51 protein-coding genes and 4 pseudogenes (1 of these 55 running past the window's edge) are annotated in these 57671 nt (G+C 65.8%); 27 read left to right on the top strand and 28 right to left on the bottom strand.

Annotation, left to right across the window (positions count from 1 at the left end; all coding sequences use genetic code 11):
* On the top strand, positions 1-348 hold the 3' portion of the coding sequence (locus OHB12_RS04125; RefSeq protein WP_327116281.1) for a MarR family winged helix-turn-helix transcriptional regulator. The gene continues 192 nt to the left of window position 1, outside the view; only the last 348 of its 540 coding nucleotides appear in the window; the start codon falls outside the window, past its left edge; it ends in the stop codon at positions 346-348.
* 56 nt (positions 349-404) lie between these two features.
* On the opposite strand, the gene OHB12_RS04120 is transcribed toward OHB12_RS04125, so the two are convergent.
* The 3 genes from OHB12_RS04120 to OHB12_RS04110 all read right to left on the bottom strand — a co-directional run bounded on the left by OHB12_RS04120 (position 405) and on the right by OHB12_RS04110 (position 2955).
* Complete coding sequence (locus OHB12_RS04120; protein ID WP_327116279.1) at positions 405-1040, bottom strand: TetR/AcrR family transcriptional regulator; 636 nt, start codon at positions 1038-1040, stop codon at positions 405-407.
* Between the two features lie 107 nt (positions 1041-1147).
* Positions 1148-1711, bottom strand: coding sequence for a hypothetical protein (locus tag OHB12_RS04115; protein WP_327116277.1), 564 nt, complete (start codon positions 1709-1711; stop codon positions 1148-1150).
* The gene (locus OHB12_RS04110) at positions 1708-2955 is read right to left on the bottom strand and encodes a recombinase family protein (RefSeq protein ID WP_327116275.1); all 1248 of its coding nucleotides are present in this window, start codon (positions 2953-2955) and stop codon (positions 1708-1710) included. The genes OHB12_RS04115 and OHB12_RS04110 overlap by 4 nt, the downstream gene beginning before the upstream one ends.
* 1205 nt (positions 2956-4160) lie before the next feature.
* Here OHB12_RS04110 and OHB12_RS04105 point away from each other — a divergent pair.
* Genes OHB12_RS04105 through OHB12_RS04090 form a run of 4 tightly spaced genes read left to right on the top strand, consistent with a single transcriptional unit; the run spans position 4161 to position 7021 of the window.
* Positions 4161-4592 carry a hypothetical protein gene (locus OHB12_RS04105; RefSeq protein WP_327116273.1) on the top strand — a complete coding sequence of 144 codons (432 nt, stop codon included), beginning with the start codon at positions 4161-4163 and terminating at the stop codon, positions 4590-4592.
* The gene (locus tag OHB12_RS04100; RefSeq protein WP_327116271.1) at positions 4592-5674 is read left to right on the top strand and encodes a tyrosine-type recombinase/integrase; all 1083 of its coding nucleotides are present in this window, start codon (positions 4592-4594) and stop codon (positions 5672-5674) included. The genes OHB12_RS04105 and OHB12_RS04100 overlap by 1 nt, the downstream gene beginning before the upstream one ends.
* The gene (locus tag OHB12_RS04095; RefSeq protein WP_327116269.1) at positions 5671-6159 is read left to right on the top strand and encodes a DUF2637 domain-containing protein; all 489 of its coding nucleotides are present in this window, start codon (positions 5671-5673) and stop codon (positions 6157-6159) included. Before OHB12_RS04100 ends, OHB12_RS04095 begins: the two co-directional genes overlap by 4 nt.
* A complete protein-coding gene (locus OHB12_RS04090) occupies positions 6134-7021 on the top strand; it encodes a hypothetical protein (protein ID WP_327116267.1) in 888 nt (295 codons plus the stop codon). The genes OHB12_RS04095 and OHB12_RS04090 overlap by 26 nt, the downstream gene beginning before the upstream one ends.
* 70 nt (positions 7022-7091) lie before the next feature.
* Here the strand turns inward: OHB12_RS04090 and OHB12_RS04085 are convergent, their stop codons facing one another.
* Positions 7092-7448 (bottom strand): hypothetical protein, encoded by a 357-nt coding sequence (locus OHB12_RS04085; protein ID WP_327116265.1) that lies wholly within the window; start codon positions 7446-7448, stop codon positions 7092-7094.
* A gap of 104 nt (positions 7449-7552) precedes the next feature.
* Between OHB12_RS04085 and OHB12_RS04080 the strand changes: the two genes are divergently transcribed.
* From OHB12_RS04080 to OHB12_RS04060, 5 genes and pseudogenes are all read left to right on the top strand, one after another.
* Entirely contained in the window at positions 7553-8464 is a 912-nt protein-coding gene (locus OHB12_RS04080; RefSeq protein WP_327114442.1) for a LysR family transcriptional regulator, read from the top strand.
* A gap of 158 nt (positions 8465-8622) precedes the next feature.
* Positions 8623-9597: a fumarylacetoacetate hydrolase family protein gene (locus OHB12_RS04075; protein ID WP_327114444.1), complete on the top strand. Its 975-nt coding sequence runs from the start codon at positions 8623-8625 to the stop codon at positions 9595-9597.
* 316 nt (positions 9598-9913) lie between these two features.
* Positions 9914-11295 (top strand): annotated as a pseudogene (locus tag OHB12_RS04070) (IS1380 family transposase).
* A 295-nt stretch (positions 11296-11590) separates the two neighbouring features.
* Positions 11591-14863, top strand: coding sequence for a protein kinase domain-containing protein (locus OHB12_RS04065; RefSeq protein WP_327114446.1), 3273 nt, complete (start codon positions 11591-11593; stop codon positions 14861-14863).
* Positions 14864-15036: 173 nt separating this feature from the next.
* Positions 15037-16181 (top strand): IS3 family transposase gene (locus OHB12_RS04060; RefSeq protein WP_327109662.1). Its coding sequence is split into 2 segments (ribosomal slippage): positions 15037-15313 and positions 15313-16181, totalling 1146 coding nucleotides; the frame shifts between segments, so codons are not numbered across the junction.
* A gap of 686 nt (positions 16182-16867) precedes the next feature.
* Here OHB12_RS04060 and OHB12_RS04055 read toward each other — a convergent pair.
* From OHB12_RS04055 to OHB12_RS04005, 12 genes and pseudogenes are all read right to left on the bottom strand, one after another.
* Positions 16868-16975: pseudogene (locus OHB12_RS04055) on the bottom strand (biotin/lipoyl-containing protein); the annotation flags it as partial.
* A 64-nt stretch (positions 16976-17039) separates the two neighbouring features.
* A pseudogene (locus tag OHB12_RS36080) lies at positions 17040-17102 on the bottom strand (hypothetical protein); the annotation flags it as partial.
* Positions 17103-17579: 477 nt separating this feature from the next.
* Complete coding sequence (locus OHB12_RS04050) at positions 17580-18989, bottom strand: acyl-CoA synthetase (RefSeq protein ID WP_327116263.1); 1410 nt, start codon at positions 18987-18989, stop codon at positions 17580-17582.
* A gap of 84 nt (positions 18990-19073) precedes the next feature.
* The gene (locus OHB12_RS04045) at positions 19074-20204 is read right to left on the bottom strand and encodes a DUF3500 domain-containing protein (RefSeq protein WP_327116262.1); all 1131 of its coding nucleotides are present in this window, start codon (positions 20202-20204) and stop codon (positions 19074-19076) included.
* A 4-nt stretch (positions 20205-20208) separates the two neighbouring features.
* Positions 20209-21744: a carboxyl transferase domain-containing protein gene (locus OHB12_RS04040; RefSeq protein WP_327116261.1), complete on the bottom strand. Its 1536-nt coding sequence runs from the start codon at positions 21742-21744 to the stop codon at positions 20209-20211.
* A 70-nt stretch (positions 21745-21814) separates the two neighbouring features.
* Positions 21815-23305 carry a CoA-acylating methylmalonate-semialdehyde dehydrogenase gene (locus OHB12_RS04035; protein WP_327120883.1) on the bottom strand — a complete coding sequence of 497 codons (1491 nt, stop codon included), beginning with the start codon at positions 23303-23305 and terminating at the stop codon, positions 21815-21817.
* A gap of 62 nt (positions 23306-23367) precedes the next feature.
* A complete protein-coding gene (locus tag OHB12_RS04030; RefSeq protein WP_327116259.1) occupies positions 23368-24219 on the bottom strand; it encodes a fumarylacetoacetate hydrolase family protein in 852 nt (283 codons plus the stop codon).
* 10 nt (positions 24220-24229) lie between these two features.
* Entirely contained in the window at positions 24230-25054 is an 825-nt protein-coding gene (locus OHB12_RS04025; protein ID WP_327116257.1) for an alpha/beta hydrolase, read from the bottom strand.
* A 52-nt stretch (positions 25055-25106) separates the two neighbouring features.
* The gene (locus tag OHB12_RS04020; protein WP_327116255.1) at positions 25107-26687 is read right to left on the bottom strand and encodes a bifunctional 3-(3-hydroxy-phenyl)propionate/3-hydroxycinnamic acid hydroxylase; all 1581 of its coding nucleotides are present in this window, start codon (positions 26685-26687) and stop codon (positions 25107-25109) included.
* Positions 26688-26809: 122 nt separating this feature from the next.
* Positions 26810-27763: a cyclase family protein gene (locus tag OHB12_RS04015; RefSeq protein ID WP_327116253.1), complete on the bottom strand. Its 954-nt coding sequence runs from the start codon at positions 27761-27763 to the stop codon at positions 26810-26812.
* Complete coding sequence (locus OHB12_RS04010) at positions 27741-28115, bottom strand: cupin domain-containing protein (RefSeq protein ID WP_327116251.1); 375 nt, start codon at positions 28113-28115, stop codon at positions 27741-27743. The genes OHB12_RS04015 and OHB12_RS04010 overlap by 23 nt, the downstream gene beginning before the upstream one ends.
* A gap of 37 nt (positions 28116-28152) precedes the next feature.
* Complete coding sequence (locus OHB12_RS04005) at positions 28153-29526, bottom strand: amidohydrolase family protein (RefSeq protein ID WP_327116249.1); 1374 nt, start codon at positions 29524-29526, stop codon at positions 28153-28155.
* A 140-nt stretch (positions 29527-29666) separates the two neighbouring features.
* Here OHB12_RS04005 and OHB12_RS04000 point away from each other — a divergent pair, with 140 nt between their 5' ends.
* A complete protein-coding gene (locus OHB12_RS04000) occupies positions 29667-30353 on the top strand; it encodes a FadR/GntR family transcriptional regulator (protein ID WP_327116247.1) in 687 nt (228 codons plus the stop codon).
* Positions 30354-30697: 344 nt separating this feature from the next.
* Positions 30698-31750 carry an IS630 family transposase gene (locus OHB12_RS03995; protein ID WP_327116245.1) on the top strand — a complete coding sequence of 351 codons (1053 nt, stop codon included), beginning with the start codon at positions 30698-30700 and terminating at the stop codon, positions 31748-31750.
* Between the two features lie 7 nt (positions 31751-31757).
* On the opposite strand, the gene OHB12_RS03990 is transcribed toward OHB12_RS03995, so the two are convergent.
* Positions 31758-32090, bottom strand: a complete 333-nt coding sequence (locus OHB12_RS03990; protein ID WP_327116243.1) for a hypothetical protein — start codon at positions 32088-32090, stop codon at positions 31758-31760.
* A 101-nt stretch (positions 32091-32191) separates the two neighbouring features.
* Between OHB12_RS03990 and OHB12_RS03985 the strand changes: the two genes are divergently transcribed.
* A complete protein-coding gene (locus OHB12_RS03985; protein WP_327116241.1) occupies positions 32192-32512 on the top strand; it encodes a hypothetical protein in 321 nt (106 codons plus the stop codon).
* Positions 32513-32659: 147 nt separating this feature from the next.
* Here OHB12_RS03985 and OHB12_RS03980 read toward each other — a convergent pair whose 3' ends face one another.
* Positions 32660-33400 (bottom strand): GbsR/MarR family transcriptional regulator, encoded by a 741-nt coding sequence (locus OHB12_RS03980; RefSeq protein ID WP_327116239.1) that lies wholly within the window; start codon positions 33398-33400, stop codon positions 32660-32662.
* 233 nt (positions 33401-33633) lie between these two features.
* Here OHB12_RS03980 and OHB12_RS03975 point away from each other — a divergent pair, with 233 nt between their 5' ends.
* Positions 33634-34449: an alpha/beta fold hydrolase gene (locus OHB12_RS03975; RefSeq protein ID WP_327116237.1), complete on the top strand. Its 816-nt coding sequence runs from the start codon at positions 33634-33636 to the stop codon at positions 34447-34449.
* Positions 34450-34592: 143 nt separating this feature from the next.
* Positions 34593-35213, top strand: coding sequence for a recombinase family protein (locus tag OHB12_RS03970; RefSeq protein WP_327116235.1), 621 nt, complete (start codon positions 34593-34595; stop codon positions 35211-35213).
* Here the strand turns inward: OHB12_RS03970 and OHB12_RS03965 are convergent.
* Genes OHB12_RS03965 through OHB12_RS03950 form a run of 4 tightly spaced genes read right to left on the bottom strand, consistent with a single transcriptional unit; the run spans position 35190 to position 38606 of the window.
* The gene (locus OHB12_RS03965; RefSeq protein WP_327116233.1) at positions 35190-36554 is read right to left on the bottom strand and encodes a TniQ family protein; all 1365 of its coding nucleotides are present in this window, start codon (positions 36552-36554) and stop codon (positions 35190-35192) included. The genes OHB12_RS03970 and OHB12_RS03965 overlap by 24 nt on opposite strands.
* Positions 36551-36733 carry a hypothetical protein gene (locus tag OHB12_RS03960; RefSeq protein WP_327116231.1) on the bottom strand — a complete coding sequence of 61 codons (183 nt, stop codon included), beginning with the start codon at positions 36731-36733 and terminating at the stop codon, positions 36551-36553. The genes OHB12_RS03965 and OHB12_RS03960 overlap by 4 nt, the downstream gene beginning before the upstream one ends.
* Positions 36715-37461, bottom strand: a complete 747-nt coding sequence (locus OHB12_RS03955; RefSeq protein ID WP_327116229.1) for a TniB family NTP-binding protein — start codon at positions 37459-37461, stop codon at positions 36715-36717. Before OHB12_RS03955 ends, OHB12_RS03960 begins: the two co-directional genes overlap by 19 nt.
* Positions 37455-38606, bottom strand: a complete 1152-nt coding sequence (locus tag OHB12_RS03950; RefSeq protein ID WP_442799962.1) for a Mu transposase C-terminal domain-containing protein — start codon at positions 38604-38606, stop codon at positions 37455-37457. The genes OHB12_RS03955 and OHB12_RS03950 overlap by 7 nt, the downstream gene beginning before the upstream one ends.
* A 213-nt stretch (positions 38607-38819) precedes the next feature.
* Here OHB12_RS03950 and OHB12_RS03945 point away from each other — a divergent pair, with 213 nt between their 5' ends.
* Entirely contained in the window at positions 38820-38951 is a 132-nt protein-coding gene (locus OHB12_RS03945; protein ID WP_327116227.1) for a hypothetical protein, read from the top strand.
* A 4-nt stretch (positions 38952-38955) separates the two neighbouring features.
* Entirely contained in the window at positions 38956-39324 is a 369-nt protein-coding gene (locus OHB12_RS03940) for a WXG100 family type VII secretion target (RefSeq protein ID WP_442799961.1), read from the top strand.
* 105 nt (positions 39325-39429) lie between these two features.
* On the opposite strand, the gene OHB12_RS03935 is transcribed toward OHB12_RS03940, so the two are convergent.
* The gene (locus OHB12_RS03935; RefSeq protein ID WP_327116225.1) at positions 39430-40200 is read right to left on the bottom strand and encodes an SDR family oxidoreductase; all 771 of its coding nucleotides are present in this window, start codon (positions 40198-40200) and stop codon (positions 39430-39432) included.
* Between the two features lie 44 nt (positions 40201-40244).
* Entirely contained in the window at positions 40245-40670 is a 426-nt protein-coding gene (locus tag OHB12_RS03930) for a sigma factor-like helix-turn-helix DNA-binding protein (RefSeq protein WP_442799960.1), read from the bottom strand.
* A 305-nt stretch (positions 40671-40975) separates the two neighbouring features.
* Here OHB12_RS03930 and OHB12_RS03925 point away from each other — a divergent pair, with 305 nt between their 5' ends.
* From OHB12_RS03925 to OHB12_RS03890, 8 genes are all read left to right on the top strand, one after another.
* A complete protein-coding gene (locus OHB12_RS03925; RefSeq protein WP_327116223.1) occupies positions 40976-41290 on the top strand; it encodes a type II toxin-antitoxin system Phd/YefM family antitoxin in 315 nt (104 codons plus the stop codon).
* Positions 41287-41670: a hypothetical protein gene (locus OHB12_RS03920; protein WP_327116221.1), complete on the top strand. Its 384-nt coding sequence runs from the start codon at positions 41287-41289 to the stop codon at positions 41668-41670. The genes OHB12_RS03925 and OHB12_RS03920 overlap by 4 nt, the downstream gene beginning before the upstream one ends.
* Before the next feature lie 383 nt (positions 41671-42053).
* Positions 42054-44651: an AAA family ATPase gene (locus OHB12_RS03915; protein WP_327116219.1), complete on the top strand. Its 2598-nt coding sequence runs from the start codon at positions 42054-42056 to the stop codon at positions 44649-44651.
* A 761-nt stretch (positions 44652-45412) separates the two neighbouring features.
* Entirely contained in the window at positions 45413-46939 is a 1527-nt protein-coding gene (locus OHB12_RS03910; RefSeq protein WP_327116217.1) for an FAD-dependent monooxygenase, read from the top strand.
* 321 nt (positions 46940-47260) lie between these two features.
* Entirely contained in the window at positions 47261-47758 is a 498-nt protein-coding gene (locus OHB12_RS03905; RefSeq protein ID WP_327116215.1) for a pyridoxamine 5'-phosphate oxidase family protein, read from the top strand.
* Between the two features lie 45 nt (positions 47759-47803).
* A complete protein-coding gene (locus OHB12_RS03900; protein ID WP_327116212.1) occupies positions 47804-48211 on the top strand; it encodes a YciI family protein in 408 nt (135 codons plus the stop codon).
* Positions 48208-49353 carry an RNA polymerase sigma factor gene (locus OHB12_RS03895; protein WP_327116210.1) on the top strand — a complete coding sequence of 382 codons (1146 nt, stop codon included), beginning with the start codon at positions 48208-48210 and terminating at the stop codon, positions 49351-49353. Before OHB12_RS03900 ends, OHB12_RS03895 begins: the two co-directional genes overlap by 4 nt.
* Before the next feature lie 113 nt (positions 49354-49466).
* Complete coding sequence (locus OHB12_RS03890) at positions 49467-50735, top strand: wax ester/triacylglycerol synthase domain-containing protein (protein WP_327116208.1); 1269 nt, start codon at positions 49467-49469, stop codon at positions 50733-50735.
* Positions 50736-51205: 470 nt separating this feature from the next.
* Here the strand turns inward: OHB12_RS03890 and OHB12_RS03885 are convergent.
* Positions 51206-51669, bottom strand: a pseudogene (locus tag OHB12_RS03885) (transposase); the annotation flags it as partial.
* Between OHB12_RS03885 and OHB12_RS03880 the strand changes: the two are divergent.
* Together OHB12_RS03880 and OHB12_RS03875 are read left to right on the top strand one after the other, a co-directional pair.
* The gene (locus OHB12_RS03880; RefSeq protein ID WP_327116206.1) at positions 51605-52927 is read left to right on the top strand and encodes an SDR family oxidoreductase; all 1323 of its coding nucleotides are present in this window, start codon (positions 51605-51607) and stop codon (positions 52925-52927) included. The pseudogene OHB12_RS03885 and the gene OHB12_RS03880 sit on opposite strands and share 65 nt — an antisense overlap.
* 89 nt (positions 52928-53016) lie before the next feature.
* Entirely contained in the window at positions 53017-54132 is a 1116-nt protein-coding gene (locus OHB12_RS03875) for a cytochrome P450 (protein ID WP_327116204.1), read from the top strand.
* A 41-nt stretch (positions 54133-54173) separates the two neighbouring features.
* Here the strand turns inward: OHB12_RS03875 and OHB12_RS03870 are convergent, their stop codons facing one another.
* Genes OHB12_RS03870 through OHB12_RS03860 form a run of 3 tightly spaced genes read right to left on the bottom strand, consistent with a single transcriptional unit; the run spans position 54174 to position 57662 of the window.
* Positions 54174-55160, bottom strand: coding sequence for an aldo/keto reductase (locus OHB12_RS03870; RefSeq protein ID WP_442799959.1), 987 nt, complete (start codon positions 55158-55160; stop codon positions 54174-54176).
* 31 nt (positions 55161-55191) lie between these two features.
* A complete protein-coding gene (locus tag OHB12_RS03865) occupies positions 55192-56562 on the bottom strand; it encodes an aldehyde dehydrogenase family protein (RefSeq protein WP_327116202.1) in 1371 nt (456 codons plus the stop codon).
* The gene (locus OHB12_RS03860; protein ID WP_327116200.1) at positions 56562-57662 is read right to left on the bottom strand and encodes an AMP-binding protein; all 1101 of its coding nucleotides are present in this window, start codon (positions 57660-57662) and stop codon (positions 56562-56564) included. The genes OHB12_RS03865 and OHB12_RS03860 overlap by 1 nt, the downstream gene beginning before the upstream one ends.
* Positions 57663-57671: the final 9 nt, after the last annotated feature.

The raw sequence follows: 57671 nt of genomic DNA, 5'->3' as shown, positions 1-57671 counted from the left end.
TGGCCTGGCTTCCGCATCCTCTTCGTGCTGTGGCTGGCCGGTCCCACGGAGGCCAAGCGCGTGGCCGAACTTTCCGGCAACAGCCGGGCCACGGTGTCGGCACTGGTCAACACCCTGGAACGCGACGGCCTGGTGACCCGGGAAAAGGCTGAGCACGATCGGCGGGCGGTGCAGATCACACTGACCGATCGCGGCCTCGACGCCATCGCCGACGCCTTCCGCGAGCACAATCGGCGCGAAAGCGCCTGGGCCGGAACCCTGACCAAACCGGAGCAGACGATCTTCATCGGCCTATTGGAGAAGCTCATGCACGGCATGACCGAGGTGGCCGAGAAGCGCCGCAGCTGAACCGGAGCCACCCTGAACGGTCGGCGGGCTTGCCCGTGCGAGTGCGGATTGCGCGACTATTTCCGCCGCCGCACCAGCGCGACTCGGGCCTCATTCATCTGTTCCTCGGTCAGCGCCGGTGTGGTCAGCGGCAGTTCGGGTTCGGTCGCAGTCCGTATTCCATTGAGCAGGAAGATCAGATATCGCCGCCAGTTGTCCGGATCGACCGGGCCGGTCCACACCGTCATCGCGTGCACCATCCCGATGACGGCGAGGACGTCGGCCAACTCCACCTCTGGCCGTACCGATCCGGCCGTTTTGCCTCGCCGCAGCAGTGCCTCCACGGCCGGTAGCAGCCTGCCCCGATGCTCCTCGAAAAGTGTTGCGCCGTCCTGCAATTCGGTCATAATCGTGGCGAAACCGCGGTTTCCCGCCACCATTTCACAGGTCAGTTCCAAGAATCGGGTCAATCCGTGCCACGGATTCGGATCGAGGACCGCCGCCTCGGCCGTGTCGATGAGCTCGTCGAGCTGCGCTACGAACAGTTCGATGACCAACGCATGCTTGTTCGGGTAGCGCCGGTAGACCGTTCCCACCCCGATATCCGCCGCGGCGGCTATGTCGTCGAGAGTGACCTCGAGACCACGCTCGGCGAGCAACTGCGCGGCGGCGTCCAGAATTCTTCGATGATTTCGTACGGCGTCGGCCCGCATGGCCGAGAGCCTACTCGCCGCCATCGACAATCTGTCCGACTCCACCGGTGAGGGATGCCTCCGGCACGAAGCCCTGCCCGACGGCCGCAGCAACCGGACCAGAACCGTCACACCACAGCTATGCGCCGATGAACAGCAGTTTTCGATGTTGCAGGAGGTTGGCGTACTGGTCGATACCCCCTCCGGACACCAGTGCTAACCCCACAGGGGGTGGTACCAACGATTGCGAGTTGCTGTTGGTGCTGGTAGCACACTTCTAAGGCCAGGGCTCGGTACAACCGGGTTTTATCGGCCGGGTCTCCCGCAGTGAGTACCGCGCGGATGTCGCCAAGGGATTCGATCAACTTTCGGAGCTCGGTGTTGGTGAGCCGATTGATCTTGGGCAGGCTCTTCAGCTCGGCCTGAGCTGCCGCTTTGTCTGCCTGTGCCGTGTTCATGGCCGTGACGAGGGCTTGCGGATCGACTCCGGCCTCGATGGCGGCGAGGTGACGCGCGAGTCTGGCCTCAGCGTCCGTGATCCGTTGCCGAAGCGTTTGCCGACGGGTGTCGGTGTCATTGGTGTCTTGGGCCGCCACGAGAGCCGCGATGGCCTTCTCGCGGTGTTCGTGATCGAACAGGCTCGCCAGCCACCTGTCGATCGGTCCGACGACAACGTCTTCGCGCAGGTTCACTGTCCGGGGGTGGTCTTGCAGGACCGGACTGCGGGGGCGATGGTCTTGGCGCGGCATCGGTAGTACACGGCGTCACGAACCAACTCCGCCTGCATCTTTCGACTACAACCCGCGCAGCGCACGAGGCCGCTCAGTAGATACGGACGCAGACCGCTGGATGCTCTGTTGCGTTCGAGCTTGGCGCGTGTGCGGTTGCCGCCGCCCGCCCGCTGGCGCCGCAGCAGTTGAGCCTGGGTGAAGATCTCTACCGAAATGATGGCCGGATGCGCGGGGTTCTTCGAGCGAATGATGCGGTGGGTGGGCGAGCGCCGGAACCGGGTGACGTTACCGGCGGCAGCGTCGTCGGGATCGAGAAGTTCTTCGTGCTTGGTCCATCGTCCGAACACAGCGTAGCCGGTGTAGCGGGGATTCTGGAGAATCGCGGCAACCGTTCCGGCCTGCCAACCGTCCTTGGCGCGATGCCTGTTCTGCTCCGGTCGATGCGCTGACGGACACGGCACCCCCTCCCGGTTCAGAGCGATGGCGATCGCCTTATCTCCGCGGCCAGCGAGGTAGTCACGAAAGATCCGTTGCACCACCGGCGCGGTGCTCACGTCGAGGGAAGGGATCCGCAGCTTCAATCCGTCGGAGGCGCGGTTGGGGTTCGGGTGCGGCGGACCGTCGACCACGATGTACCCGTAGGGCGGGTGACCGCCTTGGTGTCGGCCTTCGTTGAGGACTTGAGCGTCCATACTGGCGCGGGTGCGTTGCTGAACATGCTGGCGTTCGGACTCACTCAGCCCGCCGAGCATGCTCACCATCATCGAGTGCGTGACATTGCGCGGGTCGAAGCGCCCGCCGAGTTCCGGCACCCACACCTCCACCCCATGCGCCTGCAGGCGCGGCGCAACCAAACTGAACTGGTTACCGAACCAGCACCGAGTCCCCTCACCGACAACGATCGCCGTCCACCCTCGTGCGGGATTCTTCAGATCCGCAAGTAGCCGCGCGGCTTCCCGGCGGCGGTGCCATGGCACCGACCGCGATTGGCCGATGTCGAAGTAGTCGGCGACGATGGACGCTTCGGACACGAACTTTTCCGCGTTGCCCCGCTGCCACCGATACGAGCTCTCCGGATCTTGATTGTCCTCGGTCGAGCAGCGCCCGTAGAACGCGAACTGTTGATCAGCGGCGCTTTCGACGGTTTCGGGGACGAGTCCCAACAGTTCGTCGAGCACGGCCCACTCGTTGGACTCGCTGGGCATTGTCCTCCCTCTCGATGGGGTGTTCACGGGCATGTCGGAGCAGCAACTCGAGCAGCGCCCTCGCTGCGATGTCATTCAGCTCCGGCGGATTCTCGGGGCAAGCAATTTTGATGATGCCAGGCCCACCGCTGCCATGGTTAACGCGGCGGTCGCTGGAGCTAGCGCACACAATCAGCGCCCACGCGTCGAAGCGCTTTGCCAGCCATGATTGCTGGGCACTCAAGATGTCGAGTGCCAGATCGGAAGAGCCGTGCTACATCTGCCGGCACAGCGGACCGGACCGCCACAGTCGTGCCGGTTTCCGGACGGGCGCGTAGCGCTAATCGATCATCAGTGAACAGTCGGGCGGTGTTGCGAATGAATGCTCGAAGCCGAAGTCGAATACGGGATGTGTCCCGCTTATGGCAATTCGCCGCCTCGTTGACCGCGAAAGCTTTGATGCCGTGGACGACCACATGCACGCCTGGTCTTCCACGGCGCAATCCGCTGCAGACAACTCGGGTGACGACAGCGGCGCTCGGGAGATCATTTGGTGTCCGCTGGTCCCCGTGACCTGGCGGCACCCGCAACCCGAGACTGTGCCCACCGCTTTCGCGATTCGCACTGGCGGATGAGAGATGACCGACCAGCGTGCATGATGCACTGGAAATGTGTCGCGGACGAGACGTGGGCATGTCAGGCTCCTGACGACCTGTCCGCTGATTCTCCCGCCTTTCAGACTACCCGAACGACGGGCTGCGCAGTCGGCCATCGCAACACCGTGCCTCCCTCTACACCCGTCGGGATGGATGAAAACAGCCCAAGCGCCTTCGCCCTCAGCCCGGCGAACACACCCGCACGGCCCTGCCCGGAGACTGACAGAGCTGCGTCCGACCCCGAAGTGACAGCTCACCAACCCGATGAAGCACCGGGTGGCGGCAGCTGCGCCACTTGACCAGCGGATTACCAGGGTTGACCAGCACACAGACCGAGGCACTCAAACACGCAAAACCATCACAGAAGCCACGAAACGGTTGCGGGTGTCCCCTCTCGCGCACAGATTCCCGTCATTCGTGACAGATATTCGTGCAGTGTGCGCGAGGGCCCTTTATTACAGGAGCCTGAGCTGTGATTTCACCTTCTGACCTGCGCCGATTGGTGGCACGTCTGCCACTTCCCGTCACTTCTGCCGTCTCCCGGATGTTTGCTGACGGAAGCGATCCGCAGTGATCGCGCCGGTCATCCCGCCACAGTCGCGGTTGCAGGAACTCGCTTCAGGACCACAGGTCACGAACCACTCGGTCCGTCCCCGAAACGGGCACATCCAGTACGGGCTGTGCACCGTCGGCTCCGGAGGACGAATCGTCGACCGCACCGTCTTCACCGCCCTCGACTGGCAGCCCGGAATCCGACTCGAGTTGACCTGTCTCGATGCCGGTGCTTTGCTGGCCCGCCCCGCACCCGACGCAAACGTCGTGTTCGCCGAGGGCGGCTACTTTCGCATCCCCTACAGGCTGCGCCGTCGGGTCGGGCTCGACATCGGTGACCGCGCACTGTTGATCGCGCACCACACCAACCATCAGCTGCTGATCCACCCACCGGCCGTGCTCGACGAACTGTGCTCGCCGAGTCTCGCGTTGGTGAGCGAGGCCCACTGATGACGACCTCCAGCCACTCGCCCGTAACGGCCGACACCCTCGCCGCAGCACGGTTGCTGCTGACCCAGATGGGGATCTCTCCCGCCGATCTCGTCCACCCCGGCACCACGGTGCCGACCTTCGCCGAGGTCATTCCGAAGGTGCGGGCACGGCTGTCGCCGGGCACGCTGCGCACCTACGACACTCATTTCACCCATCTGCTCACCCACTGGGCCGAGCGGCGTCTGGACGAACCGGAGAAGGCCGAGTTCGAGGACATGGCCCGCCGCATCCAGGCCGAGGCCCGCACCAACCGGGCCTCGCGCGGCGGCACCGGCGCCGCCGAGAACTTCGTCAGCGCCCTGCGGTGTGTCTACCGCTTCGCCGAGGACTCGGGCTGGATCCGGCCCGTCGACAACCCCGCCCGCCGGATCGCCCGCCCGACGCGCCGCCCATCACACCGCTACGCCATCCCGTCGAATCAGCTGGCCGAGATCTGGACCACCGCCGCGACCACCGGCGACGACCCCGACCTCGACGCGCTGGTCCTGCGCCTGCACATCGAAACCGCCTGCCGCCGTAGCGGTTCCCTCGCCCTGCGTCCGCACGATCTCGACCCCGACCAGTGCCTGATCTTCCTACGGGAGAAGGATGGCAGCGACCGGTGGCAACCGGTGTCACCGACCCTGATGCGCGGCTTACTGGAACACGCGGCCGAACGCGAGAGCCCACGCTCGGAACAGTTGCTGCGCTACCGCAATGGCAAACCCATCACTTCCCGCCGCTACGACCACATCTGGGCTCGCGTCGGGGAGGAACTGCCGTGGGTCGCCGCCCAGGGCGTCAGCATGCATTGGCTGCGCCACACCACCCTCACCTGGGTGGAACGCACCTTCAGCTACGCCGTCGCCCGCGCATACGCCGGACACCGCGGCAAGAACGCCGGAGTCACCGCCACCTACGTCAAAGCCCACCTGCACGAGATCGCCGCAGCACTCGCTGTACTCACCGGCGAATCCCATCCACTCGCCCCCGCCTACCGCCACGACCGGACGGACCGTCCGCACGCCGCCCAGCCCGCCACTGGAGGAACCCGCTCATGACCGACCTCGCTCTCACCTCGTCCACGGACACCGTGCGGACGTCGGATCCCGGGGCGGTCACACCGAAATCGCGTGCGCACGGCTTCTTCTGGACCGTGCTCGCTACAGCCGCCACCGTCAGTATCACCGGCAACGCCACCCAAGCCCTCCTGCATGACACCGCCCTGCCGGTCGTGGCCGCCGCGGTCGCGGTGATCCCGCCCTTGGCGCTGCTGGCCGCAGTCCACGGGGTAACGGTCCTCGCGCGTGCGCACACCGCGACCCGCGCCACCAGGTGGGTCGCGACCGCGATGACCGTCCTCATCGCCACCGGCGCATTCTGGCTGTCGTTCACCGCGCTCCGGTCCCTGGCGATCACCGCTGGAGTACCCCAGGCAGAAGCGTGGCTGTGGCCCGTCATCATCGAAGGGTCCATTCTGTTGACTGCACCAAATCCCTTGCGGCAACGAAGGAGTTGGTGTGGCAGCAGATGGCGATCTCCGTAGGTCTGTGATCGGTGGGTTGGTGGAGCTTCCCCGGGTCGGTGCGGTGGTCGCCGGGCCGGGGAAGCTTCCGCCGTTTGTGGTGGTGGACGCCTTGCAGCGGCCGGTGGAGCCGGTGGAGCCGGTGGTGGCGTATCTACAGGATCTGGCGTTAAGCGATGTGAGCCCGTTGATGTGCAAGAGCTACGCCTACGACCTGCTGCGCTGGTTCCGGTTGCTGTGGATGTTGGAGGTGAGCTGGAACCGCGCGACTGAAGCGGAGGTGGCGCTGTTGGTGGGGTGGCTGCGGAATGCGCCGAATCCGCAGCGGCGGCGGCGGCGGGCCGGGGCTCCGGCGGCGGGGACGGTGAACGCCCGGACGGGTAAACGGCTGTTGAAGGCGGGATACGCGCCGCGCACGATCAACCATTGCTTGTCGGTGATTTGGGGGTTATATGCCTATCACGGCAGCTTCGGGCGCGGTCCGGTCCTCAACCCGGTGCCAGAGTCGGCTCAGCGCCGCCAGGCGTTGCGCCACCTGAGCCCGTCGGAGCCGAAACCGGTAGTGCGGCGGGCTCGTTTGCGACAGCGGGTGCCCGCGACTGCGTCGCGGTCGATCCCGGACAACCGGTGGGAGGAGTTGTTCGATGCGATGCGCAACGACCGGGACCGGGCACTGCTGCTGTTCTACGTGTCGAGCGCGGCCCGGGCCAACGAGCTGCTGGGCATCGGATCCCACGACATCGACTGGGCCGGGATGCGGATCTGGGTGATATCCAAGGGAACCCGTGCAGGCCAAGACATTCCGGCCGATCCGCGGACGTTCGTCTATCTGGCCCGGTATCGCTCTATCCCCACATTCCGGTACTCCAACGACCATCGGTAGCGGCAGCCGCGGGATATTCATACGCCGAAACCTGGTGGCCGTTCGCGGAGGTGGGTGATGAGGTGATCGGTCATGGTGAGAGCGACACCGGCACGGGCGTGGCGGCAACGGCCGCCCGCCAGTGCAACGGTTCGGCGCTGCCGTCGTCCAGGCCGGTATCGAGCATCGTGTGCACCGGATTGGTGCGCCGCCGCCAGCCTTTCTGCGGACCGTCGGCGTCGAACCGCTGGGCCAGCGAGAAGCTGGCTCCGCGGCGGACGAGGGCGGCGCCTTCGCGGCGCTTGTTCTCATCCAAAAAGTTCAGGGTGCCGAGCACGTCGTCGGCACCCCATCTACCCCAATTCGAGCAACGCTCTGCGGCCGCTGCGATAGCGCCTTCGGGATCGGATCGGTCCAACGACAACGGAGACGAGGATCGGTGGGTCACGTCAGCTCCTCCTTGAGACGTAAACCACTCTCGACCAGTCCGCCGCCATCAGGGAAGACGAAATTGATGATGCCCGATATAAATGCCTTGGATATGCTGGACCGGTGAATCTCGCGCGGCTGGACCTGAACCTGCTGGTGACCTTGGATGCGTTGTTGCAGCAACGCAGCGTCACCCGGGCAGCAGACCAGGTCGGGCTGAGTCAGCCCGCAGTCTCAGCCCAGCTGGCACGATTGCGCAGGCACTTCCACGACGAACTGCTCACCCGGGTCGGCAACCAATATCGGCTCACGCCGCTCGCGGCACAGCTCGCGGAGCGCGTTCGGGTTGCCCTGTCCGGGGTCGAACGGGTCTTCGCAGCTGATCCCGTCTTCGACCCGGCCGCAGCGACCCGAGAGTTTTCGATGGTCGTCAGCGATTACAGCATCGTCGTCCTCGGCGCACAGATCGCGGCGCTGCTTGCCGCGGAGGCGCCCGGCTGCCGGCTGCGGCTGACCGCCAACACGCCGCGGCAGATCGACATGGTCGACCAAGTGTTGGTCAACACCGATCTGCTGCTGATGCCACACGGATTCCTGGAGGGGTTGTCGTATCGCGACGTCTACTCCGACGAGTGGGTCTGTCTCGTGTCCGCCGACAACGACGACGTGGGCGCGGAACTGACGGTTGGGCAACTGCAGACCATGCCCTGGGTGCTCACCTATCACGGGACGACCGCCTCGACACCGGCGGCGCGGCAGATGCGCATGCTCGGCATCGAGCCGCACGTGCAGGTCGTCACCGAAACCTTCCTGACGGTGCCGGTTCTCATCGCCGGGACAAAGCGGGTTGCACTGTTTCAACGGCTGCTCGCCGAAACGATTCCGCAGGACTTAGGGGTGCGTTCGCTGCCGTGCCCGTTTGCGGCCGGTCCGCTGCTGGAGGCGATGTGGTGGCATCCGATCCACGACGACGATCCCGAACACCGCTACCTGCGTGATGTCGTCGACCGCGCGGCAGCCGGGCTCAGGACATAAATCATGTGGATTCCGCAGATACGAAGTATTGATTTCCTAGATCGTGATGCCGCCGTCACAGTGAGTTCCGCGTGCGCCGACGAGATGTCTCTCCGGCGACTGCGCTAGGCCGATCGTTACTCGACGGCATGGTGACGGACCCGACAAAGGAGCTCGACATGAGATTCGCCCGGCACCGGACTGCGAACGGTCCGCAGTTGGCCGTCCTCGACGATGCTCAGGTGTTGGTCGACCTACCGACCGACCGACACTTACCGCACCTGCTCGCCGAGGCTGGTCTGTTGACCGATCTGGCTGAAAAGGCCCTGCACACAAGGACTTCGGTGACGGCGCTGACCGCCGCCCAGTTGCTGGCACCGCTGGCACCGCCGACGATCCGGGACTTCTCCACCTTCCCTGAGCACACTGCGGGCATTGTGAAGACGACCGATCCGGCGGCCGGAATCCCGCCGGAGTTCTGGGAGATTCCGACCTTCTACTTCTCCAATCCCTATGCCGTGGTGGGGCCGTACGACCAGGTGCCGATCCCGCCGAACTGCTCGCGATTCGATTACGAGCTCGAAGTAGCCGCAGTGGTCGGCCGCGCTGGACGGGATTTGTCCGTCGAGGAGGCCCGAGACCACATTGCCGGGTTCGTGATCCTCAACGACTTCTCCGCTCGCGACGTGCAGTTCCACGAGATGCGGTTGCGGCTGGGCCCGGCCAAGGGCAAGGACACCGCGACCGCGCTTGGCAGCTTGTTCGTCACCGCCGACGAACTACTCGACCGCCAGTCCGGCCCGTCTTACAACCTGCGCATGCAGGTTTTCGTCAATGGCGAACTACTCGGCGAGGATTCCCTGGACAACATGGCATGGAGCTTCCCGGCGCTGGCGGCCTACGCCTCGCGCGGCACCTGGATCCGACCGGGTGATCTGCTCGGTTCGGGCACCTGCCAGGGCGGCTGTCTCGCCGAACTGTGGGGCCGCCACGGAGCAGATTTCCACCCACCGCTACAGCCCGGCGACGAGGTGGTCACCACAGTCGAATTGTTGGGCGAGACCCGTAACCGCATCGTCGCAGGGCCGAAGCCGCACGACATCCAGCCGTGGCCGCGACACCGGATCCTCGATACCGACCACCAGAGTCGGTAGAGCCCGGCACGGACAGTCGACGACATCGCAGCAGCGTCCATTCAACGCAGCAGTCCTCGATGCTGCTCTGCCGAGGCGCGACTCGTGCCACATCTCCGGTGATGACGGCATCGATGCGTATCGCCATTGGGTGCCGACAGAAATGCTCCTCGCCGGGCGGGATTCAAGGTCTGCCTGCATCGCCAGGCCATTAACCCGGGGCTTTCATCGGAGGTGACTGAGTATCGCGTGTCGCGAAGAAGAAAGGGTGCTCTGAACTGGGAGAATTCTGATTGCTGAAGTCGGAATTCGCACAGATTCGAGGAGCACCCTTTCGGTGGGGAAGTCTACGTCGCTGTATCCGCGGCTGGCCGCGGACGGGTCGGGTTCGCATGTCGTGTCGCAGGCGGGAGCGGTATTGCTGCTGCGCACCGCCGAAATGGTTGGGTTGACCAGCGGTTTGTCGCAAGCGTTGGCGCCGTGGCGCAAGCCGGGGTCGGTGCACGATCCGGGCAAGGTTGTGCTGGATCTGGCGGTCGCGGTCGCACTCGGCGGTGATTGCCTGGCCGATATCGGCATGCTGCGTGCCGAGCCGGGCGTGTCCGGGCTGGTGGCATCGGATCCGACCGTGTCGCGCGCGATCGCCAGGCTGGCCGTCGAAGCGCCGAAGCATTGGCGGCCATCAGATCCGCGCGAGCGTCCGCCCGCGCCGCGGCGTGGGATCGTGCCGGTGACCGCGCTCCCGATCACGGGATCGACGCTGAGCATCCACTGATCATCGACCTGGACGCGACCCTGGCGATCGCCCACTCCGAGAAAGAACACGCTGCACCGACGTTCAAGAAGAGCTTCGGTCATCATCCGCTCGGTTCGTGGGCCGACTATGGCCCGTCCGGCACCGGTGAACCGCTGATCACGGATCTGCGACCAGGAAACGCCGGCAGCAACACCGCGGCCGACCACAAGCAAGTGCTGGCTGCGGCTCTGCAGCAGCTGCCATGGCAGCCCGGCTACCGAGTCGGCCGGAAAGTGCTGGTGCGCACCGACTCCGGCGGCGGCACCCACGAATTCCTCGACTACCTCACTGCCCGGCATCTGCAGTACTCGGTTGGCTTCTCGCTCACCGAAACCACCGCCGCCGCAGTCGATCTCATCCCCATAGATGCCTGGGCCGAGGCATACGACGCCGACGGCAAAGTCCGTGACGGCGCGTGGGTGGCCGAGCTGACCGGCCTGATCGATCTCACCGACTGGCCGCCCGGCATGCGGGTCATCGTGCGCAAAGAGCGCCCGCACCCCGGCGCGCAACTGCGGTCCACCGACCGCGACGGTCTGCGGTTGACCGCGTTCACCACCAACGCCCGCACCGGTCAGCTCCCGGACCTGGAGCTGCGCCACCGCCGCCGCGCCCGCTGTGAAGACCGCATCCGCACCGCGAAGGACACCGGGCTGACCAACCTGCCGCTGCAAGGCTTCGACCAGAATCGGATCTGGATCGAGATCGTCTGCCTGGCAACAGAACTCACCGCCTGGATGCAGATGCTCGCGCTTGCTGATCACGAAGCGCGCCGCTGGGAACCCAAACGGCTGCGCATGCGCCTGTTCTCCGCCGCGGCCCGCATCGCACGCCACGCCCGCAGAACCTACCTCCGATTCTCCGCCCACTGGCCTCACACCGACCTGATCCTCACCGCCCTGGCCCGCCTGCAACCAGGCTGACCAGCGTAAACCCACCCCGAAGACCGAAAGGGCAACCACTCCCGGGCCCCTGGAACCCGGCAGCCAACCCGCTGAACGGGCCACACCGTCACACCATTTTGCGGCCGGAACGGCCGCAAAACACCAACCCGAACCCGATCAGACCAGCATCTCAGCCGCACGAAATATCTGGGCTAGCCATGGGCTAGCGGGGATGCGCGGACGGCCGCCGTGCACGTTCTTCGGCGATACACTGAGCATTGTCGAGAGGTGAGCGTATATGGCCTGGTATTGGGGAATGGTTGGCGGTTAGCACGTGGCTGATACCGATCCGCTTCGGACCCAGCGTGATGTGATCACGCCGGTTACGACGGAGCTGGACGTGGCCGGGTTCGAGGACGCCGTGGAGATCGGGCGCGGGGGTTTCGGTGTCGTGTATCGCTGCACGCAGGTCGCGCTGGACCGGACGGTGGCGGTGAAGGTGTTGACCGCCGAGCTGGACGAGGAAAATCAGGCCCGGTTTCTTCGAGAGCAGCGGGCGATGGGCCGGCTGACCGGGCATCCGAACATCGTCACGGTGCTGCAGGCGGGTGCCACCGCGAGCGGCCAGCCCTATCTGGTGATGCCGTACCACCCGTTGGATTCCCTGGATGCCCGGATCCGGGAGCAGGGGCGCCTGCCGGCGGAGGCCGTGTTGTGGGTCGGGGTGAAGATCGCCGGTGCGCTGGAGAGCGCGCATCGCCGTGGCATCGTGCATCGGGATGTGAAGCCGGGAAACATTCTGCTCACCGATTACGGCGAGCCGGCGTTGACCGACTTCGGGATCGCGCGCATCACGGGCGGGTTCCAGACGGCCGCGGGCACCCTGACCGGATCCCCGGCGTTCACGGCACCGGAGGTACTCGAGGGCGAGGTTCCCACCGCGGCCGCGGATGTCTACGGGCTGGGTGCCACCCTGTTCTGCGCCCTGACCGGGCATGCCGCCTTCGAACGGCGCAGCGGGGAGAACGTGGTGACCCAGTTCTTGCGGATCACCACCCAACCGGTGCCGGACCTGCGCGACAGCGGCATCGCCGAAGTCGTGTCCGCGGTGGTGGCATCAGCGATGAGCCGCGACCCCCGCGAACGGCCGTCCGCGGCGGAGCTGGGGGAAGCGATCCGGCAGGTGCAACGCCGCCTCGGCTTCCAGGTCGATGAGATGGCGTTGCATGCCGAACCGGTCCCGGAGCACCCAGACCGGAAGCCACCCCCGCGAGGGTGGCGCCCGCCGTCGGCGCGGGTGGTCGTTCGCGGTGGCGGCGGCGCTCTGCCGTTGGAGTTGACCAGCTTTGTCGATCGCCGCACCGAGGTGTCGGAGGTGAAGAATCTGCTGGCCTCATCACGGTTGGTGACGTTGACCGGCATCGGAGGGGTCGGAAAGACCCGGCTCGGGTTGCGGGTCGCGGCGACGATGCGCGGCTTGGCTGAGCGGGTGTGGTTGGTCGAGTTGGCCGATGTGTCGGACCCGTCGCTGCTGGTCGATGTGGTGGCGGCCACCGTGGGTTTGCGCGACGAGTCAGCGCGACCGTTGCAGGAGGTTCTGGTCGAGTTCCTGTCCTCGCGGGAGTCGCTGCTGGTGTTGGACAACTGCGAGCAGGTGGTGGCGGCCGTAGCGAGGCTGGTCGAGACGTGGTTGCGGACCTGTCCTGATCTGCAGATCCTGGTCACCAGTCGCGAGCCGCTGGATATCGCTGGGGAGGCGGTGCTGCGGGTGTCGCCGCTTCCTGTGCCCGATTCCGACCGCGAGCCCTCCATGCGGGGGCTGCCCAAGTACGACGCGGTGACCTTGTTTGCCGACCGCGCCGCGGCGGTGCTGCCAGGCTTCGTACTGTCGCAGGACAACAAGGCCGCCGTGGCCCGCATCTGCGCCCGGCTGGATGGGTTGCCGCTGGCGATCGAGTTAGCGGCGGCGCGGATGCGGATGATGTCGCCCGAGCAGATTCTGGCGCGGCTCACCGATCGGTACGCGTTGCTGACCCGAAGCAGCCGCGACGCGCCGACGCGGCAGCAGACACTGCGGTGGTGTATCGACTGGAGCCACGATTTGTGCACCCCAGTCGAACAGCGGCTCTGGGCCCGGCTGTCGGTGTTCGCCGGCAGCTTCGAACTCGAAGCCGCCGAACAGATATGCGGTACCGACCTGTCACCGGACAGCCCGCTCGATGCGCTGGCCTCGCTGGTGGACAAGTCGATCCTGATCCGACAGGAATCCGATACAGCCGTGCGGTTCCGGCTACTCGAGACGGTCCGCGACTACGGCAGGCAGAAACTGCACGCGGCCGGCGAATACCCGCAGCTGCGGCGGCGTCACCGTGACTGGTATCAGCAACTCGTGCTGGACGCGGAGGCCGAGGGGATCAGCGACCGGCAGCCCTACTGGATCGCAAGGCTCGAGCGCGACCAGCCGAACCTGCGCGACGCGCTGGAATACTGCCTATCCGAGGACACCGAGGACGCGGCCGAAGCGGGACTGCGCACCGCAACAGCACTATTCGTGTACTGGACCTTCCGAGGCCTGTACGGCGAAGGACGACGCTGGATCGACCGCGTCCTCGCCCACCCTCGAGCACAATCGATACCCGCCCGCATCAAAGCGATTCATGCCGGCACCGTCATGGCGGCGGTCCAGAGCGATCTTCAGTCGGCGACCGCCCTGCTGGCGCAGGGGCGCGTGCTCGCCGAACAGGCTCCGACCCCAATGAGTAACGCGCTCGTCACCGCCGCCGATGGCACCCTGGCGATCTTCAGTGGTGAGTTCGCTCACGCGTCCGCCTCCCTCGACCGTGCCGTCGAGGTTTTCAAGTCGAATCAGGAAGGATGGCTGCATGTTAGTGCTTTGACCTTGCTCGGGGTGGCGCACGAACTAGGCGGTGATCCAGCCAAGGCGATCGAGTATCACCGGCAAGTACTTTCCATCACTGAAACGTGCGGCGAATCGTTCTTCCGGTCTCTCGTGCTGTGCTATATGGGGATTGCCGCATGGCGGCAAGGTGAGCGGCACCGCGCAATCGAGCTGCTGAAGAATGCGCTCCGAGTCAACAGACGGGTATATAGCCCAGTCGTCGCCGTGTTGAGTCTCGAGGCGCTGGCCTGGACCGTCGACACCGATAACACCGAACGCGCGGCCGTTCTGATGGGAACCGCTGCGGAGCTATGGCGCTCGACCGGTACTGCTGTGGGTGTCTTCCCGGACCGATTGCGTTGTCACGAAGAATGTGTCCGGATGGCGCGCTCCAGCCTCGGCGCACGCGGATTCGATACGGCCTTCCGGCGGGGGCAGGCGATGGCGGTGGACGCCGCGGTCGCCTACGCACTCGAAGAGCAACTCACCGACACAACGCACGCGCCGGGCCCGTCCGCGGCATTGACCAAGCGTGAGTCGCAGGTCGCCGACCTCATCGCCCAAGGCCTCACCAACAAGCAGATCGCCGCAAAACTCGTGATATCCCAACGCACCGCCCAAGGCCACGTAGAACACATCCTCACCAAACTCGGATTCACCTCCCGCACCCAGATCGTCGCCTGGATCGCGGAAAAGCCCGAACAATAGACTTGACGGAGGCCCGATTTTCGAATACTGGGCTGCGGTTTTGGAAGCACGGTGGCTGTGTCGGTCCATAAATGTGAAACTGCCTGTGGGACTGGCCCGTTCCCAATGAATGAGACCACTCGGTATTAGAGTCCCGTTGGCCCTGGTGAGGGCTGGAAGGGACACTGAGGGACATGGCAGGACGTAAGCGGCATTCCGCGGAGGACATCGTGCGGAAGCTGCGCCGTGCCGACGAGCTCGCTGCCGCTGGGCAGACGGGTGAGCAGATCGCTGCTGATCTGGGAGTGTCGGCGGCGACGTTGTATAACTGGCGCCGCCAGTACGGCGGGGTGGACACCGATGCCGCGAAGGAGCTCAAGGAACTGCGTGAGCAGAACGCGAGGTTGAAGCGGCTGCTGGCGGACGCGGAGCTGGAGAAGGACGCGCTGCGGGAGATCGCGAGGGGAAAATTTTAGGCCCGGCCAGCAAGCGGCGGGCTGTTGACATGCTCAAACAGGTGATGGGCATGTCGGAACGGTTCGCGTGCAAGGTGGTTGGGCTGCATCGGTCCACGTATCGGCAGCTGCCAGCTGCGCAGACCCCCGCCGATCCGGATGTCGGGTTGCGGGTCTGGCTGCGTTCCTATGCCACGAAACATCAAGGGCACGGGTTCCGGCGTGCGTGGGCGGCGCTGCGGTTCGATGAGGGCTCGCAGGTGAACAAGAAGAGGGTGCACCGGCTCTGGCGGGAGGAAGGCTTGCAGGTGCGGGCGCACTCGCCACGCAAGCGGGCGGGGTGCTCGACTACGCCGCTGGTTGATGCGGATGCACCGAAGGTGGTGTGGGCGTTGGACTTTCAGTTCGACTCCACCACGGATGGGCGCGCGGTGAAGATCGCTTCGATGATCGACGAGCACACCCGTGAATCGCTGCTTCACCTGGTGGAGCGCTCGATCACCGCCGAGCGGCTGGTGGCCGAGTTGCAGGAGGTGTTCACCGCGCGCGCTGGGCCACCGAAGGTGCTGCGTATGGACAACGGTCCTGAAATGATTTCCCATGCGCTGCAACAGTTCTGCGCCGACCGGGTAGGGATCGTCTATATCCCGCCCGGCACGCCGTGGAACAACGGCCATATCGAATCGTTCAACCGGCGGTTACGCAGCGAGTGCCTCAACCGCAACCACTGGACGAGCCTGCTCGAGGCCCGCGTCGTGATCGGCGACTTCAAGGACGAACACAACCGACGGCATCGGCATTCGGCGCTGGGCTATCTGACCCCTGCCGAGTACGCTGCCCGCTGCAGCCACACCCACCACCCCGTGGCCTGCAGCATCAACTGAATCCGGACGAAACAACCCGGACTCCAATGCCGGGTGGTCGCCTTATCGGGGACTGGTCAGGACAACGCCGAATGGCAGTGGGCCGCGTTGCGCGAACGGAAAGACCGGTATCTCCGACTGAATCCCCGTTATCGGAGTGTCGGGAGACATCATCTCCGGACTCGCCGGGATGCTTCGATATTTGTCAAGCCGGACTGGGCTTTGGGTGAGCTGAAGTCAGGATCCGGAAGAGTTGCCTGGTGACGTGGTCGAGCGCTCCACCACACCATCGTCGGCGACATAGAAAACAGCGCGATCCAAACCGATCCCTTCGGTCGTGCGCCGACACGGCCCGTTCAAGACACTATCCGAGGTCGAGTACGCGCTGATGGAATGGTACGACTGGTACAACAACGCCCGTCTACGTATCCGCAGCTCAGAGGCTCACGGAACCAACGACACCCAACACTGCCAACTCTTGACAACCACACTCATCGCACGCTGGTTCGATGCGAGTACATGGAGTTACCCATGTGCTCTCTAAATGCATCACCGCTGGTCATGGTGCCGACATTACCGCGTGATCTGTGGCCAATTGCCGTCTACTCGTCAAGAATTCGGCCGACCTGTGTGCAGGGGAAACTTGCACCACTACAAACGAATTCATCGACGGGGCCACTACACTTTCGCCTCTTCTCGACTTCCTGCGCGGCTTCCATATTCATGGCCTCGATGGTGGCGATGGTGTCGCCCGCGCTGATCGCGTCGCCTTCGGAGACCGACAGGGTGACCACGCCCGCGAACGGGGCCGCGAGGTCCGATGAAGGTGATGCTTTCGCGCGCACACGCCGCGGCGGACGAAACCCTGACGAACGGGACTGCTGCGCGGAAGGCGCGGATGGCGATCTCGCCGCGATTGGCAACCAAGGCTTTCGAGAACATTCGTCGGTCGACCTTGTCGAATCGGGGCACGGTCATCGCGCCGGTAACGGAAATACGGTCACACCAACGTGCGAACCGTTCGATGCTGCAACGGAATCGGACGACCCCGGCCAGGATCGCCGCCGTGGTATCCACGCTGATGAGACAACGCCGTCGGCGACAGATACTCGATGAACGGGCCCGCGACGGCCACTGAACGTGCGGTCGCCTCGAATCAGTCGATCGCGGTCAGGCCCATAGTCGCGCGCACGGCAGGTACGGCATTCCGGCCCGAACGGCATCATCGATCGTCACGACCGAGTCCGGCATGCTGCACCGCAACGCGTCGGCTACGCTGCGGACTTGGTCTGTGCACGCCTGAAAGTCGAGCGTCGGGACGCCGTACCAGATCTGTATGTGCCGAGTATCGTTCTGGGCCTTCATGGTTCACCCACAATGTTGTGGTCGATACCGCCGACGGGTGGCCATCGGCAATGTTCAGGTGTGGTGCTGCTGCGCCAATATCTTCTTCTGGATCTTGCCCATCGCGTTCTTCGGCAGGTGGTCGACGACGCGAATTTCCCTGGGACGTTTGTGGATCGACAGATTCGTCGCGACGAAGTCGATGAGTTCGGGCTGGTCGACGGTGTCACCGACGACGTAGGCGATGATGCGTTGTCCTAGGTCGGCGTCGTGCACGCCGATGACGGCGGCTTCCACGACCGCGGGGTGTTCAAGTAGCGCTTGCTCGACCTCGCCCGCGCCGATGCGGTATCCGCCGGACTTGATCATGTCCACCGATTCGCGTCCGACGATGCGGTGGAAGCCCTCGGCATCGATCACGGCGATGTCGCCGGTGCTGAACCATCCGTCGCCGGTGGTGACCTCGGCGGTCTTGTCGGGTTGGTCGAGGTAGCCGTCGAACAGTGTCGGTGCGCTGATCTCGAGTTGCCCCAGTGTCTTTCCGTCGTGTGGTGCCAACTCGCCGGCTTCGGTGCGGAGCCGGGTTCGGACTCCGTCGAGGGGCAGCCCGACCCATCCTGGTCGGCGTTCCCCGTCGTATCGCGTGCTCACGGTGATCAGTGTTTCGGTCATCCCGTACCGTTCGATCGGCGCGATGCCGGTAAGTTCGCGCAGTCCCTCGAAGACCTGGATCGGCAGCGGGGCGCTGCCCGACACCAGCAGCCGGGCACCGGCCAGTATCCTCGCCGAGACCGGGTCGGCACATACCCGCGACCACACTGTGGGTACTGCGAAGTACAGCGTTCCCGCGGCCGCGGCGTATCGCTTCGGGTCGGGACGCACGGTGTGCACCAGCGGGGAACCGATGCGCAGTGCGCCGAGGACGCCCAGGATCAGTCCGTGGATGTGGAACAGCGGAAGCCCTTGTACGAGCGTGTCTTCAGCGTTCCACTGCCATGCCTGCGCTACCGAGTCCAGGCAGGCGGCGATGGCACGGCGCGAGACAACGACACCTTTCGGGGATCCGGTGGTTCCGGAGGTGTAGATGATCAAGGCCGGTAGGTTCGGGTCGGGTTCGGGGTAGGTGGCCGAGGACCGGGCGTTACTGTCCACGGTCAGGGACACGATGGTGAGGTCGTCGTGGCGGGGACCGATCCACAGTTCGGCGCGGGAGTCGGCGAGGATGTGGCGTCGTTCGGCGATTCCGGAGTCGGAGGGCACCGGTACCGCGGTGACTCCCGCGAGCAGGCAGCCCACCACGGCGATGACGGTGTCGATTCCGGCGGTGGCGTCGATCGCGACGATCTTTGCGCCTGCGATCCGATCGGCCACCGCGGCGCCCGCGAGGAGCAGATCTTCTTTGTGCATCGACTGTTCACCGACCGTCACGATGGGGCGATCGGTGCGGTCGTCGCGGTAGAGCGACGTCAGCAGTGGTCGGGGCATTTCTGTTCCTGACGGTTGGGCCGGAGGCGATCCGGCGACGACAGTGACGGGTGGCTCGTGCTGCGGGGTCCATTCGGTGTCGGGCTAACCCAATCCGGGGTCGAGTTCGGCACTGGACACTGTGCGGCTGGCAAGATGCGCTGTGCCCCACTGCGAATCGGCATCGGCGTGGCCGTCGAGGATGCCTGCGGCGAGGTCGTTGTCGAAGTCGCGCAGGACGGTGTGCAGGTGGTTGCCGCCGGCGACGGAGTTCACCGCTTCGATCAGGTGGTGGCGGGTCTGTACGCGGAAGTAGTGCGGTCGACCGCGGGTCTGCTCACCGGCCCATGCGAAGTGGACCTCGCCGATGCCGTGGTCGCGCAACAGTTTTCGTTGTTGTTCTGCGGTCTCGTTCGGGAGCCGTTCCAGGTAGCAGTCGACCAGTCGCCACAGGATGTGTTGTTGGGATTCGTCCAGGTCGGTTCCGGCGATGCCGGATGGGTGATCCTTGACGAATTTCAGTGCGGCACGGTCGGGGTCGGTGATGACGTAGTCGGGCATGCCGAGGTCGTAGCGGTCGGGGTATTCGTAGGCGCCGATTTTGGGCACCTGGCGGGTGACGAAGTCCGCGGGAGCTATGGCGTGGATGACCGCTCGGTTTCGCTGGTCGTCGTCGAGGGTGGCCAGGAGTTCGAAGCCGAGTCCTTCGTCGTCTGCGAGGGGGTGCAGTACTCCGCTGTATTCGGTGGGTTGCTGGCCCAGCGCGCATGGGGTCGCCGAGATCCAACGTTGTTCGACGACTGTGATGTTGAGGCAGACGTGGTGGCCCAGGAATCTCAGCGTCCAGGTGTCCTCGAAACCGGGGTGGCCGAAGAAGGTCAGATAGTAGGACTCCGAGGAGCGCCAGGTTTGCAGTGCCGGGCCGAGGAAGTCGTGTTCGTAGTCGCGCAGAACATGTTCGAGCTGCGGGATGGCCAGGACCTTGGTGAAGGTGCGCTGCGGCAGTGCCTGCCGGATCAGATCCCACACCAGTACGCGCTGGTGGCGATCGAGCATGTGCAGCGGTACGCCGGTGCGGTCGGGTCGCGGGATGATGTCCCACTCGAGACGCCGAGGATCGTTGAAGTCCTCGATGATCGCTGCCCCGCGCTGGGTGGGGTCGAAGGTGTCGATCAAGCCCATGGCGGTGACCAGCATGGTGGTCGCGGTCTGTGGAGCCTCGTACATTGCGGGCATCGTGTCAGCTCCTGTTCTGCGGAGAGGAGAGGGATGGGGTGGGGCGCAGGCCGAGCATGCGGTAGCGCCGTCGCCGCTCGGTGTAGCGATCGGTGGCGGTCTGGCGGTGCAACTCGTGCAGTTGGCTTTCGATCGCCGCGCGCAGCGCCGCTGACAGGGACTCGGTCGAACCGTGGCCTGCGCCGACGATGATGTCGACTATTCCGTGCTCTGCCAGCACCGACGAATCGATGCCGAGTTCGGCTGCCGCCTGAGGAGCGTGGTCGAGATCGTGGTGGACGAGCATGCTCGCTCCTTCCGGAGCCAGGGGGCTCAGCCACGCGTATTCGGTGGCGATCACACGGTCGGCGGGTAGCAACGCGAGTGCGGCGCCGCCGGTGCCGCGGCCGAGCAGGACCGAGACCGTCGCTGTGGTGAGGGTGACCAGTTCGGTCATGCACCGAGCGATCTGACCGGCGATCCCGTGCTCTTCGGCGTCCGCGCTCAGTTGCGCCCCCGAGGTGTCGATGATCGTCACCACGGGCAGTGCGAAGTCCTGGGCCACCCTGATCGCGCGCCGGGCGGTGCGGATATCCGAGACGCTGATCCCGGATGTGATCTCGGGATGCTCGGTGTAGCCGATCAGAACGCAACCGAGGCCGCCCACTCGGGCGATCATCGTCGTGATCTGGTCAGCGGCATCGCCTTCGGCACTGCCGTTCAACATCACGGCCGAGGTCGTCGCCGTGTGTAACAGTTGCCGTGCGCTGAGCCGGTCGGGCTTGCGTGAGGTGAGCACCGATTGCCAACTATCGGGACGCTGGGGCCGTGCCGGGGTATCGACCGCCGGCGGTGTCGCGGTGATTTCCTCGATCGGGCGGTCGTGTAGATCGAGAATCCTGCTCAGCATGCTCGGTAGTTCACTCGGGGTGAGGACCGCGTCGATCAGTCCGTGGTCGCGCAGATTCTCCGCCCGTTGGACGTGGTCGGGCAGCGACGCTCCGGTCAGTGCGCGCACGACGCGCGGTCCCAGGAATCCGATGAGGGCGTCGGGTTCGGCGAAGGTGAGGTGCCCCATCGACGCCCAGGAGGCGTAGACCCCTCCGGTGCTCGGGTGACGCAGATAGACCAGGAAGGGAAGTCCTGCTCGTTTGTGGTCGGAGATGGCTGCCGCGATCTTGACCATCTGAACGAATGCCAGTGCCCCTTCCTGCATTCGCGTGCCGCCGGAGGCGGTGACCGCGAGCAGTGGAAGGCGCTCGCGCGTGGCCCGTTCGATCGTGGTCACGAGCCGCTCGGCGGCGGCGACGCCGATCGAACCGGCCAGGAATTCGAACTCGCAGGCCAGGACTGCCAGGCGGTGGCCGTGCAACTGCGCTTCACCGGCCACGATCGACTCGTCCAGGCCGGTCTTGGCGCGTGCGTCCGCCAGCCGCCTTGCGTATTCGGGGCCGGGGTCGACCGGGGCGAGTGCGGTGTGCCAGGTCCTCAGGGTGGCGCTGTCGAAGAGTTCCGACAGCAGCGTCTGGACCGGTGAGCGCACCGACACGTGATTGGACATCGGGTTATCGATCCTTCCGTGCCTGCGCCGCGGTGTCGCGGCGACAGACGGCGGTATGAGCGAATAGTTGTCAGCTGGTTTGCGGGAATCCGAGGTTGAGTCCGCCGTGGGACGGGTTCAACCAGCGGGTGGTCACGACTTTGCCGCGGGTGAAGAACCCGACGCCTTCGGCGCCGTGGGCGTGCGAATCACCGAACAGCGAGTTCTTCCAACCACCGAAGCTGTAGTAGGCCACCGGCACCGGGATCGGCACGTTGATGCCGACCATTCCGACCTCGACTTCGTTCTGGAAGCGCCGCGCCGCGCCGCCGTCGTTGGTGAAGATCGCGGTGCCGTTGCCGTAGGGGCTGGCGTTGACCAGTTCCAATGCCTCGTCGTAGCTGTTCACGCGCAGGACCGAGAGCACCGGGCCGAAGATCTCGTCGGTGTAGACGCTCATGTCCGGCGTCACGTGATCGAGGATTGTCGGTCCGAGCCAGAACCCGTCGGCTCCCCCGTCGGCCTCGACCGAGCGGCCGTCGAGCACGACCGCTGCTCCGCTGTGCTCGCCCGCGTCGATGTAGGAGGCGACCTTGTCGCGGTGGGCAGCGGTGATCAGCGGGCCCATGTCGTTGTCTCGGACGCCGGCGCCGATCCGCAGGGTTCGGCTCCGTTCTTCGATCTTGGCGACGAGTTCGTCGCCGATGCCGCCGACCGCGACGAGGGCGGAGATGGCCATGCATCGTTCGCCCGCGGAACCGAAAGCGGCGTTGACCGCGGCGTCGGCGGCCAGATCCAGATCGGCGTCGGGCAGGACGATCGCGTGGTTCTTGGCCCCGCCCAGCGCCTGCACGCGTTTACCGGCCGCGGTGGCGGTGCGATAGACGTATTCGGCAATGGGAGTGGAGCCGACGAACGATACGGCCTTCACCGACGGATTGGTCAGCAGTTCGTCGACGGCGGTCTTGTCGCCGTTGACGACGTTGAACACGCCATCGGGCAGGCCCGCCTCCGACCACAATCGAGCCATCCACAGTGCCGCGGAGGGGTCCTTTTCCGAGGGCTTGAGCACGACGGTGTTTCCCGCGGCGATGGCGATCGGGAAGAACCACATCGGCACCATCGCGGGAAAGTTGAACGGGCTGATGATCGCGACCGGCCCGAGAGGCTGGCGGATCGAGGCGACATCGACATTGGTCGACGCGTTCTCGGTCATTCCACCGCGCAGCAGATGCGCTATGCCACAAGCGAATTCGACGACCTCTTGGCCCCGGCTGACTTCGCCGAGTGCGTCGGAGACGACTTTTCCGTGTTCACCGGTGATGATCCGCGCTAATTCCGGTTTGCGCTGGTTGAGCAGTTCGCGGAATCGGAACAGGATCTCGGTTCGCCGTGACAGCGAGGTGTCGCGCCACGCAGGGAAGGCCGCGGCCGCGGCCTCGATGACCGTGCGGGTGTCCTGCGTACTCGCCAGAGCGACGCGGCCGGTGACCGCACCGGTGGCCGGGTCGGTGACCGGTGCGGTGGCGGTGGCAGTTCCGGAATAGGGTTTGCCGTCGACCCAATGGGCGATGGTTGGCACATGGTCGTCGACCACGAGAATCTCCGTTCGTTCAGGCGGGTGTGTGCCCGCGCCGGATTCGGTCAGTAGTCGCCGCGGCGCGCGGCGGCGTCGACGATCGGGGTCGTCAGGATCCCCAGTCGATCGATCTCGACTTCCACGACGTCACCGGGCTGCAACAGCCACGGAGGGTTGCGTACGTAGCCGACACCTTCCGGTGTGCCGGTGGCGATGACATCGCCGGGATTGAGGGTGAAGGTCTCGCTGATCAACGCGAGAACGTGCCCGATGTCGAAGATCATGTCGCGGGTGTTGCCGTCTTGGACCAGAGTCCCGTTGACGCGGGTCCGCACGCCGAGTCCGTCGCGCAGGTCCCCGACCTCGTCAACGGTGACTATCGGCCCCATCGGGCCGCTGCGATCGCCGTTCTTACCCAATGTCCATTGCGCCGTGAGTTTCTGGGCTTTGCGCGCGGTGAGATCGTTGAAGGTCGAATACCCCAGGACCGCGGCGCGCGCGGTGTCGGGGTCGGTCTCGCATAGCGATGCGCCGACGTAGGCGGCGACCTCCCCCTCCCAGTCCAGACCCGCTTCGCCCGCCGGAACCGGCGCCGAGGTTCCGCTGACGGTCAGCGACGAGGTCCACCTACCGAACAGGGTGGGGAATTGCGGGACCTGGAACGAGCCTTCGGCCGCGTGTGCCTTGTAGTTCAATCCGATGCAGATCACCCGTGCGGAGTCGGGGACCGCAGGACGCTGTTCGACCGAGTCCAGGCGGCGCCGGCCGTCGGTCAGTTCGGTCGCTTTGGCGATCCAGGATTCGGTATCGGACCAGAAGGTGGCGACGTCGGTCACGGGAAGGACGTGATCGTCGCCGTCGAGCCGCCCGATGTAGGTGGTGGTATCGCCGGGGGTGCGCATTCCGATGAGTCGCATGGACCGGTCCTTACGTGTGTAGGTGCGCGGCGAGGAACGCGGCGGTGAGCGAGAGGTGGTCGGGCCGGTCGAATTCGGGGCCTTCGTGGCCCGCACCGCCGAGCATCAGCAACGTCGACTCGGCTCCGGCGCGCACCAACGCGTCGTGCAACGCGACACTCTCGGAAGCGGGAGTAATCCGATCCCGGTCGCCGTGGGCGATCAGGAACGGCGGGGCGTCTGCGTGCACACGCGTCAGCGGGCTCGCGGCTCGGGCTTCTTCGCGGACCGTGGTCAGATCGTCCACGCCGAACAGCGGAGCTTCGAACGGTGGTTTGAGCAAGTCACGTTCGAGCCAACTGCGCGCACTGTTGGCGAGCAGGTCGGTTTGACCGAACCAGTGCACGGCGACGTCGACGGCACTGGATTGCTCCGGATGGTCACCGACCGTGCCTTCGAAATCGCTGTCACCCGCAGTCAGCGCGGTCAGGCTGGCCAGCACCGCACCGGCCGAGGCACCCCAGATTCCGATGCGATCGGTGGCCAGGCCGTGGGTGGCGCCGTTGGCCCGCAGCCAACGCACCGCTGCTTTGGTGTCATGGATCTGAGCCGGGAACAGTCCTTGGCCGACGAATCGGTAGTTGGCCGAGGCGATCGCGATCCCCCGTTCGGCCAGGGCGGTCAGCCGCTCCTTGGCGCCGTCTGTCTTGTCACCGACCTGCCAGCCTCCGCCGTGCAGGTACAGCACGACAGGAACCGCCTTCGTCTGCGAGGTCGGGCGGTAGATGTCGAGAGTCAGGCAGACATCGTCGACTCGGGCGAACTCCAGGTCGGTCGTGATACGAACGGTTGTCACTGTGAGCCTTTCACGCGGGCGCGGGATACACGATGTTCGGTGTCGTGGCCGGTCATGCGGCGGGGGCGGTCTCGGTGATCGAGGACAGGTGCAGGCGCGCGGCGAGTTCGTCGACGAGTTCACCGATCGCGCCGTCGGCGGCGACGCCGAAGATGTACCAATCCGGGCGCATGATGTAGGCGTCGGTGCCCGCGGCATCCAGGAATGCCCGATAGACGCCGTCGATGTCTTCGATCGCGTCGGGGTCGGTGGGGTCGTCGATGACCGCCACCGTGCAACCGAGGCTGTCCAGGACTCGCTGCTGCGCTTCGCTGAGCTGGGGGGAACGGCGGCTGATCAATTGGAAACCGTGCCCGAGCAGATCGTCGCCGCGTGCCCGTGAGCCGTGGCGGCGAATCCGGCCTTGCGGTGCAAGGCTGCCGGTGATGGTGGCCACCGTGTCGTCGGGTTCGCGATGCAGTACCCCGTTTGCCAGTTTCGGGAACGGCGGCAACGGCGGGGTGAGGTTGTTGCGCATCGCGTAGTTGCGCTCGGCGGCCTCGGCTTCGTCGACCATGTTGACGATCTCGGCGAGCTTGTGGCTGGTGACCACCAGTTCTGTGACATGCGGTTCGCGTTCGATCTGGTATTCATCGAGCAGCCGATCCTCGGCGACCCCGTTGAGAACCAGGTGCAGCTTCCATGCCAGGTTGCGGCCGTCGCGGATCGCCGAACAACCGCCCTGGCCCATGTAGGGGGTCATGGTGTGTGCCGCGTCTCCGGCGATGAACACCCGACCGGCACGCCACCGCTTGGCCACCTTCGTGTAGTAGTGGTAGACAACCTGGCGGCAGATCGAGAAGTGTTCCTCCCCCAAACCGTGACGGGAACGCAGGAACTCCCAAGCGACCTCGGGGTCGTGCATCTGGTCATCGGTTTCGTCGTCGGCCACGCGCATCTCGAAGCGCTGCCGATCGGTGCCGAGCGGCATGTACATATGCGGGCGCGCGGGATCCATGATCATGATCAGCTTGTCGAACTGCTCGGGCAGCGGCTTCTTCTTGTTCATGTCGAAGTTCAGCCAACGCTCGTGCATGCCGAAGTCGGTCATTTCGATACCCGCGGCCTGTCGCACGAAACTGTTGGTGCCATCGGCGCCGATCACGTACTTCGCCCGCACCACCCAGGCGTTCCGGTCCTCGTGCGAGCCCTTGGGCCGCACGGTCACCTCGACGTGATCGTCGTGATTGACCAGCCCGACCACCTCGGTCCCGCGGAACACATCGACGGTGTCCATCGCGTCGACGCGCTCACGCAGCGTCGACTCGACATCGGGCTGGAAGATCGAATTGTGGGCGGGGAAACCACACTGTTCGCCGGTCCAGTCCACGGTCAACAACGGGTCGGCGTCGGCGTCACCGAACAGGCACGCGTCCAGGACCACCGATGTCGACAGTGCCCTGTTGACATCGGTGCCCGTCGCCTGCACAGTGCGACACGCTTCGCCGTCGAAGGTCACCATCCGAGGCAGCGGGTACACCGCTTCGTGCCGCTCGAAAACCGCGACCCGGTGCCCCTGGCCACCCAGAGTCGACGCGGCAACCTCACCCGAAGGTCCGTAGCCCACGACCACGACGTCGTAAAGGTCAGACACTTTCACTCCTTCTCACGGTTGTCCCGCTGCCGTTGGCCAGAGTATTCATAAAACCTCCGAACCTTTAAGCGGTTTTATGAGTGTTGCGTGTCACAAAGGACGTGTCAAGCGGTTCAGTTCACTTATTTGAGGAAAACGGCGTTCGGCGCCGAGGCGATGCCGCCGGGCGCCGGACTGGGAGCGCTGACGAGCATGCCCTCGTAGACTCCGGTCACCGCACAATCACGGGCCAGGTCGTCGAGCCACCACAACTCGCCCAGCGCCATACCGAAACTACCGATGAGCATCTGGTGGATGAACCCGAACGGTGCCGCGGCCGGGCTGGTGTCGGCGGGCCATGCCTCTACCGCGAAGGTGTCGGAGGCGATCGCGGCAGCGTGGGTGTTCCACAGGTATCGACACACCTCTTCGCTGTGCGCCAATCCCGGCGCGCGCAGTTGCCGCGGCAGTTGTTTGCGGGTGTCGAATGACTGCCCGGTGTACCACTTCGCGAAACCGGTGTGCAGCACGAGGATGTCGGCCGGCAGGTACTCGACCGCCGCCAGTTCGCGGGCGGCTTCCAATTCCTCGGGACCGAATTCCACCGTGTCACCCGGGTCGTAGGGGCGCCCGAGTGCCGCCATGGCGGCAGGCATGTCCAGGACGATGCCGCGTCCCGCGATGCCACGCGCGGCCCATTTGTCGATCCCGTTGCGGCCCGCACGCACCCCGTCGGAGGTCGCGCCGTTGTAGTACGACTGTCGGCTGTAGCCGATGTGCGCCAACGAGTCCCACTGACTGCCCGCCTGGGGATAGACGTTGTCCCACACGTCGTCGAACCCGATTCCGCCGGGCTGGGCGATCACGTGGTGGCGGGGGTTGCCACGGGCACTGTTCAGTGGCGGGTCGAACATCCCCCACGGCGCGTCCAACGGGAACCGGGCTCCACGGCGCACCAACGCCGCGGCGGCTGCCACTCGCTGTGGGGTCAACAGGTTGATCAGGCCGAGTTCGTCATCGGCGCCGAACAGGCCCCATCCGCTGCGGCCGCCGTCGGGCGCCGCGGGCAATTCGTCATAGGTGGGCAGGCTGCTCATCGTCACCTCCGACTGCTGCCAGCAGGACTACGAGCAACGTGGCGTTCTCGGCGGCCCGATTGCGTAGGGACCGGACTTCGCCGCGAGGCAGGAACACCGAATCGTGCTCGGCCAGTGTCAGCGCCGAATCGCCGAGATGGCCGTTGAGTTCGAGCTCACCCGTCAGCACGACGTAGATCGTGTCCGTCGCAGTCGGCAACGGCTCCACCGCCGACCCTGGGGGGTAGGTCGAGATCGACACCGATGCCCGGTCCGGGCCACCGGCCTCACGCCCCTGTAGGCGGCGTGAGTCGACACCGGCGTGCCCGGGGGCCTGGTACGGGACGGCCTGGGCCGCGCGAATCAGATGCATGAGGGGTTCCTCCGAATCCGGATATGAGCGGGTGATATCACCAGGGCAGGTCCAGCGCGGGCTGGGGCAGCAACCCGCCGCGTTCGGCGACCGCACGCGCCACGTGCTCTTTCGACTGCTCCAAGCGCTTCTGCACCGCCGACCAGTCCGCGCGCAGGCGGCCGCCGGACTTGCGGACCTCGCCCGCGATCACGACTGTGTCGATGTTGGACGGTTGCGCCTGGGTGATCAGCGTCGCATAGGGATCGATCATCGGTGCGGTGTTCACCGCGTCGGTTCGCACGACGATCAGGTCGGCTTGCTTCCCAGGACGCAGACTACCGATCCGATGCGACTGCCCCAACGCCTCCGCACCCCAGATCGTTGCCGCTTTCAGCATGGTTTCGCACGACGGCGGAACCGACAACGGCGCCTTGCCGGTGGCCATACGCTCGTCGGCGTCCAACAGCCGTCCGACCTGCATCGCGGTTCGTGCCTGCTGCAACAAACTGCCCGACACCGAGGTAGTGACGTCACACCCCAGGGTGCAGCGCCCGCCAGCGGCGAGCACGCGCTCGGTTGCGGGACGGCCTATACCCATGGCCATTTCCGCTTCCGGGCAGGTCGACACGGAACCACCGGTCTCCACGACACGACGGAACTGCTCTGCCGATGCGTAGTTCAGGTGCACCCAGACGATGTCAGGACCGAGCAAACCCGCTCCGTCCAGAACCTCGATGTCGTCGACGGGATCGTTGAAGAGAATCGCCAGCGCGTTGGTGGTGCTACGCAATCCCAGCCTCCTCGCTCCCTCCAACTCGGCGCGGATGCGCTCGAGTCCGACCTCCGGCAGATCCGACAGCGCGATACCCAGCGTCACCAGAGCGTCGTCCGCCGCCAGCCTGCCCTTCCGCAGAGATTCGGCCAGTTGCAGGCGGCCCTGGGCTGTGTCGAGCGACTTGTGCTGGCCTACAACATCATTGAATCCGAGAGCGAACTGACTGCGCCCCCCGGAGCCGATCGTTCCGTCGATGGCAGCCTCGGCGTGATCGGGCGAGGAAATCGAATGGGAGAAGTCCAGAACGCTGGTGACCCCCGCGTCGATCGCCTCGAGCATCCCGGCGAGATTGCCCACCTCGATGTCCTCGGGGCGATAGACCGGCGACGCCTGAAAACGGACGCTACGGAAGTAGTCCTTCAACACCATGTCGGCGGTCACACCACGAAGGCCCGCTTGCCACACATGCCGGTGCGTGTCCACAAGGCCTGGTGCCACGACGCAGTTGGTGGCGTCGATCAGCGCAGCATCGGCCGTGATGGAAGGCTCGATCGCCACGATCTTGTCGTCCTCGATCAGCACATCCGCCCGTTGCGGCGACTGCCCCGGCTCCATGGTGACAACCGTTCCGCCTTTGACCACCACTCGTGACATCGTTGCCTCCTCGATTCGAGATCCATGATTGTGTGACCGGAGCCACCCTCGCACTCTATAACATCCGAACCTTTTGATGGTTTTCAGGTTTAAATGTCCGAATACTGCAGAATCATGTCGATCTCTGGTAAATTACCCGAGTGGTTAACGGGGTACAGACACGAGCAGAAGCACTTGCGGCGAACATCGCCCAGATGATCATCGATCGTGGCCTCAGCGCGGGCGACTGGGTCGGCACCATGGATGAACTGCGCGAACAGACCGGCTTCGCGCGCTCCACCGTCAGCGAAGCGGTTCGCCTGCTTGCCGACCGGGGCAACATCGAAATCCGGCCCGGGCGCGGCGGCGGACTGTTCGTGGCCAACCTGAGCCCCGTCGTTCGTCTGCGACACACCCTACTGACCGTCCGCGAGCAACCGACTACTGTCGCCGACGCCATCGCCGTGCGCGACGCCCTCGAACTCCTCGTCGACACCGACGCGGCACGTCACCGCGACGCCGACGACATCGTCGCCTTGCGCACCTTGCTCTCCAAGCTCAAGCAGTCGACCTCCGACGTCGACGCGTTCATGCGCGCCAACTGGCAACTACACGAACGCATCGCCGAGATCACCACCAACCACATGGCCCGCGCGGTCTACCTGAGCATGACAGCCTGCATCAAGGATCTGTCGGCACACGCCGACGCCGAAACTCCCACCGATGACGCCGGCTACTACCAACACCGGGTAGCCATCCACAGCGAACTTGTCGAATCCATCATCGCCGGCGACATCGAACGCACCATCAAAGCTGTGGAACAGCACCACGGATTGCTGAAGATCTAGAAGTCGCGTCGGCGGCACCGCCCACCTATCGCGTGCAGGCGTCGATTCCAGTGGCTTCACGTGGGACGAGTCCTGTCCGACTTCGGCCGAGGTGACTCCGAGACCTCCAACTCAGTGGCGCGGCGGTGGTGACGGCATCCCGATCTCGACCTGCCCGACCGTCGAAGAAGTCTCCGCTGCGTCTGGGCTCGTTTGCCTCGAAGGAATGTGAGGGGCAGTTCGAGACCCTCGATCTCGCCTCGCCAACCCTCCTCTCGGGCACGACGCAGGCGGGAAAGAATATCTTCTTCGAGTGTCAAGTATTTGAACCGAAACTTCTTCGTTGCCTTGTTCGTTGAGCGTGTGTGAGTGATGTGGACCTGCGGCGGTTGTCGCCTGCTGCGCAGGAGGTGGTGCGGCTGCGGGTGGTGGCCGCGCTGGAGTCGGGACGGGTGAGCGGCTACCGCGAGGCTGCCGAGATGTTCGGGGTCTCGCAGCGGTCGGTGGGGACCTGGTGGCGTAAGTACCAGGCTGGCGGGCGGGAATCGCTTGCCGCTCCGGTCAAGTCGCGTACCGGGCGGGGCGAGGCGATCAGTGCCGAGGACCGCGCGGTGCTGTTCACCGCGATGGCCGACTACACCCCTGAGGAGTTGTTGATCGGCGGTCCGTTGTGGACCCGTGTCCTGGTCGCCGAGCTGATCCGCATGGTCGTCGGCGTCGTCATGACCGAGCAGGGCGTGGGCAAGTGGCTGCGCCGCCACGGGTTCACTCCGCAACGCCCGGCGCGGCGGGCCTACCGGCAGAAATCGGAGAAGGTGGCCGAGTGGCTGGAGGTCGAGTATCCCGCCATCGTCGCACGCGCCCGCGGCGAGAACGCTGTGGTGGCGTGGACTGATCAGTGCGGGTTGCGCAGCGACACCGCTCCACCCGGCCGGTCCTGGGCACCGAGGGGCAGCACTCCGCTGGTGCGGGTCAACAGCAAGCGCCTGCGTGTGAATATCATGTCTGCCATCGCTTTTCGTGGCGCACTGTGGTTTTCGGTGTTCACCGGCCGGTTCACAGCGAAGGTCTTCATTACGTTCCTGGATCGGCTGGCCCGTCAAGCCGGATGCAAGGTCCATGTGATCGCCGACCGACACCCGGTGCACCGCAGCAAGGCCGTGACTGCGTGGCTGGCCGAAAACGCCCACCGCGTCCAGTTGCACCTGATGCCTGGCTACAGCCCCGAACTCAACCCAGACGAGATCCTCAATGCCGACGTCGAACGGCACGTCCACGCCGCCCGCGCCCGCTCCACCGACGACCTCGCCCGGGAAACCCGCCGGTTCCTGCATCGCCGCCAACGCCAGCCCGACACCGTCCGCGGCTACTTCCGCGCGCCGCACGTCCGCTACACGACCCTGGAGGAAACCCAATAGTTTCGGTTCAATACCACCGCAGCGCTCGGCGGTGCACAGCATCCGCCCGGTCGACACCAACGGGCGCGTGGTCAGCGAAGCGCAGCAGCGAGTCCTGGACAGCCTCGGTTGTACGGTGGCGGTCATCGACGACCCCACCGACCCCGACAAAGGAGTCCCAGTGACTGCCGTACACAAAGTCCTGGTCGTCGGCGGCGGCCTCGCCGGGACGGCGGCCGCGATCGCGCAGCCGGCCAGGTGTCAGTAGCCGCAGAACTCCGGACACAAACCAGCCATTGTCGCCCAGAGTCTTGACTGAATCCTCCGCCGCGGACGGCCGTTCGCGGGGGTCGCGGCTCATCGCTGATGCCACCACCGCGGACACGACTTCGGCGATGCCGCTGTCGCGCAGGTGGCCGGCCGAAGCGGCGGTCGTTTACGCCGGAGTACAAGCTGGCGGTCGTGGCCGAATACGAGCTGTTGACCGAGCCGGGAGCTCGGGGTGCGTTGCTGCGCCGGGAGGGGATGTATCACTCGCATGTGATCGAGTGGCGCCGTGCCCGGGACGCGGGCGCGTTGAATGCGTTGTCCGCTAGGCCGACCGGGCCGAAGCCGACGAAAACCGAATCCGATAAACGGGCGGAGAAGTTGGAAGCCGAGCTCGCGCGCACTCGGGAAGAGTTGGCGTGCAAGGACAAGGCCCTCGCCGTGCTGGGAAAAGCACACGAGCTGCTGGAAATGCTGTCCAGCAGCGCGGATTTCGAGAACAAGCACGAGAAGTGATCGACGCAGCCGTCGACGAGTGTCGATGTTCGAAGTCCTCTTCTGCGATGTTCGGAGTCCTTTTCAGCGCGGGCGGGCGATCAACGATTTTCAGATGAGGGAGACAAGTGAGTAGCCGCCTTCACGCCCAAACTCAGGTTCGTCCGACTACCGCGTCTCCGTAGCCTTCGAACTCGTCGCGGTATTCGGGTGGAGGATCTCGCGGCTCTGCGCCGCGGCTCGCAGGATACTTTCGCTGATGAAGTCGCTGAAGCGGGCCATGTTCGCCAGACGGGTGGCGGTCGGGGTGCCGTGGCCGAAGATCTCGACGCCTTGGCGGGTGATCTCGGCGACCTCGGCCATGCCGCGGGCGCTGTCGATCGTCGCCTGATACCAGACGTTGTCGTCGACGATGTAGCGCACGCGGCGGCGTTCATCGGTTTCGCGGCGGACCAGGCCCTGGAGTTCGAGGAATTTGATCGCCTTGGAGACCGACGGCGGGCTGATCTGGAGTCGCCCGACGACTTCGGGTGCGGTGAGACTGCCGGTGTCCGCGGTGAAAAGACAGGTCAGCACCCGGGCTGTCGTTCTGGGCATGCCCTGTTGCATGAGCATGGTGGTGAACGTTTCCTCGTAGTCGCGGACGGATTCGGCATCGCGTCCGCGGCCGGGTGCTGGGGATGGCCGCTCCCGCGGCCCGGGCTGTGCGCGCCGTAGGGCGCGGCGTTCGGTGGCGCGTTGGGCGAGGTCGGAACGGTAGGACGCGGGGCCGCCGTTTCGCATTACCTCCCGCGTGATCGTCGAGGTCGGACGATCCAGACGCCGGGCGATCGCCGCGTAGGGGAGGTTGTCGGCCAGTCCCAGGGCGATCTGTCTGCGTTCGGCCTGGGTGAGCCTGCCTCCCGACATGACGGTCTCCTTCGTTCGTGATGCCGCCACTGTAGTGACTCGGGCTTACTCATCGCAACGAAACCACCGCCTGTCGTTGCGTTATCTTCATAGCTATCGCAACAATATGTGTGTATCTAGCTGTGCTTATGGCGAACTAGCGCTGCCGCATTGATTGCTCAGTATTGGAAAGCTACGTAGCGTTTCCAGTGTCAGGAAAGAGCGATTCACCCAGCAAAACCAGGAGAAAACACATGCGGACCAACAGCGTTGCCTCGACCGATTCGACCTGGACTGGGATGGTGCCGGTCGATGACACGGCGTTGGCCGTGACCGACACCGGCGGTCCCGGCATCCCGGTGCTCTATGTCAACGGCCACGTCGCCACCCAGAAGTACTGGCGGCATGTCATCACCGAGCTGGGGCCGGGCTGGCGCCACATCACCTACGACATGCGGGCCCGCGGCAAGTCGGGGACCTCGGCGGACTACTCGTTCGAAACCAACGTCGCCGACCTCGACACCGTGCTCGCGGCCAGAGGTGTGCAGCGGGCGCTGGTGATCGGCTGGTCCTACGGGGCCTTCGTTGCGGCGCACTGGGCCAGCCGCAACCCCGACCGGACCGTGGGCGCGGTTCTGGTCGAGGGCGCCCAACCGCACGACTGGATCGACGAGGTCGATATCGAGGGCATGCGGAAACTGTGGCGGCGACTGGGCTGGTTGATGCCGCTGATGCGCGCGACGGGTCGGGGCGCGCGGATGACCGCCGAGCAGATGGCCGACAGCAACATCGAGGCCGGCGAGATCGCCCGCGAGCGTGTGCTGGGCCCGGTGATGGACAACATCAGCGTCCCGACCCGCTACGTGAATGCTTCGGGGTCCTCGCTCGGCAGCAAGGGCGACCAGCAGGAACGCATCCGAGCCAGCCTGGACAAGGTCGTCGAACGCAACCCGAACATCGAGATCCACGCGAAGGTCCCCAGCAACCACGGCAGCATCCTGCGCAAGGACTTCCGAACTGTCGCCGAGGCGGTCCGCGTGGTCGCCGAGCTCGACCGTAAGCCGCGTTGAAGATCGAACCCGAACCGGTTGTCGGCAAACGATCGTTTGCCGACAACCGGCAACCGGTCGGGGAATCGCCAGAACATGAGTGTTGGAAACCCGTGCCGGAAATCAACGTCGAAAAACCATGTAATTCGGCTATTTTCGACATCATGTTGATTGGCTACGGGCGGGTCTCGACCGCCGACCAGAATCCCGCCCACCAGATCGACGCGCTGCGCCGCGCCGGGGTGGAGGAAACCAACATCCACATCGACACTGCCTCCGGCGCGAAATCCTCACGGCCGAAGCTCGACCTGGTACTCGCGCTCGCCCGCACTGGCGACACCATCGTGATCACACGGCTGGACCGGCTCGGCCGCTCGGTGCTGCACCTGATCACCCTCGGAGCCGACCTGCGCGAGCGCGGCATCGGCCTGCGGGTCGTGGAGCAGGGCATCGACACCGACACCGCCGAGGGCCGCGCGATGTTCGGCATGCTCAGCGTGCTCGCGGAGTTGCAGCGTGAGTTGATCGTGGCCAACACTCGCGACGGTCTCGAAGCCGCCCGGTCCCGCGGGCGCAAGGGCGGTCGCCGGCCGAAACTCACCAGCCACCAGATCGAGCAGGCCCAGCGCCTCTACGACGAGGGCCGCCACACCGTCGCCCAGATCGCCGAGATCCTCGGCGTCAGACGCGGCACCCTCTACGGCCACCTCGATCCCGCCAGCATCGGCGGCCGCCCCCGATCCGGGCCGCGTGCCGAGGATTCACTGCTCCAGCCGGGCGCGTAGCTGCACCAGATCCTCGGGAATGAATAGATCCGCGGCCGGGCCGTGGGGCCCACTTAGTGCGGCCTGCTGGGCGAATTCGGTGAGCACGCGAGCGATCTCGTCGGGTTCGTACCCGTGCAAGGCCAGCAAGGCTTCGGTCTCGGCGCGGGTCCGCACGAAATCCGGTGGTATTCCCGAGGTTCGGATCAGCATCTTTCGCTCACGGTCGAGGTTGGCCGGGCTCGGATCGTGGTGGACCAGGAAGCCCAGCACCTGGCGGGCGGTGTTGGGGTCGGCGCGCACCGCGCGCTCAAGCTCGGCGATCAGCTCACGGAACTCGGCAGGACGGCGCAGATGCTTGATCTCGGGCCACCGGGCGCGGGCCCGGCGCGGTTCGTCGCCGGGGTAGACCTGCCCGGATGCCGGCGGGATCAGTAGCGCTGCGAGGGTTCCTCCCGGGCGCAGGCGCCGGTGCGCGGCCAGGTCCAGGGCGACGGCGGCCGCGGTGAGCAGGTCTTCCTGGCGTGACCACGGCAACCGTTCGTAAGGCTGCCATATGCTCATTCCGGCGCGCGGAGTCAGCTCGGCGGTCTCCCATACCTGGGCGAGGGTGCGGGCAGACCCTTTGCGCAGGGCGGCCGAGGACAGGCTCAGTTCGTCGAGCAGGGTGCGCAGCAGTCGAAACCACACCCCGGCGTGGATGCGCCTGCCCGGTAGCGCGACCGCACCGGTGGTCAGGGCCTGGTGGGTGTAGTTCTCCAGCGTGGCAAGGGGTTCGGGCAATGGGGCTCCGACGACATCGGATCCGGCCAGCTGCACTCCGAGCAGTTCCTCCCGCGAGAGCAGCCGTCGCCGGTGGATGGTGCAGCCGACAGTCAACGGCAGGTCCCACACCCAGGCGCGCCGCGGTTCGGGCTCTGCGGTGCACAGCGGGCACGACCGGGTCATTCGGGTTTCGGGGATCCACGGGCCGCGCCAAGCGCGGCGCCGGGTCACCTCGAATCGGGTGGCTTCACCGGGGGCGAGCAGCACCGAGTGCTGGCGCACGTAGGTGTAGAAGGTTTCCTCACCGTCGGACTCGGGCATCGGGAAGCTGTCGAACAGCCACGGCACCCACCCGGGAAGTGTCATCGCCTTCAACCGCGCGAGCGGCACACCGCTGGCGTGCGCGACCGCGGGCAACAGCGCTGGTGGTGGGTCCTCGTCGAGATAGTCCGGAATCTCGGCGATCACACCGAGATTCGGGCCCAGCAGCTCCCGCACCGGCAGCCCGTACAGGCCGGCGATGCGCGCCAGCCACGACGAGAGCGACTCCAGCTCACCGGGCGCCGGGTGCAGCGGCCACCGTGGTGGGGCGTTCATGTGAGTTCGCGTTCGAAGGTCCGCCGGCGCTCGGTCGGGCCCGCATATCCGGCCAGCAGCAGAGTGCGCTGGTTGATCGCTTCCTCTCCGGTCTCGATCGCCGCGACCGCGGCATCGGCGAGCAGCGTGGACAGTTCCCCGATCGTGCCCTCGCACCTGGTCAGCAGATAGCTCGCCATCTCCTGGCTCGCGATCGGCGAGGGGCGCCGCAGCGGGAACGCGGCCGCGAAGCTGGCCAGCAGCGTGCACGCTTCGTCCCCGGGTTCCCAGCGCGGCAGCGCCAGTGGGGCGAACCGGTTCTCGAGCTGGTCGTCGGAGCGGATCGCCAGGTAGGCGTCACGATGCCGACCCCGACCAGCGGGATGCGCAGGCTGTTGCCCAGAAACCGCAGCAGGTTCAAAAATTCGCGCTGCACGTTGCTGCGTCCGCCGAGCACGTTGTGCAGCTCGTCGATCACCAGCATCCGCACCCCGCACGCCCGGCACAGCCGCAATACGAGCTCTTCGAGATCGGCCAGCCGGCGGGCCCGGGGCCGCACCGGCGCGCCGAGGGCCGATAGCAGGGCTACGTAGAAGCGGAGCACGCTGGGTTCGGACGGCATCTGCACCGCCAGCACCGGGATCTCCTCGCGGTCGGTGTGGGAGATCGGTGGATGGTCGCGGCGGAACTTCTCGATGATCATCGACTTGCCGTTGTTCGTCGGCCCGATCAGCAGCAGGTTCGGCATCCGCTGTTTGGACGGCATCGCCAGCAGCTGCTCGAGCTGGCCGAGGGCGTCGGTGGCGCGGGTGTAGCCGATCCAGCGGTCCGCGCGCACATGACGCACCCGCTCCGCGGCCGGGAGCATCGCGACCCGATGCGCCGAGGGATGCAGATGCGCCAGATCGACCGGCTCGCCGATCACCATTGCTCAATCACCTCGAACGGCTGGGCGGCCGCCGGCGCGGCGGTAGCCGGCGGTGTCGGTGGTGGGTCGGGCGGGGCGGGGCCGCGCGCCCGAACCTTGGTGCGGCGCTCGGTGTTGCGTCGGGCCTTGCGGCTGGTCGCGGTCGCGGTATCGGTGATGCGGCGCATCTGCTCGACCATCGAGAACAGGGCGTTCTCGTCGATCTCGGCGCGGCCCTGCTCGCGCAGCCGCGCCATCGCGGCACTGTGTTCCCAGACGCTGATCGCCGGTCGCGACCACGTGCGATACGGCACTTCCAGGTAGTCGCCGGTCTCGGGGTGCAGGGCCCAGATCCGGGAGATATCGCGCGGATCGCGCCGCAACACGAACCGGCCCAGGTGCTCACGGCAGGCGATCAACGGACGCAGCACATCGGCGTAGTACTGCACGTGATCGACAGTGAACCCGGTGCGGGTCAAGCTCCGGCGGATCACCGGAAGGAAGTCGATCAGGAACGCCGTCTCATTTGTCACCGTTCGCGGTGTGCCCTGGGCGGCGGCCCGCTCCGCCCACACCCCGGCCGGGGTGCGCCCACCCAGGCCTTCGTGTGGTTGCCCGTGGTAGCAGGCCACCGACAAGGCCATCCACCGCTGCAATTCGCCCAGGGTGAGAACGGCTTTCGCGCCGCTGTCGTAGAGGCCGCGCTCACGCGTGTTGGAGAAGGTGGTGCCGGGCAGCTCGTGCAGCATCGTCATCATGGTGCCGATCAGCCGCTCGACCACCCCGCCGAAGTGCGGCCGCCCCGGCGGCCGGTAGTCGATGTCGATGCCGTGCTGCTCGCAGCCGCGGCGCAGGGCTTCGCTCTTGAACTCCGAGGCGTTGTCCACATACAACTGGGCGGGTTTGCCGCTCATCGGCCACAACGCCTCCACCTCGAGGCGCTCCAGCCACGGACGTTTGTCGATCGCCATGTGCGCCAAGCACAGTCCGACCGAGGTCGCCGACGGTGCTTCCAAGGTGATCACCATTCCGGGGACGCACCGGGTGGCCTCGTCGATCGCCGCGGTCACATACGGGCGCCCGATCGGCAGCCGGTGAAAATCGTCGACGACGATCAGGTCCGCAGGGGTGTGGTCGATCTGGACCCGGTCGAGCAGTCCTCGCACCGGTGGGGCGGATCCGCCGGGAGGGGGAGGCCATGACGACAAACGACACACCGCTGCATGTGGTGCCAGAGTAAGTGAGGGCGGTGGGCAGGTTCGCCTATGGCGTCGCCGAGCAGCTGAGGTCGGGCTCGGTGTCGTTGGACCGGGAAGTTCAGGCGCTGTTCGGTACCCGGAAGCAGTGCCGCCGGGGCGTACCGCGCTGGTTGGGACGACATGCAGGACGGCGCGCTGAATGCGTGGGACGTGCTCACCGACCTGGCGGCGAAGCTTGGTGTCACCTCGTCGGCGTTTCAGGATCGGGATGACGCGAACGCGTCGTCGGTCAGCTCGCTGCAGTTGGACTGACGGCATGTCCGCGGAGTTCGAGTTCGACCTCGATCACATCGACCAGGTGACCGCCCGCGCCCGTGGCTTCAAGGAGTTCTTCGCCGATCATCTCGATCAGTTGGAGCGCCGCGTGCAGGGCTTGGTGCACGGCGGGCGATGGACGGGTGAAGCAGCGGCGGCCTACGCCGAGGAGCATAGGGACTGGATGGCCGCGGCGCGTGAGTTGCTCGACGGGCTGTGGCAGGTGGAGCAGGCGGCACAGGCGGCCCGCGATGCGTACGCGAATGCGATGGACGTGAACCGGCGAATGACGGGGGATGACGTGGGCGTTGTCGCACCACAGTCGTACTACACCGCTGCGGATGCTTGCTACAAGCTGTGCTCGTTGTAGGCCGGACAACTTCGAGCGAGAAGAAGCTCACGGGGAAGAGCGACGCCCAGGTGCCGACGACTTGGCTCGCGGCGAGAAGTCCGATACCGGCGCGCAGCCACCGACTTATCGGCTGCTCCGCTCGCGCGCGATTCTGGCGACGAACTCATCGAACGTGGTCCGTCCGACCGCGTGCTCCCGGGCGAGATGGTTGCCCGCACGGAAGTCTCGCATCGCCCTGCCCGGCAGGGGAATCGACCACACCGCGCGGCGGCGTCCGATCACCCGGAGGTAGGTGCGGGCCAGTTCGGCCGCGTCACGCACCTCTGGTCCGCCGAGCTCAGGCACCCGTCCCGCGGCCGACGCCGCGGCGATGCCGACGAGCCGATCGGCGACGTCGGTAACGTCAATCGGCTGGAAGCTCACTTTGGACGGCATCATCGTCACCGGCAGCCCGCGCTGGGTGTCGCATATCGCAGTGATCAGGTCGTGGAACTGCGTCGTGCGCTGGATCGTCCACGGCAACCCGGACTCCTCGATCAGTCGCTCGCAGGCCAGCTTCGCGCGATAGTAGCCGAGTGCGACGTCCTCGATTCCGACGATCGACATGTACACCAGGTGTGGTCTCCCGGGCGCCGCCGCTTCGAGCAGGGTGCGCATCGCGGCCACATCACCCCGCCCGCTGGTCGTGGCCAGATGGATGATCACCTGTGCGCCGGTGACCGCCTCGGCGATTCCGCGGCCGGTGTGCAGATCACCGACCGCCCACGCCCACGCGGCCGGCTCGCGCTTGCTGCGAGTCAGCACGCGCACCCCGTGGCCGGCGTCGGCCAGCTGCGGCACGAGGGTGCGTCCGAGCCGTCCGGTACCGCCGGTGACCAGAACTGTTGTGGTCATTCCCTGCTCCTCCTGGCTCGAGACTTCGTCTTTTACCACTAAAATCAGATACCCTCCGGTGAATGTGACAACCAGGCCGCTTGGTCGCCGAGGAAGCGGAGCTTGTCCGGGTTGGCCACTATCCCCGACAGCTCAACCAACTCGGCCACCTCACGATGGCTGTAGCCGAACGCCTCGCGCAGCACCAACACCGCTCGTTCGCTCGGGGTGAGCCGCTCGGCAAGCACGAGGAAGGCAAACGACACCGTGTCGCGTTGCTCGACCGTCTCCAGCGGCCCCAACGCGCTGTCCGGCGTCAGCACCGGCTCGGGCAACCGCGTCCCGACGTATCGCTCTCGGCGACTGCGTGCGGAATCGAGCCGGTTGAGGCAAAGGTTCGTCACGACCTTGACCAACCACGCCGACGGCATCTCGACCGAGCCAGGTTCGGTGTTGTGCCACCGCAGAAACGCGTCTTGAACGTCGAGCAACACGGCCTGGTCCAGGGTGTCCGAGCCAGTGTGAGCGGTCCGGTCGATGTCGCCGAAGCCGATTACACCGCCGACCGGCGGGCGGGCTTGCGCGTACCCGCGCCGCCGGCACCATCGCCCGTGTCCCCTCGTGGAACGGAACCGGCGTCGTTCAGCTGTCTGGCGACGGCGAACTTCTGGCTGCAATGCCAGGCGTTGGGTTCGCCTGGGTCGATGAGGGCAGTGCCAGCTACCGCATGGAGCCAGAGCATAGCCAGCCAAGGTCACCCTGCCTCGTTTGTACAGTCCGATGTACAGTCGAAGATATGACCGACTACCGCAGCGTCCCGCTCACCGAGCTACGTGACCAGCTCGGCCAGGTCATCAACGACGTGGCTGAATCCGGTCGGCCCATCATCGTGACCCGCGCGGGCAAGGAGATCGCCGCCGTGGTCCCGGCCGCACTTCTCCAGTCGGGCCTGCTGCCCCCGGCCTACTTCGACGATGCCCTGCGCACGCAGACCATCGCCGAACTGGACGAGAAGATCAACGCGCACACACCCGAGGAAATCGCCCAGGCCCGCGAGTGGCTACGCCGAGTCAAGGCCGCAGACCGTGCATCTGCGGCGGGCGCCGCGTGAGCAGCGTTGCTGACCACACCGCACTGACCTCCTTCGTCGAAACCCCGATCTTCGGGCAGGTCTTGGTCGATGACTACGCCCGTGATCGGCGATTTCTTGCCGTGCCGACGGTATCGCTGATGGAGGCAACCCGAGCCGCGGACACCAGCAGCGGTGAACTGGCCGATCTGTTACGTCGCCGCGTAGTGATCAAGGTTGTGGACCTGGACGCCGATCTCGCCGTCCGCATCGGATCCCACATTCCCGTCACAGGTACGCAAGCCGACTGGCCGCTGGTGGCCCCAGTCGTATGGGTTGCCAACAACCTCGACATCGGAGTCCTGACCAGCCAGCCCCGCCTCTACAACGGGTACGGAGTCCGAGTCGTTCCGATGCCCTGACGCGAAAAGCCTGCCCGCGCAAACGGATTCGCCGCATCCACCGTGAAGGTTAGTGCACGTTGGGCGATCCAGAGTGCAGGTGCCGATGAGAACCGTTAGATTTTCCGAGCTCCACGAGGTATTCCGCCGGATGCCTCACACAGCGGCACGGCGGCGATAGACGTCGGCCCCAGCTGTTGTCGGCGTCGAGGGTCACTTCGGGACCGATCCCAGCGGTTCTCGCAGTAGTAGGGGTGTCGGTAAGGATCGTTCCGCGTACACCGCTGAGGTGTTCAGTTTCTTGGACGGTTCCGGGCTTCACGCACGGGGTTGTACGCCTCCCACGCACTTGGGTCGGTCTCAACGGCTGAAGGGCTGATGTGTGAAGACTATGATCACGTGGTGTGGCGATCAGGAGTCGGGATCGTGTCGGTAGGCTACCGACAGCCACCGCGAACTTCGTCGGTCGTGAGCCGGAGCTGGAGAAGATCAGTACCCTGCTGATGGGTTCGGCTCGGTTGATCACGTTGACCGGTCCAGGTGGGATCGGCAAGACCCGGTTGGCGGCCGAGGTCGTGCGCCGTTTCCACAAGGCCACCCGCGTGCCGGTCTATTGGGTGCGGCTGGAGCGACTGGCCAAGGGCTCGGGTACAGCAGCGGTGGAAGAGGAGATCGCCCGATCGGTGGTCGACACCGACTTCTCTATGCGATCGGCGTGGGAGTCGCTCATCGACACCTTCACCCACACCGACACCGACACAGTGCGGCGGCGCCAGCAGGGCGTGCTGGTATTAGACAACTGCGAGCACGTTCTCGCCGGTGTCGGTGAGTTGATCACCGAACTGCTCGACGCCGTGCCGGGGCTGACTATTGTGGCGACCAGCCGTGAACCGATCGGATGGGTTGACGAACACCTCGTGGCAGTGCCGCCGCTATCACGCCGGCACGCTGTGACCCTGTTCCGCCAACGCGCCGAGCTGACCGGCCATCCGATCGCCGAGCCCGAGCAGATCGCCACGGCCGTCAAGATTTGCCGCCACGTGCACAATCACCCCCTCTATATCCGGTTGTCGGCTGCGCGGCTGGCGCATCAACCACCGGCGATGATCCTGCGTGGGCTCACCGGAGGAGCTGATGACAGACGACTGTACTGGTCACCCGGTCCCCGCTCCGAGGCCGACCCGCGGCATCACGGGGTCCGCGACGTTGTCGCCTGGTCGTATGAGCTGTGCAGCGATAAAGAGCGGCTGCTGTTCGACCGCCTGTCGGTCTTCGCTGCAGGCGACGACACAAACCCCGAAGACAGTCACGGGGCCGACGATGCTGCTGCCAGCATGGGAACCGACCTGGACGCTATCGAAACCATCTGCAGTGACGACACCAGCGAAACCGATATGAACAGTCACACGGGTGCGGGTCTGGCCAGGCAGGAGATCGAAGGCTTGCTCGAGCGGCTTGTCAACCATTCCTTGGTGACGGTGCACATCACGCCGACGACGGTGCGGTATTCGCTGTTGGAGAGCCTGCGGGTGTTCGCCCAGCAGCGGCTGCGTGAACGCTCCGTCGACGAGGTGGATGAACCGGCCCGGTTGGCCCGGCGACACCGCCGCCACTACCGCGACAAGGTCGTCTTCGCGGCGGCCAACTGGTTCGGTCCCGCCGAACAAGATTTATTGGATTGGGCCCGCGCCGAATGGGACAACATCCTGACCGCAATCGAAACCAGCATCACCACACCGGGCGAAGCCGCCGTCGGTCTGGAAATCTGTACAGGGCTATTCGCCCTCCGAGTACCTTTCTACACCGGCGCATTCCGGGAACTACGACAATGGACCGGACGATGCCTCCAGGCCACCCGGGCATCGACCCCGCAACCCACCGAACTCCAAATGGTGGCGATGGCCCTGATCGCAGGGATCGCCGTGCACAAAGGCGAGCACGAGGACGCCGAACGGATGCTCGAAGACTGTATCGCAGCCTGCATCCCCGACCCAGACAGCAGAAGAGACTGGCGACACACTCCCGAAACAGATATCGGCCTGCCCGCCCCCGCCGAATTGGCGTGGGGCATGGAATTGATTTTCGCCCACCGCAATGTCCGGGCGATCGGCGTCCTTGCTCGGGCCCGAGAAAAGTTCCATCACCTCGGCGACCACGGCGCGGAAGCGGTGAGCGACTTGTGGGCGGGCTTCGCGGCGGGCCTGCTCGGAACAGCGCAACAAGCCCACGAGGCCGCGCGACGTAGCCTCGACCGCGCCAACGCTTCCGGAGCGTCGTTGTTGATCTCCTGGGCCGAGCTGTCTTGGGCGATCACCTTGACCAAACACGGCAATCCCACCGAAGCACTGGAAGTCGAACGGCGGGCGCTGGCATACCTGCTCCCCCTGCGTGACCGGTGGGGCGCGTCGTGGGCGGTGCAGTTCAGAACCTGGTCACTGGCACAGATCATCACCGACTCGATCGCCACCGGAAAACTCGACCGCGATACGCTCGTTGCGTTGGCTACCGAAATTGCCCAACTTAGCGGCGGAACCAAAACCCAACTGGCCAGGCTCGGCGTCCACCTCGAGAAACTGGGTCCCCTCGCCGACGAATCCGCCGAAGCCGTCGCTATTGCCCGCCAGGTACTCGGCCCCGAGGCGTTCACTGCGGAAGAAGCCCGAGGCTCGCGGCTACATCCCGAACACGACGAGGTGGAACGACTCGCACTGGGGACACTGTCCATCGGAAAAACACCGAACAACCAGACCAGCGGAAAAGACCTCACCTCACACTGGCAGCTGCTGACCCCAGCCGAACAGCAGGTCGCCACCCTGGCGGCGGCCGGGTGGACCAATACCGCCATCGCCGCACGCCGAGGAAACTCCGTCAGAACCGTCGACGCACAACTCACCGCGATCCTGAACAAACTGATCATCACCACCCGCAACGACATCATCGAACACGTCCCCCGAAACGTCATCGACACAGTCCGCACCGAAGCCACACACGTGCCGCACTGAACCAGCGACACAACACAACAACCCACCCCACGCCGGCGAGGTGCTGCTCACAAAAAATGGCTGCCGCCACTTCAGGACGGCCTCACTGCCGGTTTGCCCGGTCCCACGTGACCAGGCAGGGCTTTTGTCGATGCACCCATGCGACGGGAACGGGTCGTCATGTGCAGGCACGTCGTTAGTCGGTCGTGATAGGGGCGGCGGAGGATGGCGGCCCCCGTGTCTCGACATAGTCGGCACGCGCCGCGGCAACCCGTATCCCTGCTGCATCCAAACAACGTCGCCACGACCGCACGAACACTCCCCCAAGATCTACAGCCACACAAGAGATTTCGATTGTATCCATCACACCCTGTGCGACGGGGCAATCACGTCCGAGAGGTCGGACTCAGCCACCGCCCGCGCCCGCATTTGCGGCGGGCGACACGGCTCTCGGTGCCGGCGTAACCACACAAAGACGGCATCCATGCCCTCAGACGGGTAATCAACAGTCGATGAGTTCTTGAGCCCGGTGGCCCTGTTGTTCGCCGTGAGTGTGGGTCCAGCGGCGCCGATGCCGGTGACCGCAGGGCGTCCCACCGAGCCCGGCTGACCTGCGGGCGATAGAGGCGAAAGGGGACGAGATGCGGGCCATCACAGTCATCGACAGTGACCGATCCTTTCCCCTCTCAACATATAGCCCACCGGGGGCCTTGCGGCAAGACCCGGGGTGTGCCGCAGAATTGCCGACCTGAGCCAGAATCTGCAGACATTGGGAGTAACGCGTGACCGACATCGACGTGATCATCGTGGGCGCCGGCCCGGCCGGGCTGACGCTGGCCGCTGAATTGAGCCTGGCCGGTGTGCGGCCACTGGTGCTGGAGAAGCACCTGGAAGCCCGAGACGTCCCGAAGGCAAGCGGCATCGCCGGTCGGATCCTGGATGTGCTGCACTACCGCGGCATTCTGGATCGCTTCGAAGCGGCCAGCAGCGACCCGCACGTGGCCGCCCGATTCCCGTTCGGCGGAACGCATATGGACTTCACAAAGCTGGCGGATCCGCCGATGCGGGCGGTACCGCTTCCACAGATGGAGATCGAACGACTACTCGGTGAACGCGCCCGCGAACTCGGCGCCGAGATCCGTCGCGGCCACACGGTGGTCGGGGTGAGCCAGGACGAGGCCGCGGTGAACGCGGAGGTGCGCGGGCCGGACGGACGGTACCAGCTGACCGCCCACTACCTGGTGGGCTGCGACGGCGGCCGCAGCCGGATCCGTGACCTGGCGGGCATCAGTTTCCCCGGCACCACCTATCCGGAGGTCAACCGGGTCGCTCAGGTCCGTGTGGGCGATTCGGTCACCGTGCACGACAATGGCGACATCGATATCCCCGGGCTTGGCCGGCTTCCATTCGGGTTCAACCGAACCGACCGCGGTATGTTCGCGTTCGCGCCCAACCCCGGGGGTCTGTTCCTGCAAACCGTCGAGGATGAGACCGCCGACTATGACGATGACGAGCCGCTGACCCTGACCGAGCTCGCGGACAGCGTGCGCCGCGTGCTCGGCGCGGATCTCCCCATGTCGGATCCGAAGCGACTGTCGCGCTTCACCTTCAAGGATCGGCAGGCCGAACGGTACCGGGACAGGCGGATCCTGCTGGCCGGCGATGCGGCGCACCTGCTGCCCGCCACCGGCACCGCGCTCAATGTCGGCATGCTCGATTCGGTCAACCTGGCTTGGAAGCTGGCCGCCCGCGTTCAGGGCTGGGCTCCGGCCGGACTGCTGGATACCTATCACGACGAACGCCACTTCGCCGGTGCGCGGGCACGGTTGCAGACCCGTGCGCAGGTGGCGCTGCGGCGCGGACACGACGAGGCCGCCGACTCGCTGCGCGAGGTCTTCCAGGAATTGCTCAGCGACGAACCGGCTCTGCGCCGCATGGGAGCGCTGGTCGGCGGCACCGACATCCGCTATCCAATGCCCGGCGCGCACGCCCTGACCGGTGCCTTCGCAGCCGATCTCACCCTGCACACCGACCAGGGCACGACGAGCGTCGCGGAACTCATGCATGCCGGACGGCCTGTCTTCCTCGACCTGGCCGACCGCCAGGGGCTCTGCGAGATCAGCCGGGAATGGGCGCACCGCGTCGAGATTCGCATGGCCAAGACCGATGATCAACCGGCCGACGCCCTGCTGATCCGTCCGGACGGCCACATCGCCTGGGCCGCGACGATCGGCGAACCGGCCGATACCGCCGAAGCCACGTTGCGCGAAGCGCTGTCGCACTGGTTCGGCTCAGCGGCCGGCGCGTAATCCCGCGCGTCCTGGCGCATGCGGCTCGAGCAGTGGCAGTAGTGCCACGAGGATGGCGACGCTGGTCAGAGGGAGGAAGCCGGGCCGACCAGCGGGTGGTGGGCTCCACCTCGGGAGCTGGTCTCGCCGGGCAAGCAGGGGTTGCGGCTGTGCCTCCCTGGCGCCATCGTCAGCTGATCTTCAGGTGCCGGCCCCGCTGGGTCCGATAAAGATGCGAAAATTCGTCGCTGCGGATGTCGAGAACGTAGGACCGGCTCCGTCCCAGGGGTACGAGCAGCCGAGAACGGCCCACTCGAGGACGCCGACAAAGGAGCGACAGCAATGGAACAGCACGAGATCACCGAGGTCCTCAACCGCCCGATCAGCCAGGAGCTGCTAGCCCGCGACCTGACCCGCTTGGCCTACGTCGCCAAGGACGGCGCACCCCGCAACATCCCGATCGCGTTCACCTGGAACGGCTCGGAGATCGTGCTCTGCACCACGAAGAACGCCCCGAAACTGCCCTCCCTGCGTCACAACCCCCAGGTCGCGCTGACGATCGACACCGAGGCACACCCGCCGAAGATCCTGCTCATCCGCGGGCGGGCCGAGCTGGACGTCGTCGACGGCATCCCGGACGAGTATTTGCAGATGAACGGCAGCTACGAGATGACGCCCGAGCAGCGCGTCGAGTGGGAGGCCGAGGTCCGCTCGCTCTACGACGGCATGGTCCGGATCGTCGTCACCCCGACCTGGGTGAAGCTCATCGACTTCGAAACCACCCTGCCCACCGCGATCGAGGAGCTGACCCGGCAGCGGGCCGAATGTCAGCACGCCTGAGGTCAACGCGGCCAGAATGGACCCTACGACTCCAAGGAGAAAATGATGGCCAAATACCTGCTGCTCAAGCATTACCGGGGCGCACCGGCATCGGTCAACGACGTGCAGATGGACCAATGGACCCCGGAGGAACTCACGACCCACGTGCAGTACATGGAGGACTTCGCCGCAAGGCTCGAGGCCACCGGCGAGTTCGTCGACAGTCAGGCGCTCTCCCCGCAGGGCACGTTCGTCCGCTCGGACGGCGAGGGCCACCCGCCGGTCACCGACGGTCCGTTCGCGGAGACCAAGGACCTGATCGCCGGCTGGATGGTGATCGACGTCGAGACCTACGAGCGCGCACTCGAACTGGCCGCCGAGCTGTCCGCAGCGCCCGGTGCGGGCGGGAAACCGGTCCAGGAGTGGCTCGAGGTGCGGCCGTTCCTCACCGCGATGCCCACGGTGACCGAGTGAACGAGTCGCTGCTGCGGGAGCTCGTACCCGCGGCGATCGGTGTCCTCGTCCGGCGCGGAGCCGACTTCGCGCCGGCCGAGGATGCCGTGCAGGAGGCCTTGATTCGCGCGCTGGAGAGCTGGCAGCACGATCCACCGCGCGATGCGAAAGCCTGGCTCGTCGCGGCCGCCTGGCGCAAGTTCCTCGACGCCGCCCGGGCCGAAACCTCACGGCGGGGACGGGAACTCGCCGTGGAGGTCGAGCCGCCGAGAGGTCCGGTGCCAGGCACGGACGACTCACTGTGGCTCTACTTCCTGTGCGCGCACCCGTCACTGTCCCCTGGTTCGGCCGTCGCGTTGACGCTGCGCGCGGTCGGCGGCCTGACGACGCGGCAGATTGCGACGGCATATCTGGTGCCCGAAGCGACCATGGCACAACGGATCAGCCGGGCCAAGCGGCGTATCACGGGGCTGCCACTCGACCAGCCCGGCGATCTGACGACGGTGCTGCGCGTCCTGTACCTCGTCTTCAACGAGGGCTACAGCGGGGACATCGACCTGGCGGCCGAAGCGATCCGCCTCACCCGTCAGCTCGCCGCCTCGACCGACGAGCCCGAGGTCGCGGGACTGCTCGCCCTCATGCTGCTGCACAATGTCCGCCGCGCGTCGCGCACGGGCCCGGGCGGCCGCCTCGTGCCGCTCGCCGAGCAGGACCGATCTCGTTGGGACACCGGCCTCATCGCCGAAGGAGTGGCGGTTCTGCAAGCGACGCTGGCTCGCGACCGGCTGGGCGAATACCAGGCGCAAGCCGCGATCGCCGCTCTGCACGCGGATGCCCCGAGCACCGCCGAGACGGACTGGGTGCAGATCGTGGAGTGGTACGACGAACTGCTGCACCTCACAGGTAGCCCGGTGGTGCGACTCAACCGCGCAGTCGCGGTCGGCGAGGCCGACGGACCGCAGGCCGGGTTGGCAGAACTGAGCAAGGTGGATCCCGACCTGCCCAGATACGCCGCGGTTCGCGCCTATCTCCTCGAACGCGCCGGCGACCTCGAGCAGTCCGCCGAGCTATACGCAGAGGCATCCAGCGCGGCCACCAGCGTGCCGGAGCGCGACCACCTCACCCGCGAGGCAGCGCGGGTGCGGAAGTTACTGCGTTCGTAGTCGCTCTCCAACTCGGCAGCCTGTTCGACGGACACGGTACGGGCCTATAGAAGGCGATCCGGTCGTATGCTTTTACGAAGGTGGCTCGGGCTGATGAACGGGGTGGCAGAACGATGGTCGCGATCCGCAGTGCCCGTGGGGCGGCCGCCGGAGCGGTGGACCGGGCATTCCGGGCGCTTCCGCCCCGCTCCCCCGATACGCAAATGCTTGTCGGCGCGGTCCTCCACATGGACGGTCGACCTCCAGAACTGAGCGAGCTTCGGGACCACATTGCCGCCCGATTACCCGTACTACCTGCCCTGACTTCGTATCTGCCCCCTGGAGCCACCCGGTGGACAGTCTCCTGTTACCCGGATCTCGCGGTTCATGTGGCAGAGTGGGCGGCGCCCGGTGAGCAAGAAGACTTGGAAAGTGTCGTCGCCGAGCTGACCAGGACCGAATTGCCCGACGATGCCCCGCATTGGCGACTGTGGCTGCTCCACGGCTACGCCCCACGGCAGTATGCCCTGCTGTATCTGGCCCACCACTACCTGCAGGACGCCGGAGGCATGCTGCACACGGTGGAGTCGCTGTTCGGCCCGGAAATCCCCGCGGAGGCATCCTCAGCGGTGTATCACGGTTTCACCCGACATCTCCCCACGGCGGCGGACTTTGGACGTTGTCTTATGATGTCCGTTCGCAACGTTCGGCAGGCGAGAAAGTGGAATGTGCCGCACTGTCGAACAACGCCCGATCGTACGCTTCACTGGAGCCGTGTATCCGCCGACGCGCTCGGATCGATTGCCGCGACTTTCGACGGAACCCGTAACGATGTCTACATCGCGGCCATCGCCCACAGCCTGGCGCATTGGCTGGATACGATGAGCGATATTTCCGACCCACCCGACCTGGCTTTCGCGGTGCCAGCCAATATCCGCCGGCCGGAGGAGGTGGACCTGCCGGGCAATCGAACCGCTCTTACCCACATCAGACTGCCCGCAACGTCTCTCGATCCGGCGCAACGGATAGCCAGCACGATCCGCGCGACCATGCCGCTGAAGTCTCCGTGTGTCCGAGCAGCGCTACGCGTCGGCATCGACCACGTGCCCATGTGGCTTGCACGTGCCACGGTGAACACGATCGCAGGTCGTCGACGTGGTCCTGTCGGCGCATCACATATCACTCTTCGTCATCGCCTGGCGTTTCGGGACAGCCCCGTCACCGCTGTTTACCCGGTGATGTGCGCCCCTGCGGGGACTCCGCTCGCGGTACTCTCGTTCACCTACGAGGGCTACGCCACGGTATGTTTCAGAGCGGACAAGGGCTTTCCCGGCCTCGACCGGATACACCACACGTGGCGGGAAACAATCCGAACCTGGAACGCGAGCCCGCTCCGAAGCTGACTGTGCGGTGTCCAGCGGCCCCCGCCTCCGGCGTCCGGGCGAACCGGCCAAGCAGGGTGCCGACCACGCCGACTGCTCTGGCCCACCGGCCTCGTGCCGCTGAATGTCCTTGACCGTCGTGAAGTCGGCCTCTGCAATTCGTCGATCACCTGGCGGGCCGTGTCACGGGACTCGTCTACCGCCCGATCCACCGACACCGATCGCGCCGCGGTCGACCTCCCCGACCCCGTGCGCGCAGCTGCGCCGCAGTGTACACAGCGTCCTCGTCGACACCACCTCGGCCGGCTTCGTGCTAGCCGGTTACGAACGCTGCTGCTGCGGCGCCGCTCCATAATGCGTCCATTGCTTCGATCTCGGCGTTGGCCTGCGTGACCGCGCCGGTGACGGCATCGGCGAATGTTCCCACGATACGTCAGCAGCTCCGTTCCAGGATCGGGAGAAATATTCAGATCCTGTGGATCGGCAAGTTTTCAGGCGACCTCCGTTCCGGTGGTGTCGGCCGGGTCGGTCGACGTCGGTGTGATGGCGTGGGGTCGTTCGAGCAGCTTGCCCTTGTGGAACATCGGCGTTGACCTTGCGCCAGCGGGCCTGGGCGGCTTCGAGCAGCCTTGTAGGCCATGGCGATTCCTGCCGCTCGCGAGCCCGGCCCCTTGGTGACCTCGGTCCGGAGCCTGATTGAGGCGAAGGTTGATTCGATCGGATTCGTGGTGCGCAGGTGAATCCAGTGCTCGGCCGGATACTTGTAGAACTCGAGCAACACGTCGAGGTCATCGACGTTCTTCGCGACCGCTGTGGGATATTTTGCGCCGTAGTCGATTTCGAAGGCTTTCACCGCGAGTTGGGCTTTGTCGATGTCCTCGGCCATGTAGATGTCTTTCATCGCCGCGATCGCGCCCGGATGCGCCGACTTCAGCAGGGCTGCGTGCACATTCGCAGACATTGCTCCCGGGACGACCGAGACAGCGGCCCGGCTCGGGGCCGAATCTCCTCGGACCGGCATCGGTGCGGCAGTTTTCGCACCGATCCGACCGAGACCGCAGTGCAGAACCGGTAGTCTGGGATTCGCCCGGCGGTCAGCAAAGGTCCTCATGTCTTCTGTTGCGGTTACTGGTGCGACCGGTTTTCTCGGTCTTCACCTCGTTCGTGAGTTATTGGTTCGCCATCACGATCTCGTCGCTCTGGTCCGCGATCCGGGGGCGCTGGATCGTATCGCGAGGTTTCTCGAACTCGTGGGCGAGCCGCCTCGGCTGTTGGATGCGCTGCCCCGGCGGATTCGCATCGTCGAGTCGGATGTGTCGTTGCCGATGCTCGGGTTGTCCCGCACGGCCTTCCACCGGCTGGCCGACGAGGTGGATGTCATCTGGCACAGTGCTGCCAGCACCGAACTACACGGCGACCTGGAATCGCTGTGGCCGATCAACGTGGACGGAACCCGCCACATACTCGAGCTGGCATCGGCCGGGCAACGCCTGCCGCTGCTGTGTCATGTCAGTACCGCTTTCGTGGCAGGAGCCCGTCGCGAGGGGGTGGTGTACGAGTCGGAACTGAACGGTTCGGCGGGGTTCGAAAACGCCTACGAGAAGTCCAAATTCGAGGCGGAAACGCTGGTTCGGGACTGGTCTCGCCGGCACGACCGGGCTGTGGTCGTGGCGCGTCCCAGTGTCTTGGTGACCGCCCGCCCGCCGCATGCGGATCTGCCACCGCATACCTTGTTGTCCCTCGGAAAGATCATCCGAGATGCTGCTACCCGCCTGTGCGGGACATCGCGGGCTGTGGTGCGTGTGATCGGATATCCGCAAGGGCATTTGAACTTCGTCCCGGTGGAAAGCGCCGCGCAGACCCTGGCCCGGCTGACCGAAGCAGAGCACCCCCGCCGGATGGCGACGTACCATGTCGTGCACGGGCACGACGTTTCGGTGCGAGTGCTGATGGACCTCATGGAAACTCTGGCTCCGTTGCAGATGACGATGGAATCCTCGGCGCATGCCGAACGGACCGCACTGGAAACATTCCTCGACAGGTCGCCCACCGCAGCGATGCTGAGTCATCGCCGCAGGTACGACGACACCCGGACAGTGTCACTACTCGGTCCACCCGCGTCACCGGTCCGCATCGACCTCGACTACCTGTCGGCGGGCATCGGTGCTGCCCCGGTGGCTCCGCGGGCACTCCGCCTCGGAGATGGGAGCTGAATATGGCCAACGCCGCATACGACTTGCTCACCGCTGGAGCGAGAAACGATCCCTATCCTGTCCTGGGCCGGCTGCGGAACGATCGACCGGTGACCTTCAGCGAACACCTGCAGGCCTGGATCGTCACCAGCTATACGGACGTCCGCTACGGGCTGGCCGCCCCGGCGATCTCCGCCGACCGAATCAGCCCGCGCCTGGCCCAGTTTCCCGCAGGCGAACGGGACCGGTTCATTCCGCTGTATGAGGTGTTGAGCCGCTGGCCGTTGATGCTCGATAACGGTGAACATGCTCGATTGCGGATCCCGATCACGCGGGCGATGACACCGGCGACCGTGGCGGGCTTCCGACAGCTGATCCGTGATGCAGCCCGGTCGATGCTGTGCGAGGGAGTCGAACGCGGCGGCATGGACATAATAGCGGATCTGGCTTTGCCGCTGCCGTTGTACGTGACGTTGCGGATCCTCGGTGTCCCCGACGACGCGGTGGGATTGCTGAAGCGCTGCGCTGTGGACATAGTCGACTTCTTCGGTGCGGATCCGCAGGCCTATCTACCTCGCGCAGAGGCCGCGATGGAAGCCGTTCTACGGACAAGCGACCTGCTATGTCCGATGGTGCACGCCCGGCGCGAGAAGCCGCGGCAAGATCTGCTGAGCACACTGGCGGGCGATCCAGCACTGAGCGATGACGATATCGTCGCGATCTGCCTGATGATGGTCTTCGCCGGATTCGAGACCACGAGCAATCTGATCGGCAACGGGATCCTGCTGCTGCTTCGGCATCCGGAACAGCTCGCCGCGATGCGCCAGGATCAACAGCTCATCCGCGGCGCCGTGAAGGAAGCACTCCGCTACGAAAGCCCCGTGCAGCGAATCTCTCGCCTGACGACTGCCGAGACCATCCTGCGCGGCATACGGATCGACAAGGGCAGCCTCGTGTACTTCCATGCGGGCGCAGCCAATCGGGATCCTGCGGTCTTCCCGGACCCCGATCGGTTCGACATCTGGCGCGGTAGCGACCGGCACCTCGCGTTCGGCTATTCGGTGCACACCTGCCCCGGTTCGACGCTGGCACAGACAGAAGCGGAGATCGTGCTCGACGAGTTGTGTCGCGTCACGCCCGCCGTCCGGCTCACCGGCGAGCCGATTCGATGGCGGATGAACCTGTCTGTTCGCTCGCTTGAATCGCTGCCGGTGACCTTCGTTTGATCCGCGGCGGCGGCCAGTCATAGACCACCGACCGGCGGCCGTCACAGGCCCAATTGGCGGGCCATCGCGGGGTCGCAGCGTTCTCCGGCGACGGCAGCCGCCGGAACCGCGGCCGAGAGATCACCGAGTTCGGATTCGGACAGGACGAGATCGGCCGCGATCACATTCTCCTCCAAATACTTTCTGCGCTTGGTACCGGGGATCGCTACCACGTCCGCACCACGGTGGTGTACCCAGGCCAGCGCCAGCTGCGCTGCTGTCACACCGTGGCGGTGCGCGAGCGCCTGCAACCGGGCAGCGATGGCCAGGTTGCGTTCCAGGTTCCCGTCGGCGAACCGCGGCTGCGTTGCCCTGCGGAAGTCCAGTGGCTCGAAATCCGCCGCCGAAGTGAATCTTCCGGTCAGGAAGCCCCGGCCGAGAGGAGAGGCCGCTACCAGGGTCACACCGAGTTCCCGGCACGTTCTCAGAACGCCGTCCTGTTCCAGATCGCGGGTCCACAGCGACCACTCGCATTGGACAGCGGCGAGGGGATGTACAGCGTGTGCCCGCCGGATCGTCGCGGCACCGGCTTCGGACAGCCCCAGCTCCCGGACCTTGCCCGCGGCAACCAGTCCGGCCATCGCCGCGACGGTTTCCTCGATCGGGACCGCCGGATCGACGCGATGCTGGTAGTACAGATCGATATGGTCCACCCCGAGACGTCGCAGTGACTCCTCGCACGCGCGCCGCACATAACCGGCATCGCCACACACGGTCCTTGCGAATCCGTCCGCGGCGCGGACCAGGCCGAACTTGGTGGCGATCACCGCCTCGTCACGACGCTTGGCGAGCGCCTGCCCGAGCAGCTTCTCGTTCGCGCCCCGGCCGTAGATGTCGGCCGTGTCGAAGAGTGTGACACCCAGGTCCAGGGCCCGATGGATGGTGGCGGCCGACTCGACATCGTCTGTCGGCCCGTAGAATTCGCTCATCCCGGCGCACCCGAGTCCCTGGGCTCCCACGGTCAGACCACCGATTCGGCCTATTTGCACCGAAGACCTCCTCCGTGTCCTGCCCGTGTTGTCATCGCAACACCACTTTGCCGCGCATCAGGAAGTCCGCCAGGTATCCGTCCGGTGGAATACCCGCCTCCATAGCGCATGTCGGGTGGCTGCCGACATATACATTGCCGATCGACGGCTCGACGATCAGCCGGTCGATCAGTTCCTCGTCGTCGGTCACCACCGTCAGTACGAGCGTGTCCCGCAGTGGCCCCGACCCGTCTGCCCGAGACCACGGGGCGACCCACACACAGGGGAAGGGCAGCTCGACACCGATTTCCGCAGCCCCCGCCCGGTCCACTTGCAGCACCGCCGGCCGCAGCACAGCGCTGCCGTCACCCAGCTCATCTACGACTCCGTCGCTACCTAGCCATATCCGGGCGCCCTGCACGTGACGCAGCAGGTACTGCTCGATCGCCCGTGCGCTCGCCAGTGAGCGCACGGGAAGCACTGCCCGGTCGTCCTGCGGCGGCAGGCTCGGCAACTCCGCCAACCGCGCGGCCAGGGCCTCGGCGAGCGGCCCCGGATCCCCATCGACCAATACGGTTGTCGCATTCACGCAGGCGGTGCCACCGTCGTGGGCCACCGACTGCACGAGCATGTCCAGATGGTCACGCCAGCCGTCACCAGCGAGCAGGACCTTCGACCTCCCGGCGCCGTGCACTGCGACGGTACGGTCGGTCACGTACCGACCGGCCAGGTCCGCGCCGTACACCACCGCCAGGTCCGCGCCGTGGATCAGCGCATCGACGCCCTCGGAGTCGGTCGGCAGCAAGTTCACCTGATCCGCCCCGAAGCCGGCCGTGCGCAGCGCGGCAACCAGCCGGTGCGGAGTGAACGGCTCCTGCCATGAGGGACGCACCGCGACGCGATATCCCAGCGCCAGCGCCTCCAGCCACTGCGATTGCACGGCGGGGTGATTACCCGCCGCGCTGACGGCGACCACGTCGCCGCGCCGAACCCAAGTGACACGGCGGATTCCGAGTTCGGAACCGGTGCGAGCGCCGTTGTCCGCCGCCGCTCGCGGACAGGCATCGGTCACCGCACGCTCGACGCGTTCCGCGCAGGCCTGTATCCACTGCGTCGCGCGACGCACCGCGGCGATCGGCGTACCACCGACCCGGCAGGTCAGCCACTGATAGTCGGCAGGTGACAGCCCACACAGTGTGCTCGTCGCGAACAGGTGGCCCGCCCGCGCCAGCATGGCGATGCGCTCATCCTTCGGCGGCACCGACGCTTGTCGCAGAGCCGACAGTGCGCGGCTCACGAACACCTGCGGCGCCAGGCTCAGCTCGGCAACCGAACTTCCGGTGACATCGTCGATGCGTCGGCGGGTTACAGCACGGAACGCACCGCGCGGGCCGAGCACGTCGAGCTGCACAGGGTCCGGCATCAATACACGCCCTCGATGACCGTTGTCCCAGCGAAGGCAGTCATCGATGTGATGTCCGCGACCGAGTCACCGAGACGCCCCGGCGGCGGTTCGACTCGGACAGCGAGATCACGCTCGGAGTTGTTGGGCAGCAACATCGCCCGGCTGATGTGGTTCACGATCACCTGGCCGCGCTCGCCGTATGCAACAGGTAGTCCGGTCTCCGAATCGACGACCGCGAGGGTGATGTGCGGAGAGAAGGTGTCGTAGACGCACGGACTGTCGTCAGACAGACCTGAGCGCTCGATCGTCGTGCCCAGCATCGTGACGTTGCCGTAGTAGCCGTACAGCTCGATGCCCGGGAACACGTCGGTGTGCAGGAACCGGCGCGTATCCGGATCCATTCGCGCTCCCCCCCACACGATCAGCCGGACTTTGGCGTTGATCAGCTCGACCAGCTCGTCGTCCCGGCACAGCCGCTCCAGCAAGGGAGGAGTGCACACCAGCACTCCGACGTCCTGGCTGCGCAGAACGTGCGCGCTCTGCGCTACGAGATGGTCGACGTAGCGATCGGCGACGGCGGACTCACCCACACCGATCATCCCCTTCACCCAGCGAGGATCCATATTGATACAGAAACGAACACCTCCCCGGCGCCGGACCAGCTCGGCGGTCCAGTCACCGAACAGTTGCGGCCCGCTCGGGACCAGAGTCAACCAGTTGACGCCGTACGGGTGACCGCGGGTGTCCATATCCCGCATCGCCCACTCGACGACGCGGTCCATCCAGTCGGCCAGGAAAACCAGGCGTTTGGGACTGCCTGTCGTACCGCCGCTTTCGTACACACCGAACACCGAGGGGTTGCGGCCGTACCCGCGCGGAATGAGATCCGCTACCGGGACCGTGCGTAGCTCGTCCACAACATTGGGAAACCGCCGGAGGTCGGCGAAGGACCGGACATCGTGCACCGGATCGAAATCGAGCGTTGCGGCGCGGTCGAGCCAGAAGGCCGAGCCGGTGTCCGGGGAGAAATGCCAACGCATGGCCGCAGCCAGAAAACCCTCGATGTCGGGCGTTTCGCCGATGGGCGGTTCCAGAACCGAGTCAGGGAAGGCCCGCATGCGAATTCC

Origin of the sequence: Nocardia sp. NBC_01730 (assembly GCF_035920445.1) — a bacterium.
In the GTDB taxonomy this organism is placed as follows: domain Bacteria; phylum Actinomycetota; class Actinomycetes; order Mycobacteriales; family Mycobacteriaceae; genus Nocardia.
This window is presented reverse-complemented; position numbering and strand designations above follow the sequence as displayed.

Coding starts and splice junctions, on each gene's coding strand:
- OHB12_RS04120 (WP_327116279.1), bottom strand. CDS start 1,040: ATGCGGGCCGACGCCGTACGAAATCATCGAAGAATTCTGGACGCCGCC.
- OHB12_RS04110 (WP_327116275.1), bottom strand. CDS start 2,955: ATGCCCAGCGAGTCCAACGAGTGGGCCGTGCTCGACGAACTGTTGGGA.
- OHB12_RS04100 (WP_327116271.1), top strand. CDS start 4,592: ATGACGACCTCCAGCCACTCGCCCGTAACGGCCGACACCCTCGCCGCA.
- OHB12_RS04095 (WP_327116269.1), top strand. CDS start 5,671: ATGACCGACCTCGCTCTCACCTCGTCCACGGACACCGTGCGGACGTCG.
- OHB12_RS04075 (WP_327114444.1), top strand. CDS start 8,623: ATGAGATTCGCCCGGCACCGGACTGCGAACGGTCCGCAGTTGGCCGTC.
- OHB12_RS04050 (WP_327116263.1), bottom strand. CDS start 18,989: ATGCCCCGACCACTGCTGACGTCGCTCTACCGCGACGACCGCACCGAT.
- OHB12_RS04045 (WP_327116262.1), bottom strand. CDS start 20,204: ATGCCCGCAATGTACGAGGCTCCACAGACCGCGACCACCATGCTGGTC.
- OHB12_RS04040 (WP_327116261.1), bottom strand. CDS start 21,744: ATGTCCAATCACGTGTCGGTGCGCTCACCGGTCCAGACGCTGCTGTCG.
- OHB12_RS04030 (WP_327116259.1), bottom strand. CDS start 24,219: ATGCGACTCATCGGAATGCGCACCCCCGGCGATACCACCACCTACATC.
- OHB12_RS04015 (WP_327116253.1), bottom strand. CDS start 27,763: ATGAGCAGCCTGCCCACCTATGACGAATTGCCCGCGGCGCCCGACGGC.
- OHB12_RS04010 (WP_327116251.1), bottom strand. CDS start 28,115: ATGCATCTGATTCGCGCGGCCCAGGCCGTCCCGTACCAGGCCCCCGGG.
- OHB12_RS04005 (WP_327116249.1), bottom strand. CDS start 29,526: ATGTCACGAGTGGTGGTCAAAGGCGGAACGGTTGTCACCATGGAGCCG.
- OHB12_RS03990 (WP_327116243.1), bottom strand. CDS start 32,090: ATGAGCCGCGACCCCCGCGAACGGCCGTCCGCGGCGGAGGATTCAGTC.
- OHB12_RS03980 (WP_327116239.1), bottom strand. CDS start 33,400: ATGTCGGGAGGCAGGCTCACCCAGGCCGAACGCAGACAGATCGCCCTG.
- OHB12_RS03975 (WP_327116237.1), top strand. CDS start 33,634: ATGCGGACCAACAGCGTTGCCTCGACCGATTCGACCTGGACTGGGATG.
- OHB12_RS03970 (WP_327116235.1), top strand. CDS start 34,593: ATGTTGATTGGCTACGGGCGGGTCTCGACCGCCGACCAGAATCCCGCC.
- OHB12_RS03965 (WP_327116233.1), bottom strand. CDS start 36,554: ATGAACGCCCCACCACGGTGGCCGCTGCACCCGGCGCCCGGTGAGCTG.
- OHB12_RS03960 (WP_327116231.1), bottom strand. CDS start 36,733: ATGGCGAGCTATCTGCTGACCAGGTGCGAGGGCACGATCGGGGAACTG.
- OHB12_RS03955 (WP_327116229.1), bottom strand. CDS start 37,461: ATGGTGATCGGCGAGCCGGTCGATCTGGCGCATCTGCATCCCTCGGCG.
- OHB12_RS03945 (WP_327116227.1), top strand. CDS start 38,820: ATGCAGGACGGCGCGCTGAATGCGTGGGACGTGCTCACCGACCTGGCG.
- OHB12_RS03940 (WP_442799961.1), top strand. CDS start 38,956: ATGTCCGCGGAGTTCGAGTTCGACCTCGATCACATCGACCAGGTGACC.
- OHB12_RS03935 (WP_327116225.1), bottom strand. CDS start 40,200: ATGACCACAACAGTTCTGGTCACCGGCGGTACCGGACGGCTCGGACGC.
- OHB12_RS03925 (WP_327116223.1), top strand. CDS start 40,976: ATGACCGACTACCGCAGCGTCCCGCTCACCGAGCTACGTGACCAGCTC.
- OHB12_RS03905 (WP_327116215.1), top strand. CDS start 47,261: ATGGAACAGCACGAGATCACCGAGGTCCTCAACCGCCCGATCAGCCAG.
- OHB12_RS03900 (WP_327116212.1), top strand. CDS start 47,804: ATGGCCAAATACCTGCTGCTCAAGCATTACCGGGGCGCACCGGCATCG.
- OHB12_RS03890 (WP_327116208.1), top strand. CDS start 49,467: ATGGTCGCGATCCGCAGTGCCCGTGGGGCGGCCGCCGGAGCGGTGGAC.
- OHB12_RS03880 (WP_327116206.1), top strand. CDS start 51,605: ATGTCTTTCATCGCCGCGATCGCGCCCGGATGCGCCGACTTCAGCAGG.
- OHB12_RS03865 (WP_327116202.1), bottom strand. CDS start 56,562: ATGCCGGACCCTGTGCAGCTCGACGTGCTCGGCCCGCGCGGTGCGTTC.
- OHB12_RS03860 (WP_327116200.1), bottom strand. CDS start 57,662: ATGCGGGCCTTCCCTGACTCGGTTCTGGAACCGCCCATCGGCGAAACG.